Source organism: Marinobacter sp. L-13 (assembly GCF_056857715.1).
This window is the reverse complement of record NZ_JBSXNQ010000046.1, coordinates 1-53,803: the sequence shown is the minus strand read 5'-3', so window position 1 is coordinate 53,803 and position 53,803 is coordinate 1. Positions and strand designations below refer to the sequence as shown.

Here is a 53,803-nt window from a genome sequence, read left to right as displayed (position 1 = left end):
CCAATATCGCGCGCATTCTCAGGGAAGCAATTTCCAATATCATCAAACACGCAAATGCTGATCGGGTAGAGGTAACGTGGAGTCGTGATAGCGACCATCTTTTCGTGCGGGTTTCCGACAACGGCAAAGGCGAGACCCTGGATGGCCAGGGTGACGGGCACGGCCTCAGAACCATGCAGGTTCGTGCCGAGGACCTGGGCGGTCGTGTTGATTGCCGGGTGTTGGCGGAAGGCGGCTTTGTTGTGGAGCTGACGCTGCCGGCAGCCTAGCTGTCGATCATACCCATGCGCATGGCTTCCCGGGTGGCCTCCGCCCGGGAGGACACCTCCAGCTTGCGATACACGGTTTTCACGTAACCGGCGGTTGTGTGACGGGTAATGCCCAGGGCCTGGCCAACCTGAGCCAGGGTGAAGCCTCTGGCAATCAGTTCCAGTACTTCCTGCTCTCGCGGGGTCAGGTCCGGCTGTGCGGTGGTATCCGGCGGTGCAAAGGTTGCCAGGACCCGCCTGGCCACCGACGGTGACAGTGGCGGCTCATCGTCAATAATACCCGCCAACCGGCGAGCCAGCTCGGATTGGGATTGCTGTTTCAGCAGGTATCCCCTGGCGCCCGCCCGTAGTGCCGGGAACACATGGCGGTCGTCGTCGTGGATGGTTATCACGATGCAGAGGCACTCGGGCACCGCCTCGCGCAGGTCGCGAATAAAGTCGATGCCATTACCGTCTGGCAGGCTGAGATCAATCAGAGCAATGTCCGGCTCAAGATCCGCCTGTTGAAGGTGAGACACTTTATCCCTTGCCTCAGTGAGCCGGTTGGCAACGGTCACCGAAATCTCCGGAAAAACTTCCTTGAGCACGTCGCGCAGCCAATCCTGAGCGCCTGCGTGATCTTCCAGAATAAACCCCAACTTCATTTGATCGTCCTGATGCTCTTGGGTTGCCGCTCTTTCAACATAGCCCCCTCAAATGGGGGAGTCAAAGCCGGCCAAGGTCCCCTCAGGTGCGGTCTGCTGCCGTTGGTTCATGTCCGATAGCCTAGTGACGGACAGCGTAAAGCAACCGCTTTACGAACAAGGAGGCAGTCGAATGAAAACATTGAATGTTATGTTACTCAGGGTGTTAACCGTTTTGGCCGTGTGCTTTGCCCTGGCGGGCTGCTTACGGAGCAGTGATTCAAATGATGATGACCTGGTTGAGGAAGATTCCAGCGAGGAGGTCGGTGGCGATGATGTCGCTGACAGCGGTGATACCGGGGACAGCAGCGGTGATGGCGGGGGTGGTGGCACAGCCTCTGGCGCACCAGCAGCGCCAGTGGTTACGCCCGCCTACGATGACTGGACGCTGACTTTTACCTGGCCGGCAGTGGCCGACGCAGACTTTTACCAGGTGTTTGAAGACCCGGACGGCGTGAGTGGCTTCACCCAGATAGGTTCGGACCTGACTACCAACGAATACACCAACAATATCAGCCTGACCGAACGCAACGGCGCCCGTTATGTCGTTGCCGCCTGCAACAGTGAGGGCTGTACCGATTCCAGTGAAGTGACGGTTGATAGCCTGGACAGCGGGATCACGCCCATCGTGGTAAGTGGCGATCCGGCGCCGGGCATTGGCAGTGGCGCCGTGTTCAGCGGTGAAGTTGGCACCCAGCTGAGGTTTGATGTTAACCAGGCCGGCACCGTCGCAATCCTTGGTGCGACCGATCAAACGGACAGCAGCGGCAGCTTGAGAGACGGTATTTTCAGCTACAGTTCGGGCGCGGGCCTGAGCCTGATCCAGGCCGACGACGCCACGCTGCCCTCAAGCGATGCTACCTACAACGGTTTTTTCAACGTACTGATCGATAACACCGGTCAAATCATCTTCGGCGGTATCCTGAACCAGCAATCGGGCTCGGTGACGGATCAGGTCGATGGGCTTAACAATGAGGTGCTCTTGCGCAGCAATGCCGGCACAACGTCTGTGATCGCCCGGGAAGGCGACCCTGCGAGGAATGGCACCGAGTTCCCGACACTGGATGCGGGAAATATCTACTTTACAGAGAATATCCAGGGTAATCGGTTATTCTCGTCCTTGAGTTCAGACGGCAATGGTGCGATTACCTTTAAGCCCGGGTCGAACACGGATGCCTTCAAAGTGGCAGACGATTCGTTTTATCCAGCGGGCAGCGCATTTTGGACGATCACAGGCTTGGGGCAGAAGGCCCAATCGTTAAAGGCCGGTGAAACGCTACTTCCCGGCAATCTCGAGGCAAAAAACTTCGGTTTCCTCGAGTTTGACAGTAACCAGGCAGAGCAGCTGGTTATTGGTCTGTCACTTCAGAACGCAGATGGCACAGCTCTCTCCGGTTCGACGGATTCAGGCATATACGTCCGTAATGCCGATGGCAGCTACCGGGAAGTTGTGCGGGAGGCCGGTGGCTCCGCAAGAGATTTTATCGATGATCTGAACTCTGCCAGACCTAAGTTAACCGATAATGGCGAAGTGTTTTACTTCGCTCCCAGAGCGGTTTCCGGGGCGGCCAATCGGGGAATCTACACTGATTCGCTGGGTAACGGTGATTTTACCCGGATCAGCCGTAGCGAGCAGACGCTCCTGCTGGATGATGGCTCGCTCTTTGAGGTCACCGGCTTTATTGGCGGCGCGAACTCGTTCGATGTGGGCGCCGACGACTCCGTGGCCTTCCTGGTCAACTCCGGCACCCTGGATCAGGAAGACGCTTTGCTGGTCTGGACCAACGACGGAACCAGTGCCACCACGGAGGTGTTTTTCCAGGAAGGGGATCCCGTTCGAGGTTTGTCGGATGCCTCCGGTGTGGAGCTTGCTGTTAGCTTGGGCTCGAACACAACCAGATTGGCGTTCAGCCGGCAATCCTGGGCGGCATTCCGGGCGAGCGATGAGGCGGACATCAATAACCGCAAGAGTCTGCTGCTTGCCTCTAGCCCTTCAGGTTATACCCGCGTGATCGCGAGGGAAGGGCAGCAGTTCGCGGTTGATGGCGTCAATTACGGTGTTGTGACCGAAATCCTGGATTTCAAAATGGCTGCGCCGGCCGAAATGATTGTGTCATTGCGATTTGATGAAGATGGTATATCCGGCCTGCAACCAGACGGCTCTTTTGTGGGGCCAGACGGCAAGAATGGGCTCTTCCGTGTTGTATTGTGCAGCCCCTCAGAGCCCTGTTAACAGGAACTCGTAAACTGCAACATTCATCGGCAAGGTAAACGGCATATCGAAAATAAACGGGTAGGGTGCCAGCAGCGATCTTGCCCGTCTTCTTTCAAATAAAAAAGGCAGCCCTGAGGCTGCCTTTTTTGATCACGTATTGGCTGTTATTTACAGGCCAATAACGTTTTCTGCTTGCGGGCCTTTCTGGCCCTGAGTCACGGTGAACTCAACTTCCTGGCCTTCGGCCAGAGTTTTGAAACCGCCACCCTGAATATTGCTGTAATGAACAAAGACGTCTGCGCCGCCTTCACGAGTAATAAAACCAAAACCTTTTGCTTCGTTGAAGAACTTAACGTTGCCGGTAATTGTAGACATAAATAGTTATCCTGAAATTAATCAATAAGGTGCCGTCAAAGGATCGTTGTGATCATTGATCAGCGATATGCGGGAAATAAAAAAACGTGCAGGATCAAAAACAGGACAAAAGGTGTGGCAACACAAGAGGTCTTATTCGTGAAATGCTTTGCTAGATCTTTCCAACGAGATCGACAGTACGCTAATTAGGAGGCCCTGCATAGCAAAGTTTTCAACTGTTGCGAAAAACCGGAACAGACTTGTTTGCTGGGCAAACACTCTGTTCCGGTGTGCATTCGCGTTCTAACGTTCTTTTATATTTCCGTCCGCATCGGAAATCACTATCTCGACCCGCCTGTTCTGTTGGCGCCCTGCGGATGTTTCGTTCGTCGCAACCGGGTATTGTTCTCCGAATCCCTGCACTTCAATCCGGGCGCGATTAATACCTCTATCCATCAGGGCCTCTCTTACAGCCTCAGCCCGACGCTCTGACAGTTGTTGGTTGTAAGATTCTGCTCCGGTGCTGTCCGTGTATCCTTCCACGCGCACGCGACGGTTTTCATATTCAGCCATGAAGTCAGCCAGGCGGCCTACTGTCGTTTCCCCGGCAGGTTTCAGTTCAGCACGATTCAGGTCGAACAGAACGTCACCGAGGGTAAGTACCATGCCACGGTCTGTCTGTTCGGCCTGCATAGCCTCCATTTGACGGCGCAATTCAGCGGCTTCCTGCTGGGCAGCCTGAGCCTGTGCAGAGCGAGCCTGCAACTCCAGTTCCTTGCGTCTTTCTTCGGCGGAATTTATCTGTTGCTGCAGCTTGGCGCGTTCGGCCTGCTCCCGGGCAATCTCGGCATGGCGATTGGCCAGGTAGGCCGCATGCTCGATTTCCGCGGTGCTGGCACCCTCTTCCAGTAATCGTTCAGCGCGGGCCAGCTGATCCCTGGCGCTTCTTAGCTGGCGGTCGCCACTGCGGGCAACGTCTGGATCGGTTCGAATGTCCTCATAGGCCGCCTTTGCTTCATCAACCATCTGATTGTCCTTGGGCGTACTGGCACATCCGGCCAGGAAGACGGAAAAGCCGACAACCATGCTCAAAATCATGTATCGATTGTTCATATCAATCTCCTGTTTAAGCTGGCGCCCTTACTGGCTTCCATTCATGCGTTGGCGAAGAGACTCGATGTTCCTGTTGATCTCTTCCACAGCCTGTCTGGCTTTTGCAGTTTCGGCACGCGCGCCGGCCAGCTGAGCATCGACGGATGCCTGTTCCAAAAGGTGCAGTGCTCTCTGATAATTCTCTTCGCTCATTTCATCGTCGATGAGCTCTTCGGCATCGGCAAGCTTGTTCTGGGCCTGATTCAGCAGCACTGGCTCAAAGTTTCTTGCGTCGGATGACACCGCTTGTTGAACGGAAGATTCGGCGGCTCGCATTTGAGAGGTGGGGGGCTCCACGGAGCCTGCGCAACCGGTGATGGCGACGGCTATGCCGGCAATCCCGACGGCGCCCAATATCGACATATAATTGCTCATGCAATATCTCCTTATACTGGAAAACGGAGGCCTGACTGATTCCTTTAATCCAGTCAGGTTGCTGATCTGTGGTAATGGACCTTGAGGAGAACTCAGGGTATCTGTCAGCTCAAACGCCTCTACTTCCTCAATTCAAAGATAGCAGTCAGTAGTGTTGTGCACATGAGCATTTATCAATGAACATTAAGAATCGAAACACACTGTCTGAGAACGAGTAAGCCCTCCAAAATGAACGCTCCTTTCAAACTCCGGCCTTATCAGCAGGAAGCGGTTGATGCCACGCTGGCTCATTTTCGAAAAACCGATGAGTCCGCCGTTATCGTGCTGCCAACCGGTGCTGGGAAAAGCCTGGTTATTGCCGAGTTGGCGCGTCTCGCGAAGCGAAAGATCCTGGTGGTAACCCACGTAAAGGAGCTGGTGGAGCAGAATCACGCAAAGTATCAGAGTTATGGATTAACCGGCGGGGTTTTCTCTGCCGGGCTGAAGCGGAAGGAAAGTCACCACCAGGTGACCTTTGCCAGTGTGCAGTCGGTATCGGCGAACCTGGATCAGTTTCGGGACGAATACTCGCTGGTTATTATCGATGAATGCCATCGGGTCAGCGGGGAAGAAACCAGTCAGTATCAGCGCATCATAGAGCTCTTGCGGCAACAGAACGATTCTCTGAAAGTGCTCGGGCTGACTGCTACGCCATACCGTCTGGCCATGGGCTGGATCTATCGCTATCACTATCGGGGCTTTGTTCGGGGCGAGGATGACAAGCCCTTTCAGCACTGCATTTACGAGCTACCGCTGAATTACATGATCAATCGAGGGTATCTCACCCGGCCGGAGCTGGTGAACGCGGCAGTGACGCAATACGATTTCTCTGCGCTGCCCCAGGACCGCTTTGGCGAATACGCCGAGAGGGACGTTAACCAGCTGCTGAGCAAAAACAAGCGCGTGACCCGGGCGATCATTGAGCAGGTTGTGGAGTTGGCTGCCGAGCGTCAGGGCGTGATGATCTTTGCGGCCACCGTGGAGCATGCGCGGGAGGTCGCCGGGTACCTGCCAGAACACGAAACTGCCCTGATAACGGGCGCCACCGATCTGAAGGATCGGGACTTGCTGATTCAGCGCTTCAAGCAGCGGCAGATGAAATATCTGGTGAACGTGTCTGTGCTCACCACGGGCTTTGATGCGCCCCATGTGGACTTCATCGCCATTCTTCGGCCCACCCAGTCGGTGAGTCTCTATCAGCAAATAGTAGGCCGCGGACTTCGTCTGGATGAGGGTAAACAGGATTGCCTGGTGATCGATTACGCCGGCAACCATGTGAATCTGCATCATCCGGAAGTGGGGGAGCCAAAGCCGAACCCTGATAGTGAGCCGGTGCAGGTGTTCTGCCCGGGCTGCGGGTTTGCCAATATCTTCTGGGGCAAAACAGACGATGATGGCCGTGTGATCGAGCACTACGGCCGCCGTTGCCAGGGGCTGCTGGAGCCGGTTGACAGGGTTCAGGATGAACGCCCGCAGCAGTGCGATTACCGTTTCCGCTTCAAGGAGTGCCCGCATTGCGGGGCCGAGAATGATATTGCGGCCCGCAACTGTCACCAGTGCCACAAAGCCATCATCGACCCGGATGATCAGCTGAGAGATGCGCTGAAACTCAAGGATGCCAAGGTCATCCGCTGCGCCGGGATATCGCTGGTTGCCGATGGCAGCAAGTTGAAGATCACCTATCACGGGGAAGATGGGGAAGAACTCGGCGAGTCGTTTGATTTCAGCAAGCCGGGCCAACGCGCTGTTTTTAATAAACTGTTCGGGCGTCGCTTTGCCAATAGCCAGGCCCCGAAAGAGTTCAGCTCAGCGGATGAGGTGCTTGAGCTGGAGGCCTTATTGCCGGCACCGGATTTCGTGATTGCGCGTAAGCAGAAGCACTATTGGCAGGTGCAGGAACGGGTTTTTGATTATCAGGGGCAGTTTCGGAAGGCGAATGAAGTTTAGGCCCGGTTTTCCTGTCCTGCTTTTACTTGCCTGCAGTCAGCTCCGCTGCTCGTTATAATGGCGTATCTAAAATCATCGAAGAGAACCCTATGCCAATTGAAAAGAACCAGGTCGTCCTGTTCCACTACAGCGTTCGTGATGAGCAAGACAACGCTGTTGAAGACTCCCACGGCGGCGAGCCGAACGCCTACCTGCATGGCCATGGCGGCATCATCAAGGGCCTGGAAGAAGCCCTGGAAGGTCGCGATGCCGGCGATACCTTCAGTGTGACTGTCACTCCCGATAAAGCCTATGGGCCCCGCAAGCCCGATGCCATCCAGCGGGTGCCGATCAAGCATTTGATGGGGGCCAAACGCTGGAAGGCGGGCATGGTTGCTCAGGTTCAGACCGAGCAGGGGCCTCGCCACGTGGTTGTTGCCAAGGTAGGCCACAAATTTGCCGATGTGGACACCAACCATCCGATGGCCGGCAGAACCCTGACTTTCGATATTGAAGTGATCGATGTGCGCGCCGCCACCCCAGAAGAACTGTCCCACGGCCACGCGCATGGCCCGGGCGGCCACCACCACTAAGCATCTGGGGGCAGGCATGCAGATCGGCGTGATTGCAGATACCCATAGCAAAATGCGTCCAGAAGCCCTGGAAGCCTTGAAGGGCTCGGAGGTCATCCTGCATGCCGGCGATGTCGGGCGGGACGACGTTCTGGACGCGCTCGAGGCGATCGCGCCGGTCATTGCCATCCGCGGTAATATCGATAAATCCGGCCGTGCAGCCGAGCTTCCCGATACTCGAGATCTGGAGTTTCTCGGCCAGGCCGTTTACATGCTCCACGATGTCAAAACCCTCGACTTCGATCCGCAAGGCCGCTACCGCGTGGTGATTGCTGGCCACTCCCACAAACCCCGTAACGAGTGGATTGGCGATGTGCTGTACTTCAATCCTGGTGGCGCAGGCCCCAGACGCTTTACTTTGCCGATTACGGTGGGGCGGTTGGAGGTGACTGAAGACGGTGTGACTGGTGAAATTGTCGAGCTGGCGACTTGATTGAATCGGCAACCAATGCGCCGACATAGAAATTCCGCTCGGCCAACTGGACATTGAGAACATCACGAAAGTGCTCAACGAAAACGGCGTGACTTTGCACCTTTAGGCGTTGGCGGCACCCTGCTTTTTCTGTACCTTTTTGTCTGTCGGAACTGTTTTCCAATGTGTGGTCGGGTAATGTTCAGTGTTTAAAAGGTTAAGGAAAGCCGTGTATCCAGTGGTGGTTTTAACGCTGTTTATGATGGCTGTGTGCCCGGTTTCTGCAAAGATCTATAAATGGGTGGATGAAAACGGCCAGGTGCATTTTGGCGATCGGCAGGATCACCGGGTCGCGCAGGAAGTGGTCAATGTCAAGCCAGGTGCCTCTGAATGGTCGCGTTTTGAGATCGATATCAGAACTGTTGATGTTGAGCTGAGCGAAGCGGAACACCAGCAGATCGTTGAAGGCGTTAACAACGTCTATGAGTTCTTCGACCGGGTGATGTCTTTTGATATGCACCGGACGGTGCCGGTCAATATTCTGATTCTCAAAGACAGCGCGGCATACCGTAACTACCTCGTCCGTCGGAACAGGGGGATGGCTGTTGCCTCTTACGGGCTTTACATACCTTCCGAACACCAGATCGTCGTCTATGTTCGTAAAAACAGAAATCTCACCTTCAAAACCATCAAGCACGAAGTGAGTCATGCGGTTGTCGATACCATCGTTCCCTATGCGCCAGCCTGGCTGAACGAAGGGTTGGCAGAGCAGATGGAGACCATTGAGCGCGATGAATCCGGCTTGTATTTTGAGCGCCACCGTGAAAATCAGTGGGTGGTTGATCAGGCACTTGAACAGGGCCGTCTGGCGGGCATCGATCAGCTATTGAAGCTGCCAAGCAACAAGTGGCGACATTCTGATCTGTCGGGGCGCGGAAGCCTGCGGGCCCAGTCTGGCCAGTTCGTGTATTTCCTGATGTCCAAACCTACCCGAAGAAACTTTGTGGTGCGCCTGATGCACAACTTTAATCGGGGAGATCGCACCATCTCCTATTATCTGGTCAACGACAATTACATTGGTGGTGTAAGCATGCTGGCCCTCGACTGGCGGCGCTGGTTGCACGATCAGGGAGAGGGCGTCGTCAGGTTATAAGTTCGAAGCCGGCGACCAGACTTCCCCGTGCTGCATCACCCGAAAATCCGCTTCGTTCAGCCCTTGTCGCTCCAGGGCGGCTCTTAGCCGTCGGGGCGGCTCGTCCATGGGCTCGTCGGTGAGCACGAACGTGCCCCAGTGCATCGCCACCGACTGTCGGGAACCGATATCCTGATGAATGCTCACCGCCTCTTCCGGGGCCACGTGCACCGGCGCCATGAACCAGCGCGGGTCGTAGGCCCCAATGGGCAGCAGCGCAGGTTGTCTCCGAAGCGCCGGTGTAACTGGCGCACGGTTTTTTCATCAAGGTGGTCGTAGTGGTTGTGGGAAATCAGCACCAAATCAATCGGCGGCATGTCTGCTACCGTCAGGGCCGGCGGTGTGTAACGCTTCGGCCCGACCAGTTGAAAGGGGCTGGCGCGTTCCGACAGTACCGGGTCGGTGAGCACGTTCAGACCACGATACTGGAACAGGAACGAGGCGTGACCCAGCCAGACCAGTTGTGGTTCTTCGGGCGGATTCATCAGGGAATGCGTATCTGGCCGCAGCAGCGTGAAGCGTTTTCCCTTCGGGAAGTTGCGGCCCGGGGCCAGTTGCCAGCGCATAAAATCGCCAATGCCATGTCGGGGGACTGGCTCCAGGTTGCGGTACCTGCCCCGATAGAAATGAGGTTCCGCAGCGAGAGCGGCAAGGCGATTACGGTCAACGGTCATGGATCGAACTCTCATTCTTGTCAGGGGCCAATGCCAGTAGCTCCTGCAACATGCTGTAGCTTAATCCCCAGATGCAGGCATCCTGGTAACGGCAACAGGGCATGTTGAGTGTGCCCAGGGGCGTGCGCCAGGAAAGTCGGCCCTGGTTCGCGTCTGCGCCGAGGTAGTCCATCGGCACCCAGACCGCTCGCTCGACTTCGTGATTCGTTGAGACCGACTTCGGTCCGCGCCACTCGAACACATAGGGGGTGACCACCATCGGGCGCCAGCGGCTGTGATGGCGGGTGACCAGGTCGGACAGCCGGATGAGAAAGCGGCCGTGGCGCCTCAGATTCATGCCGGTTTCTTCCAGTGTTTCCCGCTCGGCAGCGGCTCGTGCAGATGCATCTTCAGGTTGCAGGCGGCCGCCCGGGAAAGCCATGTCGCCAGACCAGGGGTCACCCTCCCGACGGGCCCGCCGGATAAAGAGCAGCTCCTTGCCGCCGTTTTCTGTGGTTCGAAAGATAAGGGCGACGGACGCTCGGGCGAATCGGCGCCTAAACGGTATCTTGTGGGGGCGCAAATGGCGTAGCCAGGATTTCGAGGTCAAGAAAGCCTATCCTCTTCCATAAGCTCTCTCAGTTTGGCAAGTTGCGCCTCAACGACTCGCAGGCGAACTTCTGTTTGAGCGGGTGTTTCCCCCGGGGCGCCGGAAGTCAGTCGGTCGCGGTATTTCTCCTGTTTCTCCACCAGCCGCTCTTCAAGCCGCTTCAGTTCTTCAAGCTCCAGGGACTTACCCTTGTCATGGTCGCCCAGAATATCGTCAAGCTTCGCCACAAGATCCTTGAAACCCACTGTTCCGTCCTCTCTGTTTAAAGCTTAATCGGAATTCGTCATGGCATGACTTCTGCCCGCCCTGCGTCGCTCACCGACAGCTCCTCTGTGGTTCGAGCGGCTTCAACATCCATGGCAGTCAGGAGCTCGCGGGTTCCTGTCAGAATAGCATCGACGGTTTCGCTGGCGTAGGCAGAGTCGTTTAGCAGAGACGTAGCCATGGCGGCATCAATCCGTTTTGCACCCAGGAGTTTTGTGACACGACCGACCATCGATTCGCGGTCTACTCGTGCACGCACAGCGATCTCGTCGAGCTCCAGTATTGCTGCGCTGGCATCCTCAAACCGGCCTTCGTAAAAACGATGGGTCTCACGCAGTACCATCGCGACTCGCAGTCGAAGCTCGTTGTACTCTTTGCGAATCGTGGCGTTATCCGACGCCATATAAATTGTGAGATTCTTGCGTAGGTGTTTGACATGCTTGATGGCTTCGACCATCTCCGCGGCAGCATGCTGAAGACGATAAAGCGATTCGGTGGAGTTGGCCGGCGACTCCCGGGTCATTCGCCCGGAAATAAAGTCGAGAATGGCGTTGTACAGGCGTTTTACTCGCTGTCGGTAGATCAGGTCGATGTCGATATCGATGCGTTCCCGGGAATTGTTAATCATCGCTTCAAGGTCATCGCTCTGGCGAATATTTTCGCGGTGCAGGTGGAGACCATGGGCAAGGATAACGAAGGCTTGATCGAACAGGTGCCAGACCTCCCTGCGCACTGCCGCGTTTGCACTATCGGGTGAGTCCATCGCAGCCTGATTCAGGTACCGCGGCTGTGCGGCGACCTCTTCCTCTCGCTCTGGCAGCCAGCGCTCGAGTGCCCGTGCCATTCTCGATATCAGTGGCAGCATGATGGCAACACCAAGGCAGTTGAACAGGGTGTGGAATACGGCGAGCTTGACCGTGTAGTCATCGTCGGCGATCGACATGAGGGCTGACAGGGCATCCACTGACCAGCGCAGGGGCTCGATCAGCACCAGGGCAATCACCGCCGTTACCGCGTTGAACAGGAGATGGGCGCCTGCCAGACGCTTGCCAGTGATATTTGCACCCAGACCACCGATCAGAGCGGTGACGGTTGTACCAATATTTGCACCAATGGCCAGGGCCAGAGCGTTTTCGTAGGTAATCTGGCCCGTGGCCAGACCGGCCAGAGTCAGCGCCAGCGTCGCATGGCTGGATTGCATCACGACGGTCGCCAGAATTCCGAGGCCTGTGTAGACAAGAAGTCCTGAGATACCGTCCATTGCATACTCGCGCAGATCGACAGCCGACTGATAGCTTTCGAAGCCCGCCTTCATGAAATCGATACCGAGAAACAGAAACCCGAGCCCGGCGAGAATTGCACCGAAGGCTTTCCAGGCTCGTGGTTGCTGAAAATTCAGTACCACGCCAAAGACAAGCATCGGCAAGGCAAAGGCCGAAAGGCTCATTTTCATACCGATGGTGGCGAATAACCAGGCGCCGGTCGTGGTGCCAAGATTGGCGCCGAAGATAATGCCGATACCCGTGATCAGCGGAAGCAAGCCGGCGCTCAAAAACGAAATCGTGATCACCGATACCAGGGAACTGGACTGCATGATGGCGGTACTGACGATGCCAAAACCGAGGCTTTTCGGAATCGTATCGGTTGTACGACGCAGCACGCTCTCGAGAAAACCACCGGTAAACTGGCGAAACCCGTTCTCCAGCGAGAGCATGCCGAACAGAAAAATGGCAACGCCGGCGGCAATCTGTTTGAACTCTGGGCTCACCCATAGCGCAAGGGCGAGGATTCCGAGGATCAGAGCAAGAAAGAGTTGGCGATAGTTCACTGGGATTCAACGTCCCCTTTTATGAATTATTTGACTATCAGGTTGCACTGGAACCATTCCAGTGATCATCCTTTTGAATTGTAGGCTGTTAACTTTTTAAACGCGTACCCAAACCGTGAATCGAACTTTAATAACCCGGCATTCATCGCAAAAAGGCGAGCGATTGAAACCGTGCCTTGCGATGCGCACGACAGGAGGCCAGATGACGTTCGAGCATATCGTTCAGATAAACGACCTGACCAAGCCAGAGCTACCGGTTCTGACCCGATTCCAGGTGTGGGAGGGGCTGGTGCTCAGGGCCCGGCGCCCGGACAAGTTCCTCGTTGGTGTCGATGATTACGAGATTCTGGATCAGGGTCCGGCTTACCTGAAGCGTAGCCTCCAGCTGCCGGGACTGCAGGTGGTCGATGAAGTTACTTTCTGGCACGAGGCGAGGATAGAGTACCGGACTCAGCCAACGGCCACCCTCCCGGCCGCAACACTTGTCATGGATATCGAAGAGCCCGAGCCGGCATCACTGTTTGTCCGTTTCCGGTATGAAACAGCGAGCATCGAGAACCGCGGTGATTCGATGCCCTATGACCAGTATCTTGAACAGGCCTACGTAGCCACAGACATTGAGACGATTCAGATCATTCGGCAGTTGGCTGAGACAGGGGTATTCTGCTAAATCCCACTCGTTTGATGGAGTGGGAGCGTATCCTGTCCGTGAGCCCAAAGTTGAGGAGTAGCCATGTTTCGCATACATGTCGAACGAGTTCTCGAGAAGGATATTGAATCAGTCTTTGAAGCCATCTCCGACCACGCCCGCTATTCCCGGTTTCCCGGGGTTAGCAAGTCTTTACTGATTGAAGAGGGTAGAGATGAGAAAAATGGCATTGGCGCCCTGAGAATTGTCGGAGCGGGCCGGCTCGAGCTCACTGAGCGTATTACCCGGTTCGAGAGGCCAAACCGAATGCATTATCAAATTGAAAAATCGAGCCCGTTCACCGTTCAGCACACGAAGGGAGAGATTGTTTTAAAGCCAGAAGGCGAACAGACCCGGGTTACCTGGGTTTCTGAAGGGCACGTGCAAGTGCCGCTGCTGGGGGGGGTAATGGACCGATTGGCTGAGCGCAGCTTTTCGAGGGCTTTCAATTCTCTGCTCAAGTCTATTGAGCGCCTCTAGAGCTTGAGCTGAGCCAACACTATTCATAACTCGACAAACCGTGGCACAACCATGAGCCCCACACCCACTGCCAGCATCTCCCAGGCGCTGCTGGCCAGGTAGGGATACAGGATCATGGCAATGCCGCAGTAGCGGGTGACGATGTTTTTCCTGCGCCGGCCATACATGAAATAGGCGAAACCGATGCAGCCGAACAGCAGCGACAGGAAGATGTCAGCGGTTTCCATGCGGTGAACTCCTCCGGTAAGTTTACCCGTATAGACTAATTGTAGAGCCTCAAAATAGGGAGCAAGTTGGTTATGAGAGTGTCTTTTTCAGTGAAAGCGGTGCTAATCCTGCTATCACTTGCGCTGGCACCGATAGTAGCGCACGCGAAGCCCGTGTGGATCGATGTCCGCACAGAGGCGGAACACCGGCAAAGCCACATAGATGGAGACCCGCTGATTCCGCATGACCAGATCGTTGCGGAGGTTACCGAGAGGTTCCCGGACAAAGACACCGAGATTAATCTTTATTGCCGCAGTGGCAACAGGGCAGGTAAAGCAAAATCGGCTCTGGAGCGTGCCGGTTATACAAATGTTGAGAACAAGGGGAGCCTGGCTGAGGCGCGTGAAGCGCGCAGTCTATAGGGAGCGAACAATTTTTAGCCACTTCAGGTATAATGGAAGGCTTACGATATTAATTAAGCCATCCCGACCTGGATATCACTATGAGCAAGAAACCCGAGAAAGTAACCCTGACTTCTGCTGCCATTGAAGAACAGACAGCCGCGTTTTTGAAAGCGGGCGGATCTGTGGAATACGTCGGCAAGGGCAAAAGCGGACAAGTATCCCCCACGGGTTCAAAGCAGATCAGCCTGAAAAAGTAACGCCCATCTCAGTGACGAGGATTGCTCTGATCGGGGGAGGACTCGTCATCTGAGGCGTTGTCATTCGATGTGAGGTAGTAGTCTTTCTCATCGAATGTTTTCACATCAGGATCTTCAATATAGTTTTTGCGTTTGCCCCGATACAGCCAGACGGCGATGATCGCGACAATTACTGCGAGCACAATCCATTTCATTGTTATCTCCTTCACAAGGTCGTCGTTCTTATATTGAGCACCTTGCAGAGTGATCCGTCAATGTAACTTGCACATACGCTTCAAAGAGGCTCGGATCGGCATTTGAGCAAAATGCCATTCGCGCCTTTACTTGGTGTATGGACAGCAAAGGTGTCGTGCAGATCATGATGGAATCATTCGGTGCAGATTTGATTGAGCAGCTCCGTCGAAATCTTGGCGATGCCTTTCAGGCAGTGTCAGGCGAGAATCTCGACTGGGGGGCGTTGCTGGTACAGGTACTTGGCCAGCTGCTGGTCTCTGTAATCTACCTTGGCGTCTTCCTGGGCGTTTATCTGATTCTGATCGCTGCCATCAGGCTGGGCCTGGGTGAGCGGCGAACGAAAACCCCTCTTTACATCCAGATGCGCAGTGGCCTGCGCTATCTGGCCGGGTTGGGTGCGCTGGTAGTTATTCTTGCGCAATTCGGGGTTTCGCCTGAGGTTCTCAAGGCGATGGCGAGGGCGGGTTTCATGGTCCTCGGTTTCTACGTTGTCTGGGTAGTTTTCCGACGTCTGATCAAGGAAGGCACTTCACGCTATCGAATGGATCCTTCCATCCGGCAACTGGTCGAGAATCTGTTTGCGGTTATCGCCGCAACCCTTGCGGTGGTAACGGTGCTTGCCCAGTTTGGTTTCGATGTGGTGTCGATTATCGCCGGTCTGGGCATCGTCGGTATTGCCGTTGGTTTTGCAGCGCAATCCACTCTCTCCAATTTCATTGCGGGTATCACCCTGCTCATTGAAAGGCCTTTTCGAATCGGTGATTGGGTCACCATCAACGGACAGGAAGGCAAAGTGGTGAAGATTGCCTTGCGAACCACCTGGCTGCGAACCCGGGATAATATCTTCACGATGATTCCAAACGACAGTGTTGCCTCCACGGATATCATCAATTACAGCGCAGAGGGCGTGACACGCCTGAATATTCCCGTGGGGATTGCTTACAAGGAATCTGCGAAGGCGGCGAGGGAAGTGCTGATGCCGGTTTTGCTGGCTCATCCCGAAGTTTTGCAGGGCGCTGGCATGGAGCCCCGTGTTTTGCTCAAAAGCCTCGGTGATTCGTCAGTGAACCTCGAAGTCAAAGTATGGATAACGCCGGATAACCTGGATGTTCGGCCCAGAATCATGGCCGATATTCTCGAGCAGATGAAAGAAGCCCTGGATGCCGCCGGTATAGAGATTCCCTTCCCGCATCTGCAGCTGTTCATTGACGATGCAAAAGGATTGAAGCCGGTTCTCGAACCCTTCTACAGGCTGCGGGGATAAAACGGAAAATCTCTGCAGGCAGGCCTTTGGATGCTTGCATCTTTTGACTCGAGATCCTTTCGTAATCGTCTTGATAGTGGAGGGACAGGCTCGCTTCCTGGCCTGTAAGGGTCTAAATTGTTGTGTATGGAAACTAATTTCCGCGTCTGGCTGGGACACTCTGGTCTGACGCATCGGGTTGTTGCCAATGCCCTTTGCGTTATTTCGAATATAAAGGGGTAACTTATGGCGATCACACCGAAATCCAAAATGTCGCAGGAAGTGCTGGCCTGGCGCGATCCCTCCATGGACTCGGTTCTGGGAACGGAAACACCCAAGGACCCAAACAAGGGCTATATTGCTCTTCTTGGCTGGAGTATTAATGCGATCAAGGCGGCTCAGAAGTTCGATCGCCGCTATATCGTGGTTGCCCCGGATTGGGCTGCCGATTTTTGCACGGCCAACAATATTCCCTTCATCCCCTGGGATTTTGTTCGCCTGAACGATCGGTCCATGGAAATCGCTGAAAAGCTGAAAGCCGAAGGCGTGGATGTCGCAATCCCATTGTTCGAAGAAACGGTGGAATGGTCAGGCGCGATCAACTCTGTTCTGTTGAATAATCCGCGTATGTACGGCCAGTCCATTTTGTTCCGGGACAAGGCGCTGATGAAACGTCGGGCCCAGCTTGGTGGTATTCGCGTCGGGATTTTCGAAGAAGCCCACGAAAAGGATGACATCATTCGCTTCATGAAGCGGGTCAACCAGACGCTGCTCAAACTGGATGGTGACCCGGACGATCCGATTCACGTGAAGGCGTTCGATAAAGCCGGTTGCCTGGGTCACCGCATGATCCGAACTCTGGAAGAAATCGATACGATTCCGGACGAAGAATACCCCCTGCTCATGGAAAGTCACCTGAGTGGCTGGGAATTCGCTGTTGAGGCCTGGATCCACGATGGCAAAATCAAATTCCTGAATATTTCAGAGTACGTCACCCTGGGTTACTCGGTATTTGTTCCTGCCACGAAGGAACTTGAAAGCTGGCGCGAAGCAATCACCAAGCAGATCGAGTTGCTGGTCAAAACATTTGATATCCAGTTCGGTCTGATTCATCCGGAGTACTTCGTAACCAGCGACGGCACCATGTACTTTGGCGAAGTTGCGTATCGCCCACCCGGGTTCAAGGCCTTCGAATTGATTGAACGCGCGTATGGATTCAATGCCTACCAGGCTTCCATGCTGGTGTTTGATCCCAAGAGCACCAAGGAAGAGGTCGATGCCTTCTTCCCCCGCGAAGTGGTCGATGCCAAAGGTTATGCCGGCTGCTTCGGTGTTTATCCGAGACGCCGCGTGGTGAGCAAGCTGGAAATGCCCAAAGAGTGCATTGAGCATCCTTACTTCGAGTCTCACGAGTTGGTGGCCCCTGCCGAGGAAACAGTTCCGGACCGATCCGCTTTTGGTACTCACTGGGGGCTTGTGTTCTTTTTCGGTGACGACCCGATCAAGATGCGGGATCTTCTGAAATCCCAGGAGGAGCTGGACTTCTACGTCTAGGAACGACAGGAGCCGGCTGATACCCGGCTCCTGATAGTCCGACACAGCTTCTCCGGGGCGTTACCAGTTCTCTGAGAAAGGCCGCGCATCGAGCTCGAAAGTCCAGGCTGAGCGTGGCTGGTTGTGTAGCTGCCAATAGATTTCCGCGAGTTCGTCGGGCTCGATAATGCCGTCCTCGCCCTTGCTCGCATAGAGGTCCGGCAAAAATTCTGCCGTGGCTTCATTGCGGATGAGGCCATCCACCACCACGTGAGCGACGTGTATCCCTTGCGGGCCCAATTCCCTTGCCATGCTTTGCGCCAGGGCGCGCAGCGCATGCTTGCCGCCGGCAAAGGCCGCAAAGCCGCGTCCGCCGCGGAGGCTCGCGGAGGCGCCGGTAAAGAGGAGAGTGCCTTCATTGCGTTGCAGCATTTTCTTTGCGACCTCGCGCCCGACCAGAAACCCGGCCAGTGCGCACATCTCCCAGACTTTCCGGTAGACCCGGGTGCTGGTCTCGCAGATATCGAATCGAACGTTTCCGCCCACGTTGAAGACGGCTACCCGTATTGGGCCATGCTCTGACTCAACGCGTTCAACCAGCTCAATGACCTGGTCTTCGTCCCTTGCATCGGAATGGATGGCTGTCGCGCTCGAGCCGAGAGCCTGAATTTCCGAGCTGAGAAGATCAAGATCCCCGCGCCGGCGGGTGACCACAAGGTGGAAGCCTTCCTTTGCAAAGCGCCGGGCGATGGCAGAGCCGAGGTGGTCTCCGGCCCCGATGATTAGAGCAACTGGTTTGTCTTTTGTTGTCATTTTGCCACCTTTAGTGAGGCCTTTATCCGCTGGTTCGAATCGTATCGGCGATCTTTTCAGCAATCATGATCGTCGGGGCGTTGGTGTTACCACCAATCAAAGTCGGCATGACCGAAGCGTCGACCACCCGCAAACCCTCAAGTCCGTGAACCTTGAGGCTGGAGTCAACCACGGCCAGATCATCTATGCCCATCTTGCAGGTGCCCACCGGGTGATAGATCGTATCCGCACGGGCGCGAATGTGGCGTTCCCATTCCTCATCGCTCATGCCGTCGTGAACGCCGAACATTTCGGATTGTCGGTACGGCGAGAGTGCAGGCCCTTCGAGAATCTCCCGGGTGATTTTTGCGCCTTTGATAGTCAGATTCAGGTCGTCCGGGTCGGACAAATAGTTGGGGTCGATGCCGGGATCGGCCATTGGGTCGGCGCTGAGCAGAAAAACACGCCCTCGGGATTTCGGCCGCAGGTTGCAGACGTGGCAACTGAAGCCGTGTCCCCAATGCAGTTTACGGGCGTGATCCTCCACGATGGAGACGACGAAGTGCAGCTGCAGGTCCGGCTTGTTCTGCTCCGGGTCAGACTTCAGGAATGCCGCCCCCTCTGCAAAGGGCGAGGCAATCATACCCGTCCCATCCGTTCGCCATTGGAGGGAATGGCGAAGCATGTTTTTCATGCCCGTTAAACTGAAGCCAAAGTTATCGGTATCCCCGGACTTGTAGGCCAGAATGAAATCCAGATGATCCTGCAGATTTCGGCCGACACCCGGCAGTTCGTGAATCATGGGAATACCGTGCGGGAGGATGTCTTCAGGGTTTCCCACTCCGGATAGCTGTAGTAACTGCGGTGAACCGAAGGCACCGGCGGATAGGATGACTTCGCGGTTTGCTGAGGCCGAGAGCGATCGGCCCTTGAGTCGATACTCAACGCCGGAAGCACGTTTTCCGTTAAAAAGAATTCGGGTCGCACGGGCACCGGTCACAACCTTTAGGTTGTTGCGCTGTTCCATGATCGGATACAAATACGCCGCAGCGGTGGAGCAGCGTTCACCATTGCGTTCGGTGTCATGAAACTGGGTAACTTCATAGAGGCCAACGCCCTCGTTGTCGCCGGTATTGAAATCGTCGCTTGCGGGATAGCCGTGCTCTTTAGCCGCATCGATAAAGGCTTCGGAAATGGGCCTTGGTGATCGCTGTTTGCAAACATGCAGTGGGCCATCGGCCCCGTGGTATTCGCTGGCTCCACCTTCATGGCATTCCGCTTTGCGGAAGTAGGGCAAAACATCGTCCCATCCCCATCCGTCGCAACCCAGCTCGGCCCATCCATCATAATCCGCGCTGTGTCCACGCACATAAAGCATTGCGTTGATCAGGCTGGAACCACCCAGCCCACGGCCTCTGGGTTGGAATCCTCGACGCCCGGCCAGCTCGGGCTGCTGCTCTGTATTGAGCGCCCAGTTATTGATCTTGCCATGGCCGGGCATGATTGCGACCACACCAGCTGGCGCGCGGGTCAGCAAGTGATCGCCCTTGCCGCCTGCCTCCAGGAGACAGACGCTGACATCGGGGTCCTCACTCAATCGCGCCGCCATCACGGCGCCAGCCGATCCGCCACCTACAATGATGTAATCAAAAATCATACGGTCCCCGGTTCCTGTTTTTGTTTTGGGTGTACGCTTCCTGAGCCAGAAAAGGCCGCAGTCAACGAGATGCAGGATCAAGGTTAGACCATCGCCTGGCCGAGCGCCTCTTGGCAGATGGACAGACTGCTAAGAGCGTAGGATGCCGAACTGATCGTGATTCCAGGTGCAGGGCACGCCGCAAATCTGTCGCATCCGGATCCGGTTAATCAGGCATTGGATAATTTCTTGAAGCGACTGTAGGCCGCGGATTCATTCCGCGGCATCCGCTTCCTGCTTGGTTTCATGCTCGGTTCCCGGGGCGTGCTCTGGTGGACAGTAGGTTGTGTAAAGCTTGAGCATGCCGTTTCCGGTGTTACGGAAGTTGTGAAAGGTACCCGAGGGCACGATGCTGACGTCGCCCGCCTTTACAGGTACCTTCGTTTCGCCGATCGTCGCTTCCCCCTCGCCCGAGACGAAATAAAGCAGTTGATCATGTACCTCGTGAACTTCGCCGCCAATCTCGCCGCCTTCGGGAATGGCCATCAGAACGAGTTGCGTATGATCTCCGGTCCATAATACCTGCCGGAACTCTTCGTTGCTTTTCGCCATTTCCACAACGGGTAGCGTGGTTCTGCGAACTTCTTTCATTCCAGTATCTCCATCCGTGAATTCAGTATTTGATACTCCTTTTAGCCGCAATCAGATCGCCGGTCTTCAGGCGAAGTCGTAATCACCGCCTTTCTCGAGCGCCCTCTGATAAGCCGGTCGGGCATGAACGCGTTTGACCCATCCGCTGATGTGAGGCCGGTTCCTGCCGACGATGCCCCTGGCTACGGAAGCCTCGAGCGGGAAGCTCATCTGGATGTCCGCCGCGCTCAGTTTGTCCCCCAGGAACCAGGTGTTCTTCGCCAGATGGCTTTCCACGAAATCCAGGTGGGTCTTGATCATCGGGCCGATAAACATCTCGTTGGTTTTGTCCGAAATGCCTTTGGCGACAGGTTTAACAAAGAACGGCATCGGGCTGGTTTTTACCTTTTCGAAGACAAGGCGCAACACCAGAGGCGGCATCAATGAGCCTTCGGCGTAGTGCAACCAATAGGTGTAGTCGAGCCAGGCTTGCCCCCCGCTCTCCGGGAGCATGGTGTCTTTGCCGTAGGTGTGCGCCAGGTATTCGATGATGGCACCGGATTCGGCCACCACCAGATCGCCGTCTGTGATCACCGGGGATTTTCCAAGCGGGTGCACCTTTTTCAGGCTTTCGGGGGCCAGCATGGTCTTGGGATCTCGCTGGTAATGCTTGATCTCGTAGGGAACACCCAGTTCTTCCAGCATCCAGAGAACGCGCTGTGAGCGGGAATTGTTGAGGTGGTGAACTGTAATCATGCGCAAGCTCCGTTCGCATTGAAAAATGGTCGGGTGTGAAGAGTAGTCTGCAAAGAGCGTTTTGGTTCACCGCTGGCGGTGATTAAGTGGCTAATTACGATTGCGCACCGCAAAGCCGTGGCGCCTGAGCTCCTTCAGAATCTCGGGCACCTTGAAGGGCATCAACGTTCGCGTTGTTTTCAGAAGACTGATGGCAACATGCATCCTTTTGTACCAGAGTACCTGGCGGATCTTCTTCTTCATCGGGTGATAGCCTTCCCGATAAAGCTCGTCAACGCGGTCGGCGTTATTGGTAAGGCTGTAGTCGCTCAGGTCCAGAGGTACCGATATGTCGGCATGCTTCAGTTGCTTGCGGGTGTTGAAATCGATGCCAATGTTGATGGCGTTGGAAATGACATCGAAGGTGTTGTCCGGCTTCGGATAACGGCTGACATGGCTGAGATCAACGGCCACCGTAATACCAGCACCCATTTTGGCCAATGGCGAAATGGGGACGTTTTCCACCAGCCCCCCGTCCACCAGAATCCGCCCATCGATTTCAACAGGTACAAACAGGCCGGGAACCGCCATTGAGGCGCACACGACATCCGCCAGATTGCCTTCCCGGAAGATCAGCTGTTCACCGGTTTCGATATCCGTGGCACAGATGGCCAGCGGAATCTCGGCGTCCTCGATCCGGACATCGCCCAGATCGCGGTGAATCATCTCCCGAATGGCGTTGGTGCTGAACAGCCCGCCGCGCTCAAAGGTAAAGTTGATGATTTTGGAGAGGTTCAGTGTTGAGCAAATGCTGAGGATGGATTCCGCCGGGCGGCCGAAAGCGTAATAGCTCGCGATAAGCGCGCCGGCGCTCGTACCTGAAATGCAATGGATCTTGATTTGCTCTTCTTCAAACGCTTTCAGCACACCAATGTGCGCAATGCCTTTGGCAGCGCCGCCTCCCAGAGCCAGACCGATGCGGGTGTTAAAGGGGTTGAGTTTCATCAGCGGGAACCTTCAGGCGTTGCGAGGATTCGTACCGCACAAGTCTAACAGAGTTGGAAATTTTAATTCTTAGAGTTCAAAATATTGGGGTGGCACTTAGAGAGGTAAACTTTCCAACCGACTGCCGGGTTATGCAGTCATAGGAGTCCTCACATTGGGTGACGTCATTTCAGACGATTATCAGACCGACTATGTAGCCGGTCAGGATAATATCGAGAAGTTCGGCTTCGATATCCACAACATCGTATTTCCGTTAACCGCAATCCTGATTGTTGCCTTCGTTGTCGGAACACTTATTTTCCCCGCAGGTGCAAAGGAGTTGCTCGATAGCGCCAAGAATGGTGCGATTGCTGTGTTCGACTGGGGCTTTCTTCTCAGCGCAAACTTGTTTGTTGTTTTCTGTCTGGCCCTTATTTTCATGCCGGTGGGCAAGATTAGGATTGGCGGGCTTGATGCCAAGCCAGAGTTCTCTCTGCTGTCCTGGTTTGCCATGTTGTTCGCAGCTGGTATGGGTACCGGGCTGATGTTCTGGTCGGTTGCCGAGCCTGTGGCCTATTACACCGACTGGTATGGAACGCCCCTCGGTGTTGAGCCAAACACTGCTGAGGGTGCCCGCCTTGCGATGGGCGCAACCATGTACCACTGGGGTCTGCATCCCTGGGCAATCTACGCGATTGTCGGGCTCTCGCTGTCGTTTTTTGCCTTTAATAAAGGCCTGCCACTAACCATTCGCTCTGCCTTTTTTCCAATTCTGGGAGACAAGGTGTGGGGATGGCCCGGTAATGTTATCGACACCGTGTCGGTACTGGCGACCATCTTTGGTCTTGCAACCTCGCTCGGGTTTGGCGCCCAGCAAGCGGCATCCGGTATTTCCTACCTGTTTGATATTGAGGGAGGCCTGAATATTCAGGTCGGCGTGATCGCCGGCGTTACGGCTGTTGCTACCCTCTCCGTGATTCGGGGGATCCATGGTGGTGTCCGGATTCTCAGTAACGCGAACATGATCATGGCCGGGCTGCTGCTTCTGTTTGTAATATTTGCCGGCCCCACACTTGCCGTGTTCCAGTGGCTCTGGGATACGTCGGTCTCCTACGCGTCCAATATGTTCTCGCTCAGTAATCCCTTTGGCCGCGAGGAAGACACCACCTGGTTCCATGGTTGGACGGTCTTCTACTGGGCCTGGTGGATTTCCTGGTCACCGTTCGTAGGTATGTTTATCGCGCGGGTCTCCCATGGTCGCACGGTGCGTGAGTTCGTCACGGCGGTTCTGATCATCCCGACCATCATTACTCTGTTCTGGATGAGCGCATTCGGAGGCGGGGCGCTTCTGTTCGTTGGCGGTGAACAAGCCCTCAACGCTCTGCAAGCTGGCGCCCTGAGTGTCGGGCTGCCGTTTACGCTGGTGCTGTTGGTGATGACCTACAGCCTGTTCAAAGGCCTTCATCATGAACGCCGCTTGCTGATTGCCGAAGGCAAGATGGTGTAACCCCAGGCTGATATCAGGTGACGCTGGAAGGGCCCCCCATTGAGGGGCCTTTTTTGAGCGAGAGTATCCGGTCAGGACGGGTAGAATTGCCGGATGGCCGTCAGCAGCATGTCGACATCCTCACGGCTGACATCCTGGTGGGTCACAAAGCGGATCGGGTCGCCGGCCGTAATCAGGATGCCCTGTTCGGCCAGGTAGTCTTTCAGCTGTGACGCCTGGCCCGCCTTGCACCTTGCGTAAACGATGTTGGTCTGGGTACTGGCCGGGTTGACCTCAAGTTCCGGAATCTTTGCCAGGCCGTTGCTCAGGTATTCGGCGTTTTCATGGTCCTCGAGCAGTCGAAGCGGCCCCCTTTCGAGCGCGATACGTCCCGCGGCGGCCAGAATGCCGGCCTGGCGCATGCCGCCCCCCACCATTTTGCGCAGCCGGGTGGCCCGCTTGATGAATGATTCCGACCCCAGCAGCAGCGATCCAACCGGTGCGCCCAGGCCTTTGGACAGACACATGCTGACGGAATCGTAGTGCCGGGTTATTTCGGTGACATCGCAGTTTGATTTTACGGCGGCATTGAAGACACGGGCGCCGTCCAGGTGCAGAAGAAGCCCGTGTTCGTCGCAGAACGCACGGGCCTGCGCCTGGTACTCAAGGGGCAGTACTTTGCCTCCGATGGTGTTCTCAAGGGAGAGCAGACGGGTGACGGCAAAATGAAAATCGTCCGCCTTGATCGCGGCCCGGGCTTTTTCCAGATCAATGCTCCCGTCCGGCTCGTTCTCGATCGGTTGGGGCTGGACACTGCCCAGCACCGCGGCGCCTCCGCCCTCATACTTGTAATTGTGAGCGGACTGGCCACAGAGATACTCATCGCCACGGCCACAATGACTCATGATGGCAAGCAGGTTGGCCTGGGTGCCTGTGGCAGTAAAAAGGGCCGCTTCGAAGCCGAGCCTCTGGGCGGCGTAGGCCTGCAGGCTGTTAACCGTAGGGTCGTCGCCATAGACATCGTCTCCCACCTCGGCGCTGGCCATGGCTTCGCGCATCTCGGGGGTAGGGCGGGTCACAGTATCGCTGCGGAAATCAATCATTGTTCCTGGCGCCTTTTTCTTTCCTCGGATGTCTGCATTCTACAGTGCAGCAGGAATCATGGAATTCCCACCCTTTGCATTATTCCCGATTCGTCCCCATAAACCAGAACAAAGCCAAACAACAGGAGATCAGCAATGACGGCACCAACCCTTAAGGAACAACTGAACAGCGCGGTAAAAGAAGCAATGCGGAACAAGGATAAAACCCGCCTGGTTACTTTGCGCATGGCCCAGTCTGCCGTGAAGCAGATTGAGATTGATGAACGCCGCGAGCTCAATGACGAGGATGTTCTCAAGGTGCTGGACAAGATGCTCAAACAGCGCCGCGACGCGGCCAGTCAATACGACGAAGCCGGCCGCGAGGAACTGGGCGATAAAGAGCGAGCGGAAATGGTGATCATTGAAGAGTTCATGCCGGCGGCTCTCAGCGAGGATGATCTTGACGGGTTGATTCGGATGGCCATCAGTTCAACGGATGCCCAGGGCATGCAGGACATGGGTAAGGTGATGAATGAACTGAAGCCCCAGGTACTTGGCCGCGTTGAGATGGGGCATTTGAGCAAGAAAGTGCGAGCCGCGCTGGCGGGTTGATCCAGTTAACCATTTCTATCGCATAAAACGGGGCGACGCGTCGTTCAGAAAATCGTCGCGCGGAAATGCCTCGGAAGGTATTTCTGTTCAAATTCGAAGGAAAAAGGAAAGCGTTATGTCTATCGAACAAGTGCTCTATCGTGCCCATGCAGAAGCAACCGGTGGTCGTGACGGCCGTGCAATTTCGTCAGACGGCATTCTTGATGTAGAGCTGGCAACCCCGAAAGAAATGGGCGGTGCCGGCGGCAAGGGGACCAACCCGGAGCAACTTTTTGCTGCAGGCTATTCCGCATGCTTTATCGGCGCCATGAAATTTGTGGCCGGTCGCGACAAGCTCAAGATGTCGGAGGATGCTTCCATTGAAGGCGTGGTTGGCATCGGCCAGATCCCCAATGGGTTTGGCATTGAAGTGGAATTGCGCATCAGCCTTCCGGGTATGGACGATGCCGAGGCCAAGCAGCTGATCGATGAAGCACACAAGGTTTGTCCATATTCCAACGCAACCCGTGGCAACATCGACGTAACACTCAACCGGGTAGGCTGATACCCGGTTTGGATCCAGTGTCGGAACCTGGATCTACCAATCGAGCCTGAGGCTTGCCAGCAGGGCATCCCCAAGGCTCAGATCCTCGGTGCCCGTGTTCAGGTCCTTGTATTGGACACGGGTAGCCAGACTGGCTCCTAGACCAAGAGCGATGGTTGGCCAGGATTGTCCCCCCTGGTGCAGCCGATAAGTCAGTTGGGTTCTCCACTCGCGTAAATAGAGCGCGCTTTCTACTTCCCTGTCCTTGTCCATCGTGGCCCAACGGTCCCCGTTTCGTTCCACCCGGAACGCCCAAACCTGCCCCGGGCTCTGCCACTGCATCAGAACAGGCAGGTCTACCAGCCAATGGCCGTGTGCGTTGCTTTGTTTCCAGCGTGCTCTGGGGAGCCAACTGAAAGAGCCAAACCTGTGAATTGCGCGATCTATGCCCTACTATTTTAGCGTCAGTTTTTTCAGCCGCCGTGATTTTCAGGAGCCTATGTCCGATAAAGAGCTACGCACCCGATCCGACAAACAGGCGATCGACCAGTTTATCAATGAGGTTCGCACGTTGCCCAAGCAGGGTGGCGGGCAGGGGCGGCTGATTTTCGCGCTGGACGCGACTGCAAGCCGGGAAGCTACCTGGGACCAGGCCTGCCATCTGCAGAGCGAACTGTTTATAGCAACCCGGGATCTGGGTGGCCTGGCCATTCAGCTCTGCTACTACCGTGGCTTCGGTGAGTTCAAGGCCACGGGTTTTGTGACCGAAACCGGGCAGTTGCTGAATCTGATGAACGGCGTTTCCTGCCTCGGTGGGCGCACCCAGATCAGCCGGGTATTGGCCCATGCGGTGAAAGAGACCCGTGCAAAGCCCGTCAAAGCTGTGGTGTTTATCGGTGACTGTTGCGAGGAACCGGTGGACGAACTCTGTCACACCGCCGGGGAACTGGGAATGCTGCGCACACCGGTGTTCATGTTTCACGAGGGCAATGATGCCCATGCAAGGGCGGTATTCCAGCAGGTGAGCAAGCTTTCAGGGGGCGCATACGCACCCTTTGACCGTAACAGTCCTCAGGTGCTCAAGGATCTTATGGCGGCAGTTGCGGTCTATGCTTCCGGGGGAGCCAAGGCTCTGCAGGATTTTTCCAGCAGTAGTTCCCCGGAAGTGAAACGCCTGACCAGACAGATCCGGTAGTGTTTGTGAGAATCCATTGATGGGCCGTTGTGCCCGGGGTATTTGAGTGCCTTTAACGCTTGTTGCCATCGTTGTCGCGGTTGTGGCCTGGGTGTGGTTGCGCAATCAGCCTGCCAGTCAGCGCAATGCCGCCATTCTCAAGCTGGCCCTGCTGGCCGGTATCGGCATCGTCGTCTTGCTGGCTGTAACCGGGCGACTGCATTTTGTCTTCGCCGGTTTGGCCTTTCTCTATCCTCTGTTGCGTCGCCTGCTGCCATCTCTATTGCGTGGCGGGCTCGGTCGCGTGGCTGGCGGTGCCGGACCCAAGTCGGGCAACCAGTCCCATGTTTCCAGCGATATTCTGGAAATGACTCTGGACCACGACTCGGGAATCATGAGCGGCAAGATCATCAAGGGCCCGATGGAAGGGAGAGAACTGGCGGAGCTAAGCGAAAGCGATTTCCTCGAGCTATTGCGCTATTGCCGCGGCCAGGACGAGGATTCTGCCCGGCTACTTGAAACTTACCTGGATCGCCGGTTCGGAGACTCCTGGCGAGCAGACGATGAGGCGGCCTCTGAAAGCGATCCGTCGGGCGGCAGTGGCAATACGAGCGGCCCGCTTACCGAGAGCGAAGCGCTGGACATTCTGGGGCTCGAGCCCGGAGCCAGTCGGGAAGAGATCATCAAAGCCCATCGGAGGATGATGCAAAAACTTCACCCGGACCATGGTGGCAGCAATTACCTGGCGGCGCGCATCAATGAGGCCAAGGAGTGTCTTCTGGGCTGAGTTGCATCCTGGTTTGCAGGCATATGCTCAGAGTGATTGCCTGCACGCCCGGATAAGGATATTGTTCAAAAACTGAACTTTTTAGCCCGAGGTGAGAAGACAGCGGTTTGAAGATTTCAACGCTCGCCCATTTCTTTTTATTTCTTCTGCCAGGATTCCCTTTGGCTGCGAATTCGGAGCCACTGCCGCGGCTTAAAGTTCTCGCTGCTCAGATACCGGGTGCAGCGGAGCCAAGTCTCGAGGGGCGAGATATAGAATTGGTTTTGGCGACCTTCGATGAGTGCGGATTTGAGGCCGAATTCATCATGCAGCCCTATGAGCGCCATGCAAGGACCTACAGGGATCGTCAGGACTTCGATGCTATTGCCACAGTACCTTTGCACTGGCGTCTTCCCGGTTATTCCACATCCGCCTACATCTGGTACCAGAACGGAGCTTTCTACAATCACTCCCGTGTCGGGCCGATTGAAAGGGTCAAAGACCTGGCCGGTCTCAACGTGGTGACGTTCCGTGAAGGGGTCGATGTGCTGGGGATCAGCGATAACGTACCTGAATTTGCCTCGCTCACCGAAATCGCCGATCAGACCATTCACTCCCGGCTACTGTTTATGGGCCGGGTCGATGCGATTCTGGCCGACGGATTCGTGGTCGCGGAAGTGAATCGGAGAATCTTCAACAAGAAGCGCCGCGGTGAAAGCTGGCCCTCGCAGTCTGATGCTTTTCGTTTCGCGCCAATCTTTAATCCGGCGCCGCACAAGATGGTTTTTCGGAACCCCGCATTCGCCGCAGCCTTTGATCAATGCTTCGACGATTTGCGGCAATCGGGTGTGATTGGTCTCATCAATCAGAAATACATCGATAAGTATCAGAATGTGCTACGTTTCAGGTATCTAGGACGTTAAGTACAGGTCCGTATGGAAAGGTAAGCGAACCTGGACGACCCTGATCGCAGGAAATTCATGCGTTCAGTCCCATGGAGTGGAGCGATGGTTCGGTCACACTGTGCAGTCTTCATCAGCCTGCAGATCTTCTTTTCCAGCCTTGCGGCCGCCTCGGTTCCTGTCGCCGTTGGTGAAGGGTTGCAGGGCGTGATCGGGTACTCCGATGGCAAGCTCCATGGGTCCCTGGCGCCGCTCTACGAATGTATCTTTGATCGCGCTGACATCCAGCCCCAGTTTATTCAGGTGCCTCTGAAAAGAGGGCTGGGGTATTTGCACTCGGGAGAAGTCTCGATGGTTCTGCCCCTTGCCCAGAGTGAGCGTCGGGACAGAATCGGCGAGTTCGCCGGTGAGTTGTTTTCGGCGGACTATGTTTTTGTCTCGAATCGCCAACTTCCGCCGATATCTGAAACCTCGGGCCTTAAATATGGGCTGCCTCGGAGTTTTGTTGGTGAACAGTTCATTACCGACGAAAACCCGAGAATCGAAGAAGTCACAGAGTGGTCCCAACTGGTTGCCATGCTTCACTATGACCGCCTGGATGCGGTCGTATTGCCGGCGCTTCTGGTGGAGGATCTCTTTGGTCCTGATGTGGTCAAGGTATTCCAGCAAACAGCGGGAACCCTCCCGGTTTCGCTTTACCTGTCTCGAGCGAATCTGGACAGCGAGGATGTGGGCAAGATCAAACGCGCAGTCAGGAGTTGTCGCGCCGGTGACCTGGTTTCCGAGCTGCGTTAGGGAGCTTTCGCCGGCCCGCTATTCCAGAGTTTCCCGCTCAGTCCACGGATGCTTCACTGCGTGACTTTCTCAGGTGATGGCGTTTTCTGCTTCGCGGAACCCGATTTCCCGCGTTGCGGTTGTCGCCGCTTCCGGACCGCCGGGCTTGGTGGTGCCGGCTCGTTGCGCAAGTAAGCCCCGGGCGCCGGTTCAATCACCGGCAGATTGCCTTCTCCCGGAATGCGAGCCTTAATCTTACCGCCACCGAACTGCTCGGCCCAAGCCACCCAATCTGGCCACCAGGAACCTTCAAACTGCTCGGCACCTTTCAGCCATTCCTCTGGATTGGCCGGGTTGTCTTCGTTGAGGCGATAACCGTACTTCTTTTTCTCGGGCGGATTGATGATGCCGGCAATGTGCCCTGAACCGCCGAGGACAAAACGCAACGGGCCGCCCAGGTTACGTGCGCCTTTGTAGCAGGAGATCCAGGGTGCGATGTGGTCTTCAATCGCAGATGCAAAGTAGGCGGGGGACTTCACCTTTCGCAAATCGATCGGTGTACCCGCTAGAGTAATACCCCCGGGCTCACGCAGCCGGTTGTTCAGGTACATATTGCGGAGGTAAAAGCTGTGCATGGCCGCTGGCATGCGGGTGGCGTCCGAGTTCCAGTACAACAGGTCAAAGGGCGCCGTGTCGCGGCCGAGAAGGTAATTATTGACGAAAAAAGACCATATCAGGCTGTTGGCACGTAGCATGTTGAAGGCCGTTGCCATGGAAGCACCTTCAAGATAGCCCTGTTTGTTCATGGCCTTCTCGATTTTGGCAATAGAGTCCTCGTCGATGAAGACTTCGAGATCGCCGACTTCCGAGAAATCCATCATGCTGTTGAGAAACGTCGCACTTTTTACGCGATCATCCCCGCGAGCGGCCAGCCAGGCGAGCGTGCAACCAAGCAGAGTGCCGCCGATGCAGTAGCCGACGGTATTGATTTCCCGCTCACCCGTCGCCTGCTCGATGGCATCCATGGCGGCGACCGGACCTTCGAGCATGTAGTCCTCAAAGGTCTTGTGTGCCAGCTCTGGCCCGGGATTTACCCAGGAAACCACAAACACGGTGTGGCCCTGTTCCACCCAATAACGAATGAAGGATTTTTTCTCGCCAAGATCGAGGATGTAGTACTTGTTGATCCAGGGCGGTATCACCAGCAAAGGCCGGCGATGAACGGTCTCGGTGGTCGGCCGGTACTGGATGAGTTGCATCAGATCGTTCTGGAACACCACGTCGCCGGGTGTGTTGGCCAGATTGTCGCCCACCTCAAAGGCGTCCGGGTCGGACATGCGGAAAGGCATCGGGCCCTTTCCCTCGTCCAGATCACGCAGCAGGTTTGCCAGGCCTCGCAGGAGGTTCTTGCCCCGTGTCTTAACGGTTGTGCGCAACACTTCCGGATTGCTCAGAACGAAGTTGCTTGGGGCGAGGGCATCGGTCATCTGGCTGGCGAAAAAACGGACTTTCCGCTTATCGTGATCGTCCAGATCCCTGACATCGTCAATGGTGTCCATAACCCAGCGAGTTGACAGTAAATAGGCCTGCTTGACGGCGTTGAAGGCTATGACGTCGTTCCAGGCCTGATCCCGGAAGCGGCCGTCGCCGGGCTCCGGTTCGGCTACGGTCAGTGGTTTCTTGCCAATACCGCTGGCCAGCAGGCCAGACCAGAACAGACTGGTGTCCTTGATCAGTCGCATCTGCGCGAACAGAAGCGTGTCTGGCTGGGTTGCAAGCTTGCCGGTCAGGGTGACAAAGGGTTTGGTCATGCTCCCGACGCTGGCCGGATTCGGCGGGCCACCGCGCAAACGGCGCATTATGGAGCGCTTGAGCAGGTGACCACCATGAACACCCACTCGTGCCAGAGAGCGGCTTACCACATTGGGTTCGAAGTCAGGCGTTGATTGCTTTTTTATTGGTTTATCAGCCATTTTTTCGCCTTCTGTCTTTCAAGTGTTACATGTAAACGCCGCCGTTAACGTTGATCTGCTGGCCGGTGATGTAATCGCCTTCCGCGGCCAGGAAGACCACGGCGCGGGCAATTTCCTCCGGCTTGCCAAACCGACCCATGGGAACCCTGGCAATGATCTGTTCACGGATATTCTCCGGGACCTGGGCCAGCATTTCGGTTTCCGTGAAGCCCGGGGCAATGGCGTTGACCGTAATGTTGTATTTGGCCATTTCCAGTGCCAGGGTCTTGGTAAACGCGATAATGCCGCCCTTGCTGGCCGCATAGTTGGCTTGCCCGAAGTTGCCGGCCTGCCCGACGAAAGACGTGATGTTGATGATGCGGCCGTACTTCTGGTCCATCATGATTTTCAACACTTCCGAGCAGGTGGCGTAGACGCTGCCCAGGTTGGTATCCAGGACGTCGTTCCAATCGTCGTCGGTAAGCTTCTTCATGGACTTGTCTTTGGTGATGCCGGCGTTGTTCACCAGAATGTCTATGCGGCCCCACTCGTCCTGAACCTGACGAACCAGGCTCCGCGCTTCCGGCATCTTCGAGAGGTCTGCTTTGAAGGCAAGTGCCCGGACGCCGGTGGCCTCGATTTCCCTGGCAACTTCGTCGCCTTCAGGCTGACGTGAGCGGTAGTTGATGGCGACATCGGCGCCGCGTTGAGCAAGCTGAAGTGCGATGTGACGACCGATGCCGCGTGAGGCACCGGTTACGAGGGCGACCTTGCCCTTGAGGTCTTGCATGAAGTCCTCCCTGGAGCGGTAGCCCGCTCTGGTTGTTATTCCTTATTATTAATCACCTCATTCAAGCTAGCAGAGCACCTGAGTCGCGACAAGAAAATGTGATACCTGTCACGCTTCGCGGATGAATGTCTTGAGCCGAGGGGCAATGGATTCGCGCCATTGGCTGCCATTGAAGACACCGTAATGGCCAACCCCCTCTTGCAGATGGTGCAGACGCCTGGCGTCCGGGATATTCACGCATAGTTTATGGGCGGCCCGGGTCTGCCCGGGGCTGGAAATGTCGTCTTTCTCGCCTTCAATCGTCATCAGTGCTGTTTTTTCGATAGCCGCCGGATTCACTTTTCGGCCTCGGAGCATGAAGCAGCCCCGGGCAAGGTGAAACTCCTGGAAGACACGCTGGATGGTGTCCAGGTAATAGGTGGCCGGAAGATCCATGACCGCGAGGTATTCGTCATAGAATTCACGATGACGTCTGATCTTTTCGACTTCCTTGTCACGCATGGACTTGAACAGGCCCCGGTAGGCATCAACGTGGCGGTCGAAGTTCATGTTCACGAACCCGGTCAGTTGCAGAAAGCCGGGATAAACCTTCCGCATGGCCCCCGGATAGGGCGCGGGTACCGGGTGAACCAGGTTGCGCCGGAACCACGCGAGATTGTGTTTGGTGGCCAGTTCGCAGGGTGCGGTGGGATCAATACGTCCGTCGATGGGGCCGCTCATGAGGGCCAGCGAGCGCGGTGTCGCCGGGTTTTTATCTTCGGCCATGAGGGCGGTGGCTGCGAGCACCGGCACTACGGGCTGGCAAACCGCCAATACATGTGTGTCTGGCCCAAGCTGTTCAATAAAATCGATTACATAGTCGATATAGTCGTCCAGCCCAAAGTCGCCAGCCGACAAGGGGACACGACAGGCATCACGCCAGTCGGTGATGTAGACGTCGTGGTCTGGCAGCATTTCCTTGACGGTACCCCGCAGCAGCGAGGCAAAGTGTCCGGAAAGCGGCGCAACGATCAGGAGTTTCGGGTCATCAGGCCGCGATACGCTGCGCTGGAAATGCTTGAGCTGGGCAAAGGGTTTGCGCTGGAGGATGACTTCACTGACGTCCACCTTTTCCCCATCGCACACTGTTGAGTGCAGATTGAAGGCCGGTTTCGGGTAGCGCCGGGTCAGGTCGCCGAACACGCCATAGGCGGAGGCAATGCTGCGAGCGCCCGGTAAGCGGGACAAGGGGCTGAGGGGATGTCTGAGCAGTTTACTCTGTGCGTCTGTCGCGATACGCAAGGGCATCAGCGCTGCGCGGCTCATTTCATGGGCAAAATACATCATGATACTGTCCTGCTTGAGTTATGGAGTCCGGAAGTCAACGCAAAACTCAACAGCCATCGATTTCCGCGCTCGATCTTTGATACCCGATGCTGATAGAGATCCGGGCGAAACAGATACAATCTTCCAAAAAGGTTGAAAATGTTCTTGTCGCAAATGAATTCGCCACCGGCCTTGGGTTTGGCCAGAACCCAATTGAGTTTGTAGAGCCGGCCCTCGGAGACCATGTCCACGTGCGGGCCTACCTTGTGGCCTTCTGGATATCGGACCAGGTATATATTCAGGCGTCTGGAATGAAAGAGAATCCGGGTTTTTACTTTTGCAGGCATGGTAGTGGCATACGCTCTTGCAGAATCGCTATCAGCAGTTTGCGCGCTGTGCGGCCCGTTGGTCAATTATGGCCGGGAACTCGATCGTACAAAGATGAGGATTTGAACTGATGGCCAGAGCATCAGGTGGTCGCAAGCTTTTGCGATGGTTTTTGCTGCTATGCGCTGGCGCTATCGTGCTGGTCCTGTTGGTGGTTCTGATGTTCCGTTTCGTAAATCCACCCACCTCGGCCTTCATGGTGGGTTATCAGCTTCAGGGCACGAACAAATCCATCGCCCACGAATGGGTGCCCATGCGCGAGATCTCTCACTGGATGCCGCTGGCGGTAGTTGCCAGCGAGGATCAGCGATTCCCGCATCATGTGGGCGTGGATTTTGAGGCGGTTCGTCAGGCGCTCTCGGAGTATCGGGCCGGCGACGGGCTTCGAGGGGCCAGTACCATCACCCAGCAAACGGCCAAGAACCTCTTTCTATGGAGCGGGCGTAGTTTCATTCGCAAGGCCATCGAGGCGGGATTGGCGCTTATTATAGACGGCCTGTGGTCAAAACAGCGGGTACTGGAAGTTTATCTGAACATTGCCGAGTTTGGCCCAGGTATTTACGGGGTTGAAGCCGCAAGCTGGACATACTTCGGGAAGCCGGCGCGCCACCTCACTGAATATCAGGCTGCGCTGCTTGCCGCTGTACTCCCGAATCCGAAGGTTTTGAGTGTAAACGCCCCATCCTCTTATGTGCTGGAACGAGTGGCCTGGATTCGGGGCCAGATTGCACAGCTTGGTGCTGGATATCTGCGAGATCTCTAGTCTTGCAGATGAGCCGGTTTATTGGCGTGACCCCTGGCGCGTACTCGTTGATACTAGGGGTATTGCAGGACCACTTATTTCTAAAGGATCGCAAGAATGTCTCTCTTCCCCGACGACAACGGTGAGAACGACCTGTTCATGTCCCGAACAGATCCGGACAATCCGCTGGGCACCCATGCCCCTTACAGTTTCGAGCTGGAAGGCAAGGTCTGGCCAACCGTGGAACACTATTTCCAGGGCATGAAGTTCACCGACGACAACCGCCAGGAAAAGGTGCGCAACGCCGACACGCCCGGCAAGGCCGGAAAGCTAGGGCGCAAGCGCCACAAGAGCCTGCGGCGGGACTGGAAGCAGGTGCGCGAAACCGTTATGACACGGGGGATCTACGTGCGCTGCCGAACCCATCCCGAGCTGGCGGAGGCTCTGCTGGATACCGGCGACACGAAAATCGTTGAAAACAGCAATTTCGATTATTTCTGGGGCTGCGGCCGGGATCGTCGGGGCGATAACCGTTACGGAAAAGTGTTGATGAATGTGCGGGCCAGGTTGCGGGAGGAGCGGGCAGCGCAGGATTGAACTTCAACCTGCCCGCCACCTGCCGCACCAGTAGTGCAGGTCAATCGCTCTGCTTCAGGCCCATTTCCCAGAAATCGATTTCAAGCCGGGTGGCGTCGCTGAAAATCCGGGTTAGTTCCTTGAAGCGGGCAGGGGAGACATCGGCCAGTCGCTCATTGAGCCAGCTGATCTCAGCTCGCATCGCCTCCTGGAACTCGTCGCTCTCGTACATGGCGATCCAGGCATCGTAGGGGTTGTTCTCACCCCGAATCGTTTCCGCCCGGCTATTTAGCCAGTTGGCGATTTCACCGTAACCCACCATGCACGGTGACAGGGCCACGTGCAGGTCCAGCAGGTCGCCCCGGTTGCCGGTGTCCAGAACGTAGCGGGTGTAGGCCAGCGTGGCCCGGGCTTCCGGCAGGTCGGCCAGCTCTTGTTCGGAAATGCCCCATTCCTTGCAGTAGCTGACGTGCAGATCCAGTTCCACATCCACGATGGCCTGCAAACCCTCCTTGGCCTGGCGCAGGTCCGACAGGGTCCGGCTTTTATAGGCGGCCAGGGCAAAGGCACGGGCAAACTGGATCAGGAACAGGTAGTCCTGCTTGAGGTAATGCTGGAACGCTTCCGGCGCTAATGTCGCATTACCGAGTTGCTGCACAAAGCTGTGCTCGATGTAGGCTTGCCATTCGTTTTGGCAGCTCTTTTTCAGGTCTTCGAACTGATAAGGCATGCTTTCTCCTGGAGGACGATCGACTCAGTAACAGGAATTCGGTGACGAGTCCGGGTTGATTTCGCCGGCGACTTCTTCCGGATCAATGCCGTGACTGACCAGTACTTCCCGCACAAAATTCACCTGCGCGAGAATTCTGTCAGCATCGTCGCCGTATTCGAACCGATTGATTTCGACCGGTTGGGGCATGAAGGTAAAGGCGGTTTTCAGGGCGGTGAGCGTGTCTTCGTCGGCCATTGGCATACTCCTCTGCGGTTTGAGTTACACATGAGGAGTATACGCATGTCTTCCGGCAAAGGCCGATAGGCAGCCTTGGACTGGTCGTCTTGCTCGACGATGTGTCAGGTTCAGGCTCGCCGACGGCTGGCTGCCACCAGCGAACCAAGAACTACGAGCATCGCAGCCAGCGGAAGCCGCCAGTCTGGCGCGGCAATCCCGGCCAGTACCAGGAAAAGAGCGGCCAGCACAGGTACCGCATAGGCCAGGCTGCCCACCAGTGCGGTAGGGCCTTTCCTTAATGCCAGATCCCAGGCCACCATGGCCAGGCCATATGGACCCAGACCCAGGGCGACACCAGCGGCGAGCGCGGTTCCTGAAGGCAGCACATGGGCGGAGCCGGAAACGGTATCTGCGGCTGCGGCTCCGGCGCCAGCCAGAAGGAACAGGCCTGGCATGACAGGAGCGATCGCTACGGGTGTTGCCTGGCAGATCCAGGAGTAAAGAGCCCAGCAACCCCCAGCCAGAAGAGCCAGCCCGTAACCCGTCAGATTGCCCGAGAAACCATTATTCAGGGCCTCCGGGCCCAGCAGCAAAGCCGCGCCGGAAAAGGCAATCAGTGCCCCCGCAATAACCGGGAGGGCGATCCGCCGATGGAAGGCCCACTGGCTGATCAGGATGAACATGACCGGCCAGGTATAGGTGATCAATGACGCCTCTGCGGTGGGTGCCATGCCAAGCCCGGCCAGGTAGGCGCCGACCGCCCCCAGAACCAGCAAAGGCACAAGGCCGAAAATCACCAGTTTCCATTGCCAGGACACTTTCACAGATTTACGCGCTTCGCGGCTCCGGAAACTCATGGGCAGCACGGCCAGTGCGCCACTGATAAGGGCGATGGTCGTAAGCTGGAAGGGCGGGATGGAACGCGCTGCATCGACCAGCAAAGGGGCAACAGCCCAAAGAACGACGGCAACCAGAGCCGCGATGATGCTCAGGATGTTGGGCAGACGTATGGGCGCGTTGACAATCCTCATGGGCAGTCCTCCTTTAGCTGGTGTGTTGTGATCTGACAGCGGGAGGATATACTCGCTTGAGATATCACAAAAACAACGTTTATTGATTAAAAGCATCACAGGAGTTGATGAATTGCGTCCCCGTATTCTGGATCTGAACGTGCTGCAAACACTGGTGGCCATTGCCGACACGGGAACGGTAACCGCGGCGGCTGACCGGCTTGCCTATACCCAGTCAACTGTCAGCATGCAGTTGCATCGCCTGGAAGCCCTGTTGGAGGTGTCCCTTCACGAGCGAGAGGGCCGGCGTATTCGGTTTACCGCGGAGGGCGAGCAACTGATCGGTTACGCCCGGAAGATGCTGGCCCTTAACAACGAGGCACTGGATTCGCTAAGGCAGCGGCAGGTATCGGGGCAACTGAGCCTGGGTATCCCGGAAGACTATGCGTTTCTGCTGACCTCCGTTCTCTCCCATTTCAGCCAGCTGTTCCCGGCGGTTCAGCTGCAGGTTATCTGCGGATCAAGCGTCAGGCTGCTGGAGCAGGTGCAGGCTGGTGAGCTGGACCTGGCGGTTGTGACCCGTCAGACCCGCTCTCCCGGGGGCGAAGTGATTCGCCGGGAGCCATTGGTGTGGGCGGTTGGCGCCGAGAAACAGCCGTCCCTGACAGATCCCATTCCTCTCGCGCTTTACTCGCCGGGCGCTGATGTGTTCAGAGAGGTGGCAGAACAGGCGCTGTTTTCTGCGGGTCGGCAATGGCGCCTGGCTTACTCAAGCCAGTCGATGACAGGATTGATGCCCGTTGTCGTGGCCGGGTTGGCGGTGGTGCCCGTAACCCGCGATATGCTCACACCCCAGCTGCGGGTTCTGGACGAACGAAGCGGTATGCCGGCCCTGCAATCCATCGAGATGGCCCTGCATCGGCCGTCGGGCCGTCCGACTGAACCGGCCCGGCAGATGGCAGAACTGATCCGGGAACATCTGGCGGGAGATGGCTGATCTGTCTCCGTGTTAGGCTGGCAGTATCATGTCTAAACGCAATAAACGGGATATCCCATGAAAACGATCAACATCGACATTGTTTCCGACATCGCCTGCCCCTGGTGCGCGATTGGTTATGCCCGCCTGGAACAGGCTATGAAACAGTTGGCGTCAGAGTATGAATTCGGCCTGCAATGGCACGCGTTTGAACTGAACCCGGACCACTCTGGCACGGGCGAGGCCATCCTCCCGGCCCTGGCCCGCAAGTACGGTCGAAGTGAGCAGGAAATGCGCGCGACCCAGGATCAGATGATGACGATCGCGAAAGATCTGGGCCTCAACTTTGAGAAAATGCAGGAGCGCTTCACCTGCAATACCTTCGACGCCCATCGGCTGGTGAAGTGGGCGGCTGAGCAGGGCAAGCAGACGGAGATGAAGCAGGCGCTTTTCGAGGCTTACTTTGGAAAGGCGGAAGACGTTTCAGACCAGGACGTGTTGCTGGCCTGTGTCGAGAGCCTGGGGCTGGACCGCGGGAGGGCAAAGCAGATTCTGGATTCCGATGAATTCGCCAACGTGGTCCGGGAGGACGAAGCGACCTACCAGCAGGCCGGCGTTTCTGCGGTGCCGGCCTTCATCGTGAACGGTAAGTACCTGATTTCCGGCGCCCAGGAACCGGATACCCTGGTACAGGCATTCGAGGAAATCGGCGCAAAGCCTGAGTGAGCGCCTGAACTGGAGAGGAAATGCCGAAACCATCCGAAGCCCGGCAACGGGCCATTCTGGCACGGCTGGATAAGTTCAGCCGCTTTACCGATAGCAACATCGCTATTCCGTTCACCAATGTACGGATTGGCGCGGAGGCCGTAATTGGCCTGCTGCCCGTGGTCGGGGACGCCGTGGGCCTGGTCCTGGCCGGATACGTACTGGTGGAAGCGCAGCGAGCAGGCGCCACCAAGGCGGTGAAGATGCGCATGTTGCGGAACATGGGCATCGACTTTCTCGGCGGGCTGTTGCCAGTGGTAGGCGATGCCTTCGACGCGGTTTACAAAGCTAACACCCGCAACACCCGTCTGCTTCGTAACTACCTGGAAAAGGAGTTGGCGATTGAACCTCCGCCTCCGCCTTTCCCCTGGCGGACCGTGATTGGTTTATCCGTGCTGTTCGCTGTGGTGACCGGCGGCCTCACGCTTTTATTCTGAGCCGCACACTGCTCTTAAAGCATCAGGCCGGCTTCCGGATGGCAGGCCTCCCGCCGGACCAGCACCTGCCCGTCCCTTACAGACGCCAGAACCGGTCGCTGCCCGAGTAGCACTTCATAGGGCGTGGCCCCCTGAAGAACCACGCACCGTGCTGGCATCCCTTCGTCAAGGCCATACTCATCAAGGTCAAGCGCAGCCGCGCCATTCTCGGTGATCAGCTCCAGTGAACGGTCGATCCAGCTCATGCCCAGCATATGGCAGGCGTGCAGGCCGACATCAAGGGTCCGGAGCATGTTGCCGTTGCCCATTGGATACCAGGGGTCGCGAATTGAGTCCTGGCCAAAGGCGACTTTCAGTCCGGCATCAAGCAGCTCGGGGACCCGGGTGATGCCTCGGCGTTTGGGGTAGCTGTCGAATCGGCCCTGCAAATGCAGGCTTTCAGTGGGCATGGAAAGAAAGCGCAGGCCTGACTTTTTCAGCAATCGAAACAGGCGGCTGCAGTAGGCATCGTTATAGGAGCCCATTGCACAGGTATGGCTGGCGGATACCCTGGAACCGTAGTCGAGTCTCAGGGCCTCGGCGGCCAGAACTTCGAGGAACCGGGATTCCGGATCATCAATTTCGTCGCAGTGAACATCCACCAGTCGGTCGTTTTTATGGGCAAGTTCCATCAGCCAGCGAACCGACTCTGCACCGTAATCCCGGGTAAACTCGAAGTGGGGAATGCCACCCACCACATCAGCACCGAGACGCACGGCTTCCTCCATGAGCTCACGCCCGTTTTTGAAAGACCAGATGCCCTCCTGGGGAAACGCGACGATCTGCAGGTCAATGAAGGCTGCGGTCTGTTCGCGAACCTCAAGCATGGCCTTGAGGGCAGTCAGGTTCGGATCGGTCACATCCACGTGGGTACGCACGTACTGGATGCCATGGGCGGCAAAGAGCTTCAGCGTCTGGCTGGCGCGGCTGATCACATCGTCGTGGCTCAGGGTTGTCTTGCGCTCGGACCAGCATTCAATGCCTTCGAACAGGGTGCCGCTCTTGTTCCAGCGCGGCTCCCCGGCGGTCATGGCAGCGTCGAGATGGATGTGTGGCTCCACGAAAGGGGCTGTGACCAGATTTTCTCCGGCATCCAGTTCGCCTTCATTGACGGTGGTATTTTCGGCTTGGGCGGTGATACCTGAAAATCGTCCGTTGCTGATCTCAAGCCGGAATAGCCCATCCCGGCCCTGTAGACGTGCGTTCGCTATTGCGTTCAATGGTTTAGTCATTTTATCTCCGGTCAGTGGCTAACCCGCATCTATGGTCTCAGTAGCAGGTGTGCCAGTAACAGTGTTCTGAATTGTTCTGTCGGGGTGCCCTGGCCAGGCATTGATTCACTGAGCTGGTTCATTCTGTTGCGTACTGTGTTCCTGTGACAGCCCAATGCTTCTGCCATCGCGCTCTGGTTGCCCCGGCAGGTAATCCAGGCATCGAGCAAGTCTGCATAATCGGCCAGGATGGCTTGATCCATCTGCTCAATCGATGTGTGTTCGGACCAGACAATGGCCCTGCCGATGGCTTCCGTGACTTCCACCATGGGCAGAGAATAGGGCTGTTCGAACAGAGGTATCGCAAGCTCGTCGGCCAGCCGGCATAACGTGTTGGGCAGTTGACCGATGTAAGCATCTCCGGTCAGGACAACGAGTCCGGAGACATTGCATTCCTTGCCCTCATACAGGCATTCCGCCAGATTCTGGGGGCTGCGATGTCGGCTGATGCCGGTAACAAAAACCAGTTCGCCACCTTTGACCCAGCTCTTGAACGAACGGTTTTCCGCTACATAGGGCCAGCGTACCGGGTTATCCCCGGCGGACTCCCCGCCCCGGAGCCGAATGGCATCCAGGCCGGGGAGGTGTGGCACGTTCCGGCATCGCAGGGTCACTCAGATCGCTCCCATCACCTGGGCTTTACGCTCACGGACCGCTTCGCTGACAACCAGAATAATGCTGTAGCTCAGGGCCGCGACGAGAACACCCACAATGGGCGCAATCCAGGGAGAAGTATAGGCGGCTGCGGAGCCGATGGCGTAGGCCGCGAGCCCAGGGAAGTTGAAGGCTGGCAGCGTAACCGTGGTCAGGTCCGGATACTGGCGTTTATAGCCGACAAAGTAGCTTGCCATGATGACTCCACCGATCGGCGGGATAAAGGTGCCAAGCAGAACAAGGAACGGGATCAGCCATTCGTACATGCCCAGTACCGCCAGAACTGTCCCGATCGCGGCACCAGCAATGGTCACCGATTTTCGGCGGCGGGTACGGATCAGGTTGCAGCCCGCGACCGCAAAGTTGTAAACCGTGTTGTCCTGGGTGGTCCAGAGATTCAGGAACAGCATCAGGATACCGAGTGTGGCGAGGCCCTGGGCGACCATGATGTCGACGATGTCGGCTTGCTGGTAAACGAGGGCACCAAAGGCGCCGATCAAGGTCATCAGACCGTTGCCAAGGAAGAACGCAAGCAATGTGGCGATCACAGCGGTTTTGCCGGATTTCGCGAAGCGGGTCCAGTTGGTGGCCTGGGTGCCGCCACTGACAAAGGTGCCGAAGACCAGCGTGATTGCAGCTGCAACGCTCATCTCATTGGTCGGGGTAATAGCCAGCAGCCCGGACAGGCCGCCGGCATCGGATGTGGCGATGGACATACTGACGGCGACCAGAATAATCATGGCGGGGACGGCAACCCTCGATAGCCACTCCAGTCCTTGGTAACCGATAAACGCAGTAACACAGAAGGCGAACCCGAACAGCACCATCAGCGGTGTTGTCATCCCTTCCGGCATCCCGGTGAGTTTGACCAGCAGAATTGCCATAGTGGCCGTGCCCCAGGCGTACCAGCCAATCTGGGTGAAACCCAGAATAAAGTCGGACAGCTTGCTGCCCAGCTCGCCAAAGGTGAACCGGCTCATTAGGGCTGTGTTCAGGCCAGTCTTCGCGGCGATATAACCCAGCCCTGCTGCGTACAGCCCCAGCAGCAGATTGCCGACCGCCAGAACCATCAGCATTGTGGAAAAGTCGAAGGCAACACCAACGCTGCCACCAGCCCACATGGTGGCGGTAAAGAAAGTAAAGCCAAGGAGCACCAACCCCATGGACCAGACGCTTTTGCGCTGATCCATGGGAACCGGGCTTAAGGGATAATCCTGTTCTTTGGGTGTAGGTTCAGTGGTCATGACGATCTCTCCGTGTCTTGGGTAACACCAAGGGAGTTGGCAACGTTTGTGCCATGGAGGCTTATCGGGTCGAATCTTGCGGCGCAGTCCGCCAGATATTGTGTATAGTGCACAAAGGCACTGTTGAAGAGCCGTTGGCAGGAACCTCTCTGCTTCAATACGGTGCGATCTGGAGCCGGAGTTACTCCTTTGGTGCGTCGGGCGACGGCAGCAAACTGGACTACACTTCCAATTACTCCTTTGGCGAGAAGGAATTCACTCAATGACCAGGCGCGTTGCCAGCTACACCCTGTGGGTTGCCATCGCACTTGGCATCGCTCCGGCTGTGGTTACTGGCCACATTTCTCCTTTTTCCATGTTTGACGAGCGCTTTGGGCTTGAGGTTGAAAGCCTGATGTTCCTTCCCCCAGAGCTCTGCCTTGTCGTTTTCGTTGTTGGAATCGCGGCGTGCGTTGTTCTGCGACGCTTTGTCCTGATGCCACTGCTTTTGCCCTGGTTGGCGCTGGTCTTTTTCCCTCCTGAGAAGCTGACTGAACCGTTTCCAAGCGCCTGGGATGCCCAGGAGAGGCTCTACGAAAATGAAAAGCTCGCCAGAGAAAGTGCTGAGCTACCGGACCTGGACTCACTCCGAAGCAGGATTGGTGACATAGATCATACGGACACGGGGCTGTTCCGTTTCGAGCGCGCCGAACTACTGAGCGAGTTGGACCAGCTTTCAGAACGGAGTGGTGCCTGGGACACGAACGTCAGCCAGCGGGCTGCCAAGATTGCTGTTCAGATAACGGCATTGAGGCTGAAGATCGCTCAGGCTAACTCGCACCTGAGTATGATTGATAAGTCGCTGCGTGATCTGGCCATAGTCTCGCGTTTCAGCCTTGGACTGGCGAACAAGGTGTTGGGGGAGAAGCTCAGGCAAGGGCGAAACAAGGTTATCCGTCACCGTAATGCCCTGGAAACCACTCGCCGGGCATTGAGAGTGGAGCTGACATCGATCCAAACAGCACGATCGGATACTGAGCAGGCTCTGACACAGCTGCGGGACCTTGATGCACGAATCAGCACCTATCTCTGGGCAAGTGATGCTTACAGGGCCTGGCAGATTTCCATGACTTACAAACTGCTGTGTCTGGCAGTGTTGGTGGCTCTGCTCTGGGTCTTTCCTATGGGATCTACGGTTTACCTGTCGCTTCTGGGTGTTTCGCTGTTCGCCGCAGTGTTTTATTCAGAAGGCGCCCTGGGCTACAGGCTCTGGTTGATTGTTCAGTTCTTGATGCTTTGCTTCGCGCTGCGCATTGCGCGCTTGTTGGTACGGGAGAATTTCCCGTTGCTTCGCAGGCAGTCGGGACCTTTTCTATTGCAGACTTGCCGCAAAACACTGGTCTTCTACCTGCCGTTCCTGACGTTGCTGGCGCTTGGCCTGGCAGCCTCCTGGCAGGTTGATCGATGGGTCGATAACCAACTTTACAGTCTGGAATTCATGGCGGACTCCGACCCGAAAGCAAACCGGAGGCAGAACATCGATCGTGCGATCAGCGCCTATTTCGATGATCAGGAAGAGGCCGCTTTCAGAATGCTTGATGACCTTGACGCGAGGGCAAAATCGTCCCCGAAAGCCGTGGCTGCCGCAATGATGTCGTTCTATGAGCAAGAGGTGCCCAAGACCTTGCCTGATGTAGAGCCAGAAATGGCACCACCGGGTTGTAGTGGTTTCCTGCCCTGGGTTTTCCAGACGGCGTCATGCGCAGAAACGTCGGTCAAGGAACCGCTGAACGAGGCCTATGCTGAAAAGCGCGAGTCGCAGCGCCAGAGCCTTGATCGCGCAACGCAGGGCTATGCGGAGCTTGCCACAAGCGGTGCCGGCAACCTTGTTGATGTTGCCCGCGAGGATTTGAGTGCGACTTTCCATGATATGGAAACGGCCATAAAGACGCAGTTGAGCGTGATCTACGCTGTTGTTGATATCTATTCCTGGGTTTCATGGTTCGTGTTGATCCTCGTTGTCATCAAGAGTCTGATGTACATTTTTGCGCGGGTATTTTTTGGAGCGAAGGTTGATGGCGAGCGTGTGATTCAGTTTGAGCCACAGTCAGAGCCCGGACAGTCCGGCGGGGTGCGAGAGGTGTCAGACCGTCTCGATCTCACGCCAGATATGGGAGAGCTGATATACGTTAGCAAACGCTATGATTTCGCCAATGCGCCGCCTGATGAGGTGACTCCGCAGGCCCAAAAGGCCTTCTTCTCCCGCTTCTTGCGCGGGGCCTGGCACATGAACCGGGTATGGACAGGCGCCCGCGTTGGCGGGGCCGCACCATATCGTCGGTTACCCGCCGATGAACGGATTGTGGTCTGGACCCTCAAGCCAGGTGATGCTGTGATCTTTTCCTGGAGGCAGTTCGTGGGGATGAGTGAGCGTATCGGTCTTCGCACCCGGTATAGCTGGCAGCTGGCCTCTTTAATATTCGGGCGGATGTTTTATGTGGTTGCTTTTGTACCCTCTGATGCCGTGGGCGATGGCACCCTGTTGCTTTCTGCCCGCGGCAGTGACGGCACAGATGGCGAGGAGAGTCCCAGCAACAGTCCGGACCAGCTGCTCGCATGGCAGACCACCACCCGATTCGGGATGCATGCCAATTTGAGTTTCCGGAACGTTTACCGCAGCGGCGTCCAGATCCGTGCACTCAACAAAGATCTGGCTGTCATGCATTCCAACGTGCAGCGTCAGCGATCAGGGGCCGCACGGTTTCTGACTTGTTTTTTCCTGCCGGTATAACGGGGTAGCCGCCATGAGAAGTGCTCTAACCGCGATCGGATTCATACTGGTGGCGATCGTTTTTTACATACTCTGGACCAACCTGAGCGCGCGCATTATCGCGATTGAGTCTGATACTGGCAGTTATATCTATAGCGAACCGGATAGTGCCGACGTGATCGACCGGTCGGTTCAAGGCCCGGATATGGGCGCGTTGAATGCCAGGCTGGCTAACCTGGAGGCGTTGCAGAAGCAAAATGCAGACGCAATAAAAAGTCTGTCTGAACGCCTCGACCGTTTCGAGGCTGCCATCTGCCGCGGTGACGACTGTGGTCGCAGAATGCTGATCCGGGAAACGGTTTTGTTTGCCCTCAATGACAGTACGCTCAGTGAGCAGGCCAAAGACCGGATTAATCGTCTCATGGAAGGCGTCAAGGAAGGTGCTCTCATCTCGCTCAGGGGGCAGGCAGACGCCGTAGGGGATGAAACCTACAATTACCTGCTTTCGCTACGCCGTGCAGCGGCGGTTAAGCAATATCTCGATACTCTGCTGGCGGAGTCGGGGCAAACTGGTGATCTTCTTATTACGATTGATGGCACAGGGGAGGCCCTTTCGGGAGGATCCGACGAATCCGAAAACCCGGCCCGTCGAATGGTGGAAATCCTGATTTTTGAGTGAGGTGTGTGGGAAAATTGTACAGGTCGTACCTCGTTTGATTCGTTTATTTGCTGGTGGTCAGGGCGAGAATTTGTTTAGACTCGGCAGGTACAGGGAATAAAGTGCGTTGTGAGCTCCATTTTTATGCCGACTCCCTCGGTTGAAGCGAATACGGTATCCCCCCGCGACATGCTCATGCTGCGACTCTCCATCGTGGTGGGTGGCATTCTGATCTCCCTGTTCATGATTGGTGATCTTCAGTTGATCCCGCCGGATCTGGCGAGCGCCTACATAACGAACAGAGCCCTCATTCAGCTTCCGATTCTCGCAGGCCTGCTCGCCTTCACCTTCGTCCCGCAATTTCTTCGCTTTGCCCAGACCGCGTTTTTGGCGACTGTTCTGAGCATTACCTACGCCAATTACTACCTGATCCACGTGGCATGGGAGCAGGCAGCATTCAGCTTTCCTTACGAAGGGACGTTGCTGTACGCCTTCTTCGGTTTCTTTGTTTTTGGAATGAAATTCCATTACGCGCTGACCGCGATGGTGCTCAGTTCTCTGGGCTTTGTCGGCTTGATGCTCATGGATTCCGTTTACGGCGAGCGAACCTGGATGAACGCCGGGTTCGTGGCCGGCTCACTGTTTGTCGGTGTGATCGGCCGGCACAGGATTGATCGATTGCTGGGCCAGCTTCAGGAGGCCAACGAGCAGTTGGTTGGGCTGAGCACCATCGATGAACTGACCGATCTCTTCAATCGCCGGGCATTGATGAGTGAATCCGGGCGTTTGTTTGCCCGGCAGCGGCGCTCCAATCAGAGACTCGCTGTACTCATGATGGATCTTGATCATTTCAAGCAGTTCAACGACCACTACGGCCACCAGCAGGGTGATCAGGCTATTCGACAGCAGGCTGACATCATGAGGCAGGTATTCAAAAGACAGACCGATATCCTCGGGCGATACGGCGGCGAGGAATTCATGGCCGTGATTGAGGGCGAAGATGCCGACCGGTTTGAACTTCTTGCTGCAGAGGTTCTGAAACAATGGCAGGACCGCGCGGTTCCAAATGAGGATGGCCCCGATAGCAAGGAACTTAGCTGTTCCATTGGAATCTGTCAGGGCCTGGCCACCGAGTTTGATTCCATCGATGAAATGATTCGAAGGGCCGATGAGGCATTGTACCGCGCGAAAAAACAGGGTCGCGCCAGATACGTAATGGCCTAGTGGACGTCGAGTAGCGATGGATAGCCGCTGGTTACTGATCTTTGCTGATACGCTCCTGATCCTGCACACGATGCTGGTGGTTTTTGTCATCCTCGGGCTGGTGGCAACCTTTGCCGGCTATTTCTGCCAGTGGCGCTGGGTTCGCAATTTCTGGTTCCGTCTCAGCCACCTGATTGTGATTGGTGTAGTGGTTCTGCAATCCTGGCTCGGTGTGCTATGCCCGCTTACGACCTGGGAAATGGCGCTTCGGGCAAAGGCCGGGGAGGCGGGCTATGAGGGATCGTTTATCCAGCACTGGCTGCAGTCCATTCTGTATTACAGTGCGCCGGACTGGGTGTTTATTCTGGCCTACACGGTTTTCGGAGCGCTCGTCCTGGCCAGCTGGTTTGTGGTCAGGCCCGAGCGGTGAAAAACAGGCAGGATTATTTCTTGAAAAATGTCAGGAAAGCGCCGGCTGCAGCCGCGGCCGCCCCGCCGATCAGATACCACATGGTCTGGTCTGTAAAACGACCCGTGACCGTTTCGGACAACTGGTTCCCCAGTGACTGGGTTGATTGGTAGCCGAAATACAGCAGGCCGACGCCAACCACCAGCAAAACGATACCGACCAGCTTTGAACTTCCCATTGAATTCTCCTTCAGATTGAGGCCGCCATTCAGCGAGCCTTGGATTCAGGGAAGCTTGCCATCCCAGTGCGGGTTTTCCAACAGCTGTTTCAATCGATCGACATTGCTCTTCTGATGATGACCTCAGCCCTATTCTGGTTTCCTGGCGATCAGGAAGTAAACGTCTTTTGAGGTTTCAGGCACCCAGCGATAATCAATCTGGAATCCGGCGTACTCCAGATGCCTCTCCAACTGGCAACGGGACAAGAAATTTACATAGGGCGCGAGTCGCAGACCTCGGGCCAGGGACGCAACTGGTTTCAAATAGGGGCAAGTATCTTGAAGGCAGGCGGTGTTGCTGATGAACACTCCGCCAGGTTTCAACATGCTGAAAACCCGTTGTATCGCAACTTTGGGGTGTCGGAGGAGGTGCAGGATGTTCAACCCCAGGATCGCGTCGAACGCTTGCTGCCGATGTTGCATATCCTCAAGTGTGGCAACCACAAAGCGAAGGTTGTCGGCGTCTTTTCCTGCCTTTCGCTCTCGGGCGATGTCTATCATTCGGGAGGAGGCATCGGTTGCCAGGTAGCTGCGTACTCTGGGCGCGTGGATGAGGGCCGTTGATCCCGTACCACAGCCGAACTCCAGAACATCCATTTCCGGATTGAGATATTTCTGGGTGAGGGCGATCTTTCTCAGATAGGCGTTCTGGTCCGGGATGGGACGGCGGGCGTATCGAGCAGCGCTGCGGTTCCAGAAACGGATGGATGAATTCATGAGTTCGTCTCTCAGGGCGGTTGATTTAATTCCGGGAACAGATTCTATCTCTTCACTTCTGTTGGTAATATCGACAGAAATTTATTGCAGATATGCATATTTGAATGAATTGGCGAACCGTTAACTTCGATTGGAACCGAGCCCGCGCGTTCCTGGTGACAGCCGAGGAAGGATCCCTCTCTGCTGCAGCAAAGGCTCTGGGGGTTTCGCAGCCGACCCTCGGAAGACAGGTTGCGGCGTTGGAAGAGGAACTTTCTACGGCGCTATTTGAGCGGGGAGGTCGTGGGCTGGAATTGACTCGGAATGGCCTCGAACTGCTTGCCTATGTCCGAGCGATGGGAGAGGCCGCAAGCAGCCTCTCACTTGCGGCAACGGGTCAGGCGCAGTCCATTGAGGGCGAGATTGCGATTTCGGCATCTGAAATAACCGCCGCTTACATTCTGCCTCCTATTCTTCAAAGGCTCCGGTACCAGTATCCCGGAGTACGTATCAACCTTGTTGCCTCCAATGAGGCCAGCGATCTTCGCCGCCGTGCTGCGGACATTGCCATCCGGAACTTTCGACCCACAGAACCCGATCTGATTGCCCGCAAGGTGGGGGAATTCTCCGCGACTCTCTACGCCAGACCCGAAATCCTGGCTGATCTGCCATCGCCGTTGACCGACGATCTTTGTAAGGCTCCATTTATAGGCTTTCTTTCAAACAATGAGAGATACGTGGGAGCCCTGGCGCAGCGTGGCCTCACGCTGCGGGAAGAGCAATTCGTTGCCAGGACGGACAGCCATCTGGTGCATTGGCAAATGGCTCGGGCTGGCATCGGTATTGGCATGATGCCCGTTGAGTTGGGTGATGCAGAGCCTGAAGTAGAGAGAGTCTTCGAGGATAGGGTTTTCGGCAGCGATGTCTGGCTGGTATCACATCGGGAACTCAGGATGAACCTTCGGGTTCGGACGGTTTTCGATTTTCTGGCCGCTGAGCTTTCCGAGTATTTTGAACCACAAAAATAATCGATTGGGGCGGTTGGCCCTCGTTCGCAGGTTCCCTGATTTCTCCCAACGTCAATCCGGATGTCCTGAACAGATTGAGCCAACCGGCGAGCGTTCGGAAGTACCAGGGAGCCGGATCGCCGAAATCGCCGGGAAGGCCAGCCCAGGTTCCAGGCTTCCAGCCAGTGGCGTATTCTCCTTCATGGAAAAAGGCGACAGGGTGGAGAGTCTGGATGACGCACGCACCACCGGGATTGAGAAGTTTGGGCAGGGCCTTGAGAAACGCGTTCACCGAGGTGTCTCCCAGCAAGGCAAAGTTGTTCACAACAAGATCAAACGTGCCCAGATCGGCATTTTCCAGTTGTTCGTAGTTGAGGGCCCTGAAGTTTTCCTCTCCCTGTTGCCGGGCGTATTCGATCAATTCCGGCACGGCATCTGTTCCGGTGCCTCGGTAGCCAAGGCGCGTTACTTCTCTGATCAACCAGCCCTCGCCACATCCTGCGTCGAGAATTGAGCCACCCGAGGGGGCGTAATCTTCGATCACTCTTAAAACACTGCTGCTGGAGAGATTGCCCGGCGCTCGAATGCCCGCTTGTTCCACGGCCCTGATCCAGGGCGAGGCATTTGATTTCCATGCGGTAAGAATCTGTTTTTCGTACTTTGATGTCATGGTTTGGTGAGCCCCGATCGCAGGGTGTTGACGCATTCTCTGATCTCGCGCTCGTTGGCGCTCGCAAATCCCATTACGAGGCCGGTTCTGGAGGAATCTCCCAGAAAGTGCGCGCTCAGCGGTGTACTGCCAAATCCCCTGGCTTTCAACCATTGGCTGAGCGCCAGGTCGTCAAAATCTCCTTCAAGTACCAGGTGCATCCCCGCGCTTTCCGCCACCGGTTGAGCAAGTCCGCCGAGCTTTTTCGTAACCTCGCTCTGGAAGAGTTGCCATTTGTCCCGGTACAGCTGACGCATTCGCCGCAGATGGCGTGTGAACTGACCACTCTCAATGAATTCGGCGATGGTTGCCTGGACAAGAAGAGGGGTCTCTCCACCGCTAATCTGCTTAGCCCAGAGCAAGGGCTCGACCACCGCCTCCGGGACCACCAGATAGCCCACCCGTAATGCCGGCAGCAGAGTTTTGCTGAAACTGCCCATGTAGAGCACGGGTGCATTCTCGAACAGGCCCTGGATGGCGGCGAAGGGTTTGTTGTAGAAGTGGAACTCGCTGTCGTAGTCGTCCTCGATGATCCAGCATCCGTTTTGCTGGGCCCATTGCACCAGAGCCATTCGCTGGGAAAGGTCGAGGATGCCGCCCATGGGGTATTGGTGAGTGGGCGTGCAGAACAGGAGCCTGGCCCTGGCAGGTTCAAGGCCCTGCAACGCTTCCACATCCAGGACGTGGTTCCTGAGGGGGATTGGAATCGCGGGATTGCCCAGCCGGCCCAGCGCGTTCCGGGCGCCCCGGTATCCCGGATTTTCACACAGGATACTGTCGCCCCGTTGCAGGAAAACGTCGGCAATAAGCGAGAGCGCTTGCTGCGCGCCATTGGTGATTATGACTTGGTGTTCTTCGCAGCGAACACCGCGGGAGGTTCTCAGGTAGGCGGCGATGGCGTGTCTCAGGGGCTGATACCCCTGGATGCTGTCATAGCCCCGGAGAGACCGGCGGCTTTCCTGATGGTGCATGATCCGGTTCCAGCTGCGGATGGGAAACGCATCCAGGTCTGGCAAGCCCGGCTGGAATGGCAAACTGGCGTCTTCAACAGGCTTCGGTGTTCCCGCTGGAAGTGCCGGCAGCGGTGGAAAGTTCATGGAAACGCCACCGGGTTTCTTCAGGCCCGGTCCTGCGGGGTTTATCGCTGATTTGATGTCTTCATGGACAAAGATACCCTTGCCCGCTCGGCTTTGAAGAAAGCCCTCTGCCTTGAGCTGCTCATAAACGGCGTTCACCGTATTGCGGCTGATGCCAAGATCCTTCGCCATCTGGCGGCTGGGCGGAAGCTGGCGCCCGGGTGGGTAGCGCTGGTCGAGTATCCGTTCGGACAACCGTTGATACAGCTGATGCTGCAGCGGATGCGCGCTGTCCAGGCGAATATCATCAATCACATCAACTGGTCCTATCAAAAGTCACAATCTGGATCTTTAAATGGTATCAGAAGTGCCTTTCAATAGAAGTACATTTTGTGAAGTGCAAGACCGGAAAGGAGCTTCTGATGACAACGACTGATTTGGCCGGGCCCAAGGCTTCCCCGCTGACTTCCTGTCCACGCAGCAGGGTGCAGAGGGCGGTAAAGCGAGCCAGCTATGACAGGGAAACAGCCTACCGGCTGATTGATCGGCTCAAAACGGCGCATATAGGATTTGTGGAAGATGGCGAGCCTCGCATCATCCCGATCACGGCCTGGCGACTGGGCGACGACCTCTATGTGCACACGCTCAATGGTGGACGATTGTCCCGGCGTCTGGAATCGGGCGCATTGCTCTGCATTTCCTTCGCCGTGACAAATGAATGGGTGATGACAAAATCGGCGTTCAACCACAGTGCTAACTACGAGTCATTGGTGTTGTATGGACGGGCTGAGCCGGTATGTGACGATGCCGCCTTTGATGCCGCGTTCCGCGCGATCATCAACCAGATCGAGCCAGGGCGGTGGGAGCAGGTCAGGGCGCCGAATAACAAGGAGCGAAAGGCAACCGCGCTGTTCCGGATCCCAATTGATGAGGGAGCCTTCAAAAGCCGGACTGGTGGCCCGAATGATGATCCCGAAGATATGAGTCTGCCCGTGTGGCACGGATTGATACCTACCGGTGTTTAACGTGCCGATGTAAAGATACCTCAAGGGCCAGCCTGGTCTTTGGGAGCCATCTTCAAAAACAGGCCCAGGGATGCCAGCAGCAGGGCGGTACTGACGATGATGGCAACGGGATAATAGAGGTTGCCGGCGAGTTCCAACTGACTGTACTTGATGATCATGATCAGCCCTTCAAGCGACATGGCAACGCACACTGTTCCAATAAAACGCGGCAGTGTGCGTCTCATCATGGTTATAACGTCGTGGGATTCCGAGCGCCCGCTGTACTCGGAGCGTATCACCATTGCCAGCTCGTAGACAGCGAGAGCGATGATGCTGCCGTTAACGCCCTTGATCAGCGCCTGCATAAGCTGCTGGCCAGATTGAAGCGCGCTGATCACCTCCATTACAGTGGCACTGACCAAAGTGAAAGCAAGCACGAAAAAAACGAGTGAGAATAGTCGGGCGAATAGTGCCCTGACTGGAATAGCGGCCAGCATGTTGACCATATCAGTTAACCCTCAGCGTTGAGCAAGTCACGCGCAGGCTACTAACAAGAGAGGCAGATTTCGCTTACGGATTGCTCATTCGTTGGTAATTTCTGATCCCGTTGAAACGCCTGGATCAATAATAGAGAGAGGATGTTGTTCGGGTGCATACATAGTAGTTTCTTAAGCCGGCTGCGGACCATGATTCGAAGGAAATAAATCGTCCCGGCCACGCGATCGATTCGAAAGGCCACTCGCGATCCAGCCAATCAATGACTTCGTGTTCGATTAGCTCAGCAACCTCTTTATCAAGGTTGATGTGAGTCCACAGGTACGCTTCTACCTCGTGGCTCATGCTGGCGGTCGGGTAGATGTAAAGGCATCCAAGGCATGCCCGTTGGTCAGTGTCGAGGAGATGGTAGGCGAACGATTTGCCCAGCTCGAACTCTTTTGCATGCCATGCGAGGTCGGCCTCATTCATGGTTAGGGTAAGATTGCCTGGCGGCCAATCATCTTCGGGACCAAAGAGGTGCTTCAGTTTGCTCCGGCTAGGGGTCTGCGCGGCAGAAGTATTTTGAGCAAGTGACCCCGCCGCGTCGAATCACAGTTCGGCCCGAGAACGTATCCACAATATCCAGCCGAATAGAGTCTCGATTCTCTCTATTCAGTCAGTCAAGACGGTTATCA

64 protein-coding genes (1 of these 64 cut by a window edge) are annotated in these 53,803 nt (G+C 56.1%); 30 read left to right on the top strand and 34 right to left on the bottom strand.

Translation table 11 applies throughout. The features are described 5' to 3' along the window. On the top strand, positions 1-269 hold the 3' portion of the coding sequence (locus tag AC13DD_RS06435; RefSeq protein WP_288367384.1) for a sensor histidine kinase. 1,873 nt of this gene lie to the left of the window's left edge; 269 of the gene's 2,142 nt are visible here — the last part of the coding sequence; its start codon lies off the left edge, out of view; it ends in the stop codon at positions 267-269. Here AC13DD_RS06435 and AC13DD_RS06430 read toward each other — a convergent pair. Then, on the bottom strand, positions 266-913 hold the full coding sequence (locus tag AC13DD_RS06430; protein ID WP_273083249.1) for a response regulator transcription factor: 648 nt from the start codon (positions 911-913) through the stop codon (positions 266-268). The genes AC13DD_RS06435 and AC13DD_RS06430 overlap by 4 nt on opposite strands. 172 nt (positions 914-1,085) lie before the next feature. On the opposite strand from AC13DD_RS06430, the gene AC13DD_RS06425 reads away from it, so the two are divergent. Next, positions 1,086-3,185, top strand: coding sequence for a hypothetical protein (locus tag AC13DD_RS06425; protein WP_482931006.1), 2,100 nt, complete (start codon positions 1,086-1,088; stop codon positions 3,183-3,185). Between the two features lie 150 nt (positions 3,186-3,335). On the opposite strand, the gene AC13DD_RS06420 is transcribed toward AC13DD_RS06425, so the two are convergent. The 3 genes from AC13DD_RS06420 to AC13DD_RS06410 form a co-directional block, all read right to left on the bottom strand. After that, a complete protein-coding gene (locus AC13DD_RS06420; RefSeq protein ID WP_008172483.1) occupies positions 3,336-3,542 on the bottom strand; it encodes a cold-shock protein in 207 nt (68 codons plus the stop codon). 282 nt (positions 3,543-3,824) lie between these two features. Further along, complete coding sequence (gene yfiB / locus AC13DD_RS06415) at positions 3,825-4,634, bottom strand: outer membrane lipoprotein YfiB (protein WP_008172481.1); 810 nt, start codon at positions 4,632-4,634, stop codon at positions 3,825-3,827. Between the two features lie 27 nt (positions 4,635-4,661). After that, entirely contained in the window at positions 4,662-5,048 is a 387-nt protein-coding gene (locus AC13DD_RS06410) for a DUF4398 domain-containing protein (RefSeq protein WP_008172479.1), read from the bottom strand. Between the two features lie 228 nt (positions 5,049-5,276). Between AC13DD_RS06410 and radD the strand changes: the two genes are divergently transcribed. From radD to AC13DD_RS06390, 4 genes are all read left to right on the top strand, one after another. After that, on the top strand, positions 5,277-7,034 hold the full coding sequence (gene radD, locus AC13DD_RS06405; protein ID WP_482931005.1) for a DNA repair helicase RadD: 1,758 nt from the start codon (positions 5,277-5,279) through the stop codon (positions 7,032-7,034). An 89-nt stretch (positions 7,035-7,123) separates the two neighbouring features. Then, on the top strand, positions 7,124-7,606 hold the full coding sequence (locus tag AC13DD_RS06400; protein ID WP_482931004.1) for an FKBP-type peptidyl-prolyl cis-trans isomerase: 483 nt from the start codon (positions 7,124-7,126) through the stop codon (positions 7,604-7,606). A gap of 16 nt (positions 7,607-7,622) precedes the next feature. Then, positions 7,623-8,078: a metallophosphoesterase family protein gene (locus tag AC13DD_RS06395; protein WP_092033438.1), complete on the top strand. Its 456-nt coding sequence runs from the start codon at positions 7,623-7,625 to the stop codon at positions 8,076-8,078. A gap of 217 nt (positions 8,079-8,295) precedes the next feature. Beyond that, positions 8,296-9,210, top strand: coding sequence for a DUF4124 domain-containing protein (locus AC13DD_RS06390; RefSeq protein ID WP_482931003.1), 915 nt, complete (start codon positions 8,296-8,298; stop codon positions 9,208-9,210). On the opposite strand, the gene AC13DD_RS06385 is transcribed toward AC13DD_RS06390, so the two are convergent. From AC13DD_RS06385 to AC13DD_RS06365, 5 genes are read right to left on the bottom strand one after another with little or no spacing between them, the layout of a single operon-like run. Then, positions 9,205-9,429, bottom strand: a complete 225-nt coding sequence (locus tag AC13DD_RS06385; RefSeq protein WP_273017547.1) for an MBL fold metallo-hydrolase — start codon at positions 9,427-9,429, stop codon at positions 9,205-9,207. The genes AC13DD_RS06390 and AC13DD_RS06385 overlap by 6 nt on opposite strands. Next, the gene (locus AC13DD_RS06380) at positions 9,393-9,923 is read right to left on the bottom strand and encodes an MBL fold metallo-hydrolase (RefSeq protein ID WP_482931002.1); all 531 of its coding nucleotides are present in this window, start codon (positions 9,921-9,923) and stop codon (positions 9,393-9,395) included. The genes AC13DD_RS06385 and AC13DD_RS06380 overlap by 37 nt, the downstream gene beginning before the upstream one ends. After that, positions 9,913-10,512: an NUDIX hydrolase gene (locus AC13DD_RS06375; protein ID WP_482931001.1), complete on the bottom strand. Its 600-nt coding sequence runs from the start codon at positions 10,510-10,512 to the stop codon at positions 9,913-9,915. Before AC13DD_RS06375 ends, AC13DD_RS06380 begins: the two co-directional genes overlap by 11 nt. Continuing rightward, on the bottom strand, positions 10,509-10,739 hold the full coding sequence (locus tag AC13DD_RS06370) for a hypothetical protein (protein ID WP_482931000.1): 231 nt from the start codon (positions 10,737-10,739) through the stop codon (positions 10,509-10,511). The genes AC13DD_RS06375 and AC13DD_RS06370 overlap by 4 nt, the downstream gene beginning before the upstream one ends. A gap of 56 nt (positions 10,740-10,795) precedes the next feature. Further along, positions 10,796-12,604 (bottom strand): Na/Pi cotransporter family protein, encoded by a 1,809-nt coding sequence (locus AC13DD_RS06365; RefSeq protein WP_092033390.1) that lies wholly within the window; start codon positions 12,602-12,604, stop codon positions 10,796-10,798. 202 nt (positions 12,605-12,806) lie between these two features. Between AC13DD_RS06365 and AC13DD_RS06360 the strand changes: the two genes are divergently transcribed. Beyond that, complete coding sequence (locus tag AC13DD_RS06360; protein WP_041645499.1) at positions 12,807-13,274, top strand: AtaL-like protein; 468 nt, start codon at positions 12,807-12,809, stop codon at positions 13,272-13,274. Positions 13,275-13,337: 63 nt separating this feature from the next. Next, entirely contained in the window at positions 13,338-13,772 is a 435-nt protein-coding gene (locus tag AC13DD_RS06355) for an SRPBCC family protein (RefSeq protein ID WP_273083234.1), read from the top strand. A gap of 23 nt (positions 13,773-13,795) precedes the next feature. On the opposite strand, the gene AC13DD_RS06350 is transcribed toward AC13DD_RS06355, so the two are convergent. Continuing rightward, positions 13,796-13,999 carry a hypothetical protein gene (locus AC13DD_RS06350; RefSeq protein ID WP_008172460.1) on the bottom strand — a complete coding sequence of 68 codons (204 nt, stop codon included), beginning with the start codon at positions 13,997-13,999 and terminating at the stop codon, positions 13,796-13,798. Between the two features lie 72 nt (positions 14,000-14,071). Between AC13DD_RS06350 and AC13DD_RS06345 the strand changes: the two genes are divergently transcribed. Both AC13DD_RS06345 and AC13DD_RS06340 read left to right on the top strand, forming a co-directional pair. Then, the gene (locus AC13DD_RS06345) at positions 14,072-14,401 is read left to right on the top strand and encodes a rhodanese-like domain-containing protein (RefSeq protein ID WP_008172458.1); all 330 of its coding nucleotides are present in this window, start codon (positions 14,072-14,074) and stop codon (positions 14,399-14,401) included. An 80-nt stretch (positions 14,402-14,481) separates the two neighbouring features. After that, positions 14,482-14,640 (top strand): hypothetical protein, encoded by a 159-nt coding sequence (locus tag AC13DD_RS06340; protein WP_008172456.1) that lies wholly within the window; start codon positions 14,482-14,484, stop codon positions 14,638-14,640. Positions 14,641-14,648: 8 nt separating this feature from the next. On the opposite strand, the gene AC13DD_RS06335 is transcribed toward AC13DD_RS06340, so the two are convergent. After that, a complete protein-coding gene (locus AC13DD_RS06335; RefSeq protein ID WP_014578070.1) occupies positions 14,649-14,834 on the bottom strand; it encodes a hypothetical protein in 186 nt (61 codons plus the stop codon). 164 nt (positions 14,835-14,998) lie between these two features. Between AC13DD_RS06335 and AC13DD_RS06330 the strand changes: the two genes are divergently transcribed. Together AC13DD_RS06330 and AC13DD_RS06325 are read left to right on the top strand one after the other, a co-directional pair. Next, complete coding sequence (locus AC13DD_RS06330) at positions 14,999-16,138, top strand: mechanosensitive ion channel family protein (RefSeq protein WP_062782166.1); 1,140 nt, start codon at positions 14,999-15,001, stop codon at positions 16,136-16,138. A 225-nt stretch (positions 16,139-16,363) separates the two neighbouring features. Then, positions 16,364-17,671 carry a carboxylate--amine ligase gene (locus AC13DD_RS06325; RefSeq protein WP_053112857.1) on the top strand — a complete coding sequence of 436 codons (1,308 nt, stop codon included), beginning with the start codon at positions 16,364-16,366 and terminating at the stop codon, positions 17,669-17,671. Positions 17,672-17,731: 60 nt separating this feature from the next. Here AC13DD_RS06325 and AC13DD_RS06320 read toward each other — a convergent pair whose 3' ends face one another. The 5 genes from AC13DD_RS06320 to AC13DD_RS06300 form a co-directional block, all read right to left on the bottom strand. Next, entirely contained in the window at positions 17,732-18,463 is a 732-nt protein-coding gene (locus AC13DD_RS06320) for an SDR family oxidoreductase (protein WP_104270633.1), read from the bottom strand. Positions 18,464-18,485: 22 nt separating this feature from the next. Next, entirely contained in the window at positions 18,486-20,099 is a 1,614-nt protein-coding gene (locus AC13DD_RS06315; protein ID WP_482930999.1) for a GMC family oxidoreductase, read from the bottom strand. 252 nt (positions 20,100-20,351) lie between these two features. Beyond that, positions 20,352-20,729 (bottom strand): cupin domain-containing protein, encoded by a 378-nt coding sequence (locus AC13DD_RS06310; RefSeq protein ID WP_482930998.1) that lies wholly within the window; start codon positions 20,727-20,729, stop codon positions 20,352-20,354. 66 nt (positions 20,730-20,795) lie between these two features. Beyond that, positions 20,796-21,464, bottom strand: a complete 669-nt coding sequence (locus AC13DD_RS06305; protein WP_008172445.1) for a glutathione S-transferase family protein — start codon at positions 21,462-21,464, stop codon at positions 20,796-20,798. A gap of 90 nt (positions 21,465-21,554) precedes the next feature. After that, complete coding sequence (locus AC13DD_RS06300) at positions 21,555-22,448, bottom strand: patatin-like phospholipase family protein (protein WP_008172443.1); 894 nt, start codon at positions 22,446-22,448, stop codon at positions 21,555-21,557. Positions 22,449-22,602: 154 nt separating this feature from the next. Between AC13DD_RS06300 and AC13DD_RS06295 the strand changes: the two genes are divergently transcribed. Beyond that, entirely contained in the window at positions 22,603-23,934 is a 1,332-nt protein-coding gene (locus AC13DD_RS06295) for a BCCT family transporter (RefSeq protein WP_273068996.1), read from the top strand. A 71-nt stretch (positions 23,935-24,005) separates the two neighbouring features. On the opposite strand, the gene ltaE is transcribed toward AC13DD_RS06295, so the two are convergent. Continuing rightward, on the bottom strand, positions 24,006-25,016 hold the full coding sequence (gene ltaE, locus AC13DD_RS06290) for a low-specificity L-threonine aldolase (protein WP_273018371.1): 1,011 nt from the start codon (positions 25,014-25,016) through the stop codon (positions 24,006-24,008). Between the two features lie 135 nt (positions 25,017-25,151). Between ltaE and AC13DD_RS06285 the strand changes: the two genes are divergently transcribed. Both AC13DD_RS06285 and AC13DD_RS06280 read left to right on the top strand, forming a co-directional pair. Then, complete coding sequence (locus AC13DD_RS06285) at positions 25,152-25,607, top strand: GatB/YqeY domain-containing protein (RefSeq protein WP_014578054.1); 456 nt, start codon at positions 25,152-25,154, stop codon at positions 25,605-25,607. A gap of 115 nt (positions 25,608-25,722) precedes the next feature. Then, complete coding sequence (locus tag AC13DD_RS06280; RefSeq protein WP_482930997.1) at positions 25,723-26,151, top strand: organic hydroperoxide resistance protein; 429 nt, start codon at positions 25,723-25,725, stop codon at positions 26,149-26,151. Positions 26,152-26,184: 33 nt separating this feature from the next. Here AC13DD_RS06280 and AC13DD_RS06275 read toward each other — a convergent pair whose 3' ends face one another. Beyond that, positions 26,185-26,472, bottom strand: coding sequence for a hypothetical protein (locus tag AC13DD_RS06275; protein WP_482930996.1), 288 nt, complete (start codon positions 26,470-26,472; stop codon positions 26,185-26,187). A 157-nt stretch (positions 26,473-26,629) separates the two neighbouring features. Between AC13DD_RS06275 and AC13DD_RS06270 the strand changes: the two genes are divergently transcribed. The 4 genes from AC13DD_RS06270 to AC13DD_RS06255 all read left to right on the top strand — a co-directional run bounded on the left by AC13DD_RS06270 (position 26,630) and on the right by AC13DD_RS06255 (position 29,767). After that, the gene (locus AC13DD_RS06270) at positions 26,630-27,325 is read left to right on the top strand and encodes a hypothetical protein (RefSeq protein WP_092033371.1); all 696 of its coding nucleotides are present in this window, start codon (positions 26,630-26,632) and stop codon (positions 27,323-27,325) included. Between the two features lie 46 nt (positions 27,326-27,371). Beyond that, positions 27,372-28,091 (top strand): DnaJ domain-containing protein, encoded by a 720-nt coding sequence (locus AC13DD_RS06265; protein ID WP_008172429.1) that lies wholly within the window; start codon positions 27,372-27,374, stop codon positions 28,089-28,091. A gap of 107 nt (positions 28,092-28,198) precedes the next feature. Beyond that, on the top strand, positions 28,199-28,993 hold the full coding sequence (locus AC13DD_RS06260) for a transporter substrate-binding domain-containing protein (protein ID WP_273068993.1): 795 nt from the start codon (positions 28,199-28,201) through the stop codon (positions 28,991-28,993). Between the two features lie 84 nt (positions 28,994-29,077). Then, the gene (locus AC13DD_RS06255; protein WP_008172425.1) at positions 29,078-29,767 is read left to right on the top strand and encodes a type 2 periplasmic-binding domain-containing protein; all 690 of its coding nucleotides are present in this window, start codon (positions 29,078-29,080) and stop codon (positions 29,765-29,767) included. Between the two features lie 53 nt (positions 29,768-29,820). On the opposite strand, the gene AC13DD_RS06250 is transcribed toward AC13DD_RS06255, so the two are convergent. The 4 genes from AC13DD_RS06250 to AC13DD_RS06235 all read right to left on the bottom strand — a co-directional run bounded on the left by AC13DD_RS06250 (position 29,821) and on the right by AC13DD_RS06235 (position 34,140). Next, positions 29,821-31,719 (bottom strand): PHA/PHB synthase family protein, encoded by a 1,899-nt coding sequence (locus AC13DD_RS06250; protein ID WP_273068990.1) that lies wholly within the window; start codon positions 31,717-31,719, stop codon positions 29,821-29,823. 25 nt (positions 31,720-31,744) lie between these two features. Beyond that, a complete protein-coding gene (gene fabG, locus AC13DD_RS06245) occupies positions 31,745-32,488 on the bottom strand; it encodes a 3-oxoacyl-[acyl-carrier-protein] reductase (RefSeq protein ID WP_053112845.1) in 744 nt (247 codons plus the stop codon). 108 nt (positions 32,489-32,596) lie between these two features. Further along, on the bottom strand, positions 32,597-33,814 hold the full coding sequence (locus AC13DD_RS06240; RefSeq protein WP_482930995.1) for a polyhydroxyalkanoate depolymerase: 1,218 nt from the start codon (positions 33,812-33,814) through the stop codon (positions 32,597-32,599). Next, complete coding sequence (locus tag AC13DD_RS06235) at positions 33,811-34,140, bottom strand: 2OG-Fe(II) oxygenase (protein ID WP_008172419.1); 330 nt, start codon at positions 34,138-34,140, stop codon at positions 33,811-33,813. The genes AC13DD_RS06240 and AC13DD_RS06235 overlap by 4 nt, the downstream gene beginning before the upstream one ends. A 110-nt stretch (positions 34,141-34,250) precedes the next feature. Between AC13DD_RS06235 and mtgA the strand changes: the two genes are divergently transcribed. Both mtgA and AC13DD_RS06225 read left to right on the top strand, forming a co-directional pair. Further along, positions 34,251-34,943, top strand: coding sequence for a monofunctional biosynthetic peptidoglycan transglycosylase (gene mtgA / locus AC13DD_RS06230; RefSeq protein WP_008172418.1), 693 nt, complete (start codon positions 34,251-34,253; stop codon positions 34,941-34,943). A 96-nt stretch (positions 34,944-35,039) separates the two neighbouring features. Next, the gene (locus tag AC13DD_RS06225) at positions 35,040-35,519 is read left to right on the top strand and encodes an NADAR family protein (protein ID WP_008172417.1); all 480 of its coding nucleotides are present in this window, start codon (positions 35,040-35,042) and stop codon (positions 35,517-35,519) included. A gap of 40 nt (positions 35,520-35,559) precedes the next feature. Here the strand turns inward: AC13DD_RS06225 and tenA are convergent, their stop codons facing one another. From tenA to AC13DD_RS06210, 3 genes are all read right to left on the bottom strand, one after another. Then, complete coding sequence (tenA, locus tag AC13DD_RS06220) at positions 35,560-36,228, bottom strand: thiaminase II (protein ID WP_008172416.1); 669 nt, start codon at positions 36,226-36,228, stop codon at positions 35,560-35,562. A gap of 24 nt (positions 36,229-36,252) precedes the next feature. Further along, a complete protein-coding gene (locus AC13DD_RS06215; RefSeq protein WP_008172415.1) occupies positions 36,253-36,465 on the bottom strand; it encodes a hypothetical protein in 213 nt (70 codons plus the stop codon). 110 nt (positions 36,466-36,575) lie between these two features. After that, a complete protein-coding gene (locus AC13DD_RS06210; protein ID WP_008172414.1) occupies positions 36,576-37,478 on the bottom strand; it encodes a DMT family transporter in 903 nt (300 codons plus the stop codon). Between the two features lie 112 nt (positions 37,479-37,590). Here AC13DD_RS06210 and AC13DD_RS06205 point away from each other — a divergent pair, with 112 nt between their 5' ends. Genes AC13DD_RS06205 through AC13DD_RS06195 form a run of 3 tightly spaced genes read left to right on the top strand, consistent with a single transcriptional unit; the run spans position 37,591 to position 39,635 of the window. Then, a complete protein-coding gene (locus tag AC13DD_RS06205) occupies positions 37,591-38,454 on the top strand; it encodes a LysR substrate-binding domain-containing protein (RefSeq protein WP_041645483.1) in 864 nt (287 codons plus the stop codon). A gap of 57 nt (positions 38,455-38,511) precedes the next feature. Beyond that, complete coding sequence (locus AC13DD_RS06200) at positions 38,512-39,159, top strand: DsbA family oxidoreductase (protein WP_482930994.1); 648 nt, start codon at positions 38,512-38,514, stop codon at positions 39,157-39,159. Between the two features lie 20 nt (positions 39,160-39,179). Beyond that, positions 39,180-39,635, top strand: a complete 456-nt coding sequence (locus AC13DD_RS06195) for a DUF4112 domain-containing protein (RefSeq protein WP_088556532.1) — start codon at positions 39,180-39,182, stop codon at positions 39,633-39,635. A 14-nt stretch (positions 39,636-39,649) separates the two neighbouring features. Here the strand turns inward: AC13DD_RS06195 and codA are convergent, their stop codons facing one another. The 3 genes from codA to codB are packed head-to-tail and all read right to left on the bottom strand — an operon-like array spanning position 39,650 to position 42,843. Beyond that, entirely contained in the window at positions 39,650-40,906 is a 1,257-nt protein-coding gene (codA, locus tag AC13DD_RS06190) for a cytosine deaminase (protein ID WP_482930993.1), read from the bottom strand. A 29-nt stretch (positions 40,907-40,935) separates the two neighbouring features. Continuing rightward, positions 40,936-41,559 carry a PucR family transcriptional regulator gene (locus AC13DD_RS06185; RefSeq protein ID WP_273156155.1) on the bottom strand — a complete coding sequence of 208 codons (624 nt, stop codon included), beginning with the start codon at positions 41,557-41,559 and terminating at the stop codon, positions 40,936-40,938. Then, positions 41,560-42,843, bottom strand: a complete 1,284-nt coding sequence (gene codB / locus AC13DD_RS06180) for a cytosine permease (protein ID WP_219120550.1) — start codon at positions 42,841-42,843, stop codon at positions 41,560-41,562. A gap of 262 nt (positions 42,844-43,105) precedes the next feature. Here codB and AC13DD_RS06175 point away from each other — a divergent pair, with 262 nt between their 5' ends. The 4 genes from AC13DD_RS06175 (at position 43,106) to AC13DD_RS06160 (ending at position 47,883) form a co-directional block, all read left to right on the top strand. Continuing rightward, complete coding sequence (locus tag AC13DD_RS06175; protein WP_286810988.1) at positions 43,106-45,613, top strand: hypothetical protein; 2,508 nt, start codon at positions 43,106-43,108, stop codon at positions 45,611-45,613. Between the two features lie 13 nt (positions 45,614-45,626). Beyond that, complete coding sequence (locus tag AC13DD_RS06170; protein ID WP_424006212.1) at positions 45,627-46,271, top strand: OmpA family protein; 645 nt, start codon at positions 45,627-45,629, stop codon at positions 46,269-46,271. A gap of 108 nt (positions 46,272-46,379) precedes the next feature. Continuing rightward, the gene (locus AC13DD_RS06165) at positions 46,380-47,474 is read left to right on the top strand and encodes a GGDEF domain-containing protein (protein ID WP_482930992.1); all 1,095 of its coding nucleotides are present in this window, start codon (positions 46,380-46,382) and stop codon (positions 47,472-47,474) included. Between the two features lie 16 nt (positions 47,475-47,490). Next, positions 47,491-47,883 carry a DUF2784 domain-containing protein gene (locus tag AC13DD_RS06160; RefSeq protein ID WP_062781449.1) on the top strand — a complete coding sequence of 131 codons (393 nt, stop codon included), beginning with the start codon at positions 47,491-47,493 and terminating at the stop codon, positions 47,881-47,883. A gap of 13 nt (positions 47,884-47,896) precedes the next feature. Here the strand turns inward: AC13DD_RS06160 and AC13DD_RS06155 are convergent, their stop codons facing one another. Both AC13DD_RS06155 and AC13DD_RS06150 read right to left on the bottom strand, forming a co-directional pair. Further along, positions 47,897-48,100, bottom strand: coding sequence for a DUF3185 family protein (locus AC13DD_RS06155; RefSeq protein ID WP_014578027.1), 204 nt, complete (start codon positions 48,098-48,100; stop codon positions 47,897-47,899). Positions 48,101-48,229: 129 nt separating this feature from the next. Beyond that, entirely contained in the window at positions 48,230-48,856 is a 627-nt protein-coding gene (locus AC13DD_RS06150) for a class I SAM-dependent methyltransferase (protein WP_459423149.1), read from the bottom strand. A 104-nt stretch (positions 48,857-48,960) separates the two neighbouring features. On the opposite strand from AC13DD_RS06150, the gene AC13DD_RS06145 reads away from it, so the two are divergent. Continuing rightward, entirely contained in the window at positions 48,961-49,863 is a 903-nt protein-coding gene (locus AC13DD_RS06145; protein ID WP_482930991.1) for a LysR family transcriptional regulator, read from the top strand. Here AC13DD_RS06145 and AC13DD_RS06140 read toward each other — a convergent pair. Both AC13DD_RS06140 and pdxR read right to left on the bottom strand, forming a co-directional pair. Further along, positions 49,784-50,512, bottom strand: a complete 729-nt coding sequence (locus AC13DD_RS06140; RefSeq protein ID WP_482930990.1) for a class I SAM-dependent methyltransferase — start codon at positions 50,510-50,512, stop codon at positions 49,784-49,786. The genes AC13DD_RS06145 and AC13DD_RS06140 overlap by 80 nt on opposite strands. Next, on the bottom strand, positions 50,509-51,942 hold the full coding sequence (pdxR, locus tag AC13DD_RS06135) for a MocR-like pyridoxine biosynthesis transcription factor PdxR (RefSeq protein WP_482930989.1): 1,434 nt from the start codon (positions 51,940-51,942) through the stop codon (positions 50,509-50,511). The genes AC13DD_RS06140 and pdxR overlap by 4 nt, the downstream gene beginning before the upstream one ends. 107 nt (positions 51,943-52,049) lie before the next feature. Between pdxR and AC13DD_RS06130 the strand changes: the two genes are divergently transcribed. Beyond that, on the top strand, positions 52,050-52,652 hold the full coding sequence (locus tag AC13DD_RS06130; RefSeq protein WP_288367597.1) for a pyridoxamine 5'-phosphate oxidase family protein: 603 nt from the start codon (positions 52,050-52,052) through the stop codon (positions 52,650-52,652). A 20-nt stretch (positions 52,653-52,672) separates the two neighbouring features. Here the strand turns inward: AC13DD_RS06130 and AC13DD_RS06125 are convergent, their stop codons facing one another. Together AC13DD_RS06125 and AC13DD_RS06120 are read right to left on the bottom strand one after the other, a co-directional pair. Further along, positions 52,673-53,035 (bottom strand): hypothetical protein, encoded by a 363-nt coding sequence (locus tag AC13DD_RS06125; RefSeq protein WP_482930988.1) that lies wholly within the window; start codon positions 53,033-53,035, stop codon positions 52,673-52,675. A gap of 217 nt (positions 53,036-53,252) precedes the next feature. Continuing rightward, positions 53,253-53,597 (bottom strand): hypothetical protein, encoded by a 345-nt coding sequence (locus AC13DD_RS06120; RefSeq protein ID WP_482930987.1) that lies wholly within the window; start codon positions 53,595-53,597, stop codon positions 53,253-53,255. Positions 53,598-53,803 lie beyond the last annotated feature (206 nt).

What these genes read in the sequence shown, in the direction of transcription:
- AC13DD_RS06430 (WP_273083249.1), bottom strand. Translation starts at nt 913, where the DNA reads ATGAAGTTGGGGTTTATTCTGGAAGATCACGCAGGCGCTCAGGATTGG.
- AC13DD_RS06425 (WP_482931006.1), top strand. Translation starts at nt 1,086, where the DNA reads ATGAAAACATTGAATGTTATGTTACTCAGGGTGTTAACCGTTTTGGCC.
- AC13DD_RS06420 (WP_008172483.1), bottom strand. Translation starts at nt 3,542, where the DNA reads ATGTCTACAATTACCGGCAACGTTAAGTTCTTCAACGAAGCAAAAGGT.
- yfiB (WP_008172481.1), bottom strand. Translation starts at nt 4,634, where the DNA reads ATGAACAATCGATACATGATTTTGAGCATGGTTGTCGGCTTTTCCGTC.
- AC13DD_RS06410 (WP_008172479.1), bottom strand. Translation starts at nt 5,048, where the DNA reads ATGAGCAATTATATGTCGATATTGGGCGCCGTCGGGATTGCCGGCATA.
- radD (WP_482931005.1), top strand. Translation starts at nt 5,277, where the DNA reads ATGAACGCTCCTTTCAAACTCCGGCCTTATCAGCAGGAAGCGGTTGAT.
- AC13DD_RS06400 (WP_482931004.1), top strand. Translation starts at nt 7,124, where the DNA reads ATGCCAATTGAAAAGAACCAGGTCGTCCTGTTCCACTACAGCGTTCGT.
- AC13DD_RS06395 (WP_092033438.1), top strand. Translation starts at nt 7,623, where the DNA reads ATGCAGATCGGCGTGATTGCAGATACCCATAGCAAAATGCGTCCAGAA.
- AC13DD_RS06385 (WP_273017547.1), bottom strand. Translation starts at nt 9,429, where the DNA reads ATGGCGCCGGTGCACGTGGCCCCGGAAGAGGCGGTGAGCATTCATCAG.
- AC13DD_RS06380 (WP_482931002.1), bottom strand. Translation starts at nt 9,923, where the DNA reads ATGACCGTTGACCGTAATCGCCTTGCCGCTCTCGCTGCGGAACCTCAT.
- AC13DD_RS06360 (WP_041645499.1), top strand. Translation starts at nt 12,807, where the DNA reads ATGACGTTCGAGCATATCGTTCAGATAAACGACCTGACCAAGCCAGAG.
- AC13DD_RS06355 (WP_273083234.1), top strand. Translation starts at nt 13,338, where the DNA reads ATGTTTCGCATACATGTCGAACGAGTTCTCGAGAAGGATATTGAATCA.
- AC13DD_RS06350 (WP_008172460.1), bottom strand. Translation starts at nt 13,999, where the DNA reads ATGGAAACCGCTGACATCTTCCTGTCGCTGCTGTTCGGCTGCATCGGT.
- AC13DD_RS06345 (WP_008172458.1), top strand. Translation starts at nt 14,072, where the DNA reads ATGAGAGTGTCTTTTTCAGTGAAAGCGGTGCTAATCCTGCTATCACTT.
- AC13DD_RS06340 (WP_008172456.1), top strand. Translation starts at nt 14,482, where the DNA reads ATGAGCAAGAAACCCGAGAAAGTAACCCTGACTTCTGCTGCCATTGAA.
- AC13DD_RS06335 (WP_014578070.1), bottom strand. Translation starts at nt 14,834, where the DNA reads ATGAAATGGATTGTGCTCGCAGTAATTGTCGCGATCATCGCCGTCTGG.
- AC13DD_RS06330 (WP_062782166.1), top strand. Translation starts at nt 14,999, where the DNA reads ATGATGGAATCATTCGGTGCAGATTTGATTGAGCAGCTCCGTCGAAAT.
- AC13DD_RS06325 (WP_053112857.1), top strand. Translation starts at nt 16,364, where the DNA reads ATGGCGATCACACCGAAATCCAAAATGTCGCAGGAAGTGCTGGCCTGG.
- AC13DD_RS06320 (WP_104270633.1), bottom strand. Translation starts at nt 18,463, where the DNA reads ATGACAACAAAAGACAAACCAGTTGCTCTAATCATCGGGGCCGGAGAC.
- AC13DD_RS06315 (WP_482930999.1), bottom strand. Translation starts at nt 20,099, where the DNA reads ATGATTTTTGATTACATCATTGTAGGTGGCGGATCGGCTGGCGCCGTG.
- AC13DD_RS06310 (WP_482930998.1), bottom strand. Translation starts at nt 20,729, where the DNA reads ATGAAAGAAGTTCGCAGAACCACGCTACCCGTTGTGGAAATGGCGAAA.
- AC13DD_RS06305 (WP_008172445.1), bottom strand. Translation starts at nt 21,464, where the DNA reads ATGATTACAGTTCACCACCTCAACAATTCCCGCTCACAGCGCGTTCTC.
- AC13DD_RS06300 (WP_008172443.1), bottom strand. Translation starts at nt 22,448, where the DNA reads ATGAAACTCAACCCCTTTAACACCCGCATCGGTCTGGCTCTGGGAGGC.
- ltaE (WP_273018371.1), bottom strand. Translation starts at nt 25,016, where the DNA reads ATGATTGATTTCCGCAGCGATACTGTGACCCGCCCTACCCCCGAGATG.
- AC13DD_RS06285 (WP_014578054.1), top strand. Translation starts at nt 25,152, where the DNA reads ATGACGGCACCAACCCTTAAGGAACAACTGAACAGCGCGGTAAAAGAA.
- AC13DD_RS06280 (WP_482930997.1), top strand. Translation starts at nt 25,723, where the DNA reads ATGTCTATCGAACAAGTGCTCTATCGTGCCCATGCAGAAGCAACCGGT.
- AC13DD_RS06275 (WP_482930996.1), bottom strand. Translation starts at nt 26,472, where the DNA reads ATGCAGTGGCAGAGCCCGGGGCAGGTTTGGGCGTTCCGGGTGGAACGA.
- AC13DD_RS06270 (WP_092033371.1), top strand. Translation starts at nt 26,630, where the DNA reads ATGTCCGATAAAGAGCTACGCACCCGATCCGACAAACAGGCGATCGAC.
- AC13DD_RS06255 (WP_008172425.1), top strand. Translation starts at nt 29,078, where the DNA reads ATGGTTCGGTCACACTGTGCAGTCTTCATCAGCCTGCAGATCTTCTTT.
- AC13DD_RS06250 (WP_273068990.1), bottom strand. Translation starts at nt 31,719, where the DNA reads ATGGCTGATAAACCAATAAAAAAGCAATCAACGCCTGACTTCGAACCC.
- fabG (WP_053112845.1), bottom strand. Translation starts at nt 32,488, where the DNA reads ATGCAAGACCTCAAGGGCAAGGTCGCCCTCGTAACCGGTGCCTCACGC.
- AC13DD_RS06240 (WP_482930995.1), bottom strand. Translation starts at nt 33,814, where the DNA reads ATGATGTATTTTGCCCATGAAATGAGCCGCGCAGCGCTGATGCCCTTG.
- AC13DD_RS06235 (WP_008172419.1), bottom strand. Translation starts at nt 34,140, where the DNA reads ATGCCTGCAAAAGTAAAAACCCGGATTCTCTTTCATTCCAGACGCCTG.
- mtgA (WP_008172418.1), top strand. Translation starts at nt 34,251, where the DNA reads ATGGCCAGAGCATCAGGTGGTCGCAAGCTTTTGCGATGGTTTTTGCTG.
- AC13DD_RS06225 (WP_008172417.1), top strand. Translation starts at nt 35,040, where the DNA reads ATGTCTCTCTTCCCCGACGACAACGGTGAGAACGACCTGTTCATGTCC.
- tenA (WP_008172416.1), bottom strand. Translation starts at nt 36,228, where the DNA reads ATGCCTTATCAGTTCGAAGACCTGAAAAAGAGCTGCCAAAACGAATGG.
- AC13DD_RS06215 (WP_008172415.1), bottom strand. Translation starts at nt 36,465, where the DNA reads ATGGCCGACGAAGACACGCTCACCGCCCTGAAAACCGCCTTTACCTTC.
- AC13DD_RS06210 (WP_008172414.1), bottom strand. Translation starts at nt 37,478, where the DNA reads ATGAGGATTGTCAACGCGCCCATACGTCTGCCCAACATCCTGAGCATC.
- AC13DD_RS06200 (WP_482930994.1), top strand. Translation starts at nt 38,512, where the DNA reads ATGAAAACGATCAACATCGACATTGTTTCCGACATCGCCTGCCCCTGG.
- AC13DD_RS06195 (WP_088556532.1), top strand. Translation starts at nt 39,180, where the DNA reads ATGCCGAAACCATCCGAAGCCCGGCAACGGGCCATTCTGGCACGGCTG.
- codA (WP_482930993.1), bottom strand. Translation starts at nt 40,906, where the DNA reads ATGACTAAACCATTGAACGCAATAGCGAACGCACGTCTACAGGGCCGG.
- codB (WP_219120550.1), bottom strand. Translation starts at nt 42,843, where the DNA reads ATGACCACTGAACCTACACCCAAAGAACAGGATTATCCCTTAAGCCCG.
- AC13DD_RS06175 (WP_286810988.1), top strand. Translation starts at nt 43,106, where the DNA reads ATGACCAGGCGCGTTGCCAGCTACACCCTGTGGGTTGCCATCGCACTT.
- AC13DD_RS06170 (WP_424006212.1), top strand. Translation starts at nt 45,627, where the DNA reads ATGAGAAGTGCTCTAACCGCGATCGGATTCATACTGGTGGCGATCGTT.
- AC13DD_RS06160 (WP_062781449.1), top strand. Translation starts at nt 47,491, where the DNA reads ATGGATAGCCGCTGGTTACTGATCTTTGCTGATACGCTCCTGATCCTG.
- AC13DD_RS06155 (WP_014578027.1), bottom strand. Translation starts at nt 48,100, where the DNA reads ATGGGAAGTTCAAAGCTGGTCGGTATCGTTTTGCTGGTGGTTGGCGTC.
- AC13DD_RS06150 (WP_459423149.1), bottom strand. Translation starts at nt 48,856, where the DNA reads ATGAATTCATCCATCCGTTTCTGGAACCGCAGCGCTGCTCGATACGCC.
- AC13DD_RS06145 (WP_482930991.1), top strand. Translation starts at nt 48,961, where the DNA reads ATGAATTGGCGAACCGTTAACTTCGATTGGAACCGAGCCCGCGCGTTC.
- AC13DD_RS06140 (WP_482930990.1), bottom strand. Translation starts at nt 50,512, where the DNA reads ATGACATCAAAGTACGAAAAACAGATTCTTACCGCATGGAAATCAAAT.
- AC13DD_RS06130 (WP_288367597.1), top strand. Translation starts at nt 52,050, where the DNA reads ATGACAACGACTGATTTGGCCGGGCCCAAGGCTTCCCCGCTGACTTCC.
- AC13DD_RS06125 (WP_482930988.1), bottom strand. Translation starts at nt 53,035, where the DNA reads ATGGAGGTGATCAGCGCGCTTCAATCTGGCCAGCAGCTTATGCAGGCG.
- AC13DD_RS06120 (WP_482930987.1), bottom strand. Translation starts at nt 53,597, where the DNA reads ATGAATGAGGCCGACCTCGCATGGCATGCAAAAGAGTTCGAGCTGGGC.